The organism is Arthrobacter sp. CC3 (assembly GCF_039907775.1).
GTDB lineage: Bacteria > Actinomycetota > Actinomycetes > Actinomycetales > Micrococcaceae > Arthrobacter.
In genome coordinates, this window is record NZ_JARCCY010000031.1 from 1 (window position 1) to 57,390 (window position 57,390).

The 57,390-nt window shown below is 66.9% G+C and carries 50 protein-coding genes, 1 tRNA gene and 2 riboswitches (1 of these 53 only partly in view); of the genes, 20 read left to right on the plus strand and 31 right to left on the minus strand.

What is annotated here, in order from left to right; translation table 11 throughout:
- Positions 1 to 58 precede the first annotated feature (58 nt).
- Entirely contained in the window at positions 59 to 415 is a 357-nt protein-coding gene (locus PV761_RS17040) for a DUF3846 domain-containing protein (protein ID WP_347898528.1), read from the minus strand.
- Positions 416 to 575: 160 nt separating this feature from the next.
- Here PV761_RS17040 and PV761_RS17045 point away from each other — a divergent pair, with 160 nt between their 5' ends.
- Together PV761_RS17045 and PV761_RS17050 are read left to right on the plus strand one after the other, a co-directional pair.
- Entirely contained in the window at positions 576 to 1,124 is a 549-nt protein-coding gene (locus PV761_RS17045) for a low molecular weight protein-tyrosine-phosphatase (RefSeq protein ID WP_028270940.1), read from the plus strand.
- The gene (locus PV761_RS17050) at positions 1,121 to 3,223 is read left to right on the plus strand and encodes a chorismate-binding protein (RefSeq protein WP_347898531.1); all 2,103 of its coding nucleotides are present in this window, start codon (positions 1,121 to 1,123) and stop codon (positions 3,221 to 3,223) included. Before PV761_RS17045 ends, PV761_RS17050 begins: the two co-directional genes overlap by 4 nt.
- A gap of 49 nt (positions 3,224 to 3,272) precedes the next feature.
- On the opposite strand, the gene cls is transcribed toward PV761_RS17050, so the two are convergent.
- Positions 3,273 to 4,748: a cardiolipin synthase gene (gene cls / locus PV761_RS17055; protein WP_347898533.1), complete on the minus strand. Its 1,476-nt coding sequence runs from the start codon at positions 4,746 to 4,748 to the stop codon at positions 3,273 to 3,275.
- A gap of 103 nt (positions 4,749 to 4,851) precedes the next feature.
- Here cls and PV761_RS17060 point away from each other — a divergent pair, with 103 nt between their 5' ends.
- Entirely contained in the window at positions 4,852 to 5,796 is a 945-nt protein-coding gene (locus tag PV761_RS17060; RefSeq protein WP_347898535.1) for an aminodeoxychorismate lyase, read from the plus strand.
- 26 nt (positions 5,797 to 5,822) lie between these two features.
- Here PV761_RS17060 and PV761_RS17065 read toward each other — a convergent pair whose 3' ends face one another.
- The 5 genes from PV761_RS17065 to PV761_RS17085 all read right to left on the minus strand — a co-directional run bounded on the left by PV761_RS17065 (position 5,823) and on the right by PV761_RS17085 (position 11,791).
- On the minus strand, positions 5,823 to 6,437 hold the full coding sequence (locus PV761_RS17065; RefSeq protein ID WP_347898537.1) for a DinB family protein: 615 nt from the start codon (positions 6,435 to 6,437) through the stop codon (positions 5,823 to 5,825).
- A gap of 85 nt (positions 6,438 to 6,522) precedes the next feature.
- Complete coding sequence (locus PV761_RS17070) at positions 6,523 to 7,563, minus strand: EAL domain-containing protein (protein ID WP_347898539.1); 1,041 nt, start codon at positions 7,561 to 7,563, stop codon at positions 6,523 to 6,525.
- A gap of 253 nt (positions 7,564 to 7,816) precedes the next feature.
- The gene (locus PV761_RS17075; protein ID WP_347898541.1) at positions 7,817 to 8,851 is read right to left on the minus strand and encodes a cysteine synthase family protein; all 1,035 of its coding nucleotides are present in this window, start codon (positions 8,849 to 8,851) and stop codon (positions 7,817 to 7,819) included.
- Entirely contained in the window at positions 8,848 to 10,458 is a 1,611-nt protein-coding gene (locus PV761_RS17080; protein WP_347898543.1) for an aromatic amino acid ammonia-lyase, read from the minus strand. The genes PV761_RS17075 and PV761_RS17080 overlap by 4 nt, the downstream gene beginning before the upstream one ends.
- 4 nt (positions 10,459 to 10,462) lie before the next feature.
- Positions 10,463 to 11,791: an NtaA/DmoA family FMN-dependent monooxygenase gene (locus PV761_RS17085; RefSeq protein ID WP_347898545.1), complete on the minus strand. Its 1,329-nt coding sequence runs from the start codon at positions 11,789 to 11,791 to the stop codon at positions 10,463 to 10,465.
- A 199-nt stretch (positions 11,792 to 11,990) separates the two neighbouring features.
- Positions 11,991 to 12,105, plus strand: a riboswitch (SAM riboswitch).
- A 34-nt stretch (positions 12,106 to 12,139) separates the two neighbouring features.
- On the opposite strand from PV761_RS17085, the gene PV761_RS17090 reads away from it, so the two are divergent.
- From PV761_RS17090 to PV761_RS17105, 4 genes are all read left to right on the plus strand, one after another.
- Entirely contained in the window at positions 12,140 to 12,451 is a 312-nt protein-coding gene (locus PV761_RS17090; RefSeq protein WP_051628866.1) for a DUF1737 domain-containing protein, read from the plus strand.
- The gene (locus tag PV761_RS17095; RefSeq protein WP_028270950.1) at positions 12,448 to 12,858 is read left to right on the plus strand and encodes a rhodanese-like domain-containing protein; all 411 of its coding nucleotides are present in this window, start codon (positions 12,448 to 12,450) and stop codon (positions 12,856 to 12,858) included. The genes PV761_RS17090 and PV761_RS17095 overlap by 4 nt, the downstream gene beginning before the upstream one ends.
- Entirely contained in the window at positions 12,859 to 14,067 is a 1,209-nt protein-coding gene (locus PV761_RS17100) for an O-succinylhomoserine sulfhydrylase (RefSeq protein ID WP_347898547.1), read from the plus strand.
- 110 nt (positions 14,068 to 14,177) lie between these two features.
- Complete coding sequence (locus tag PV761_RS17105; RefSeq protein WP_347898549.1) at positions 14,178 to 14,801, plus strand: hypothetical protein; 624 nt, start codon at positions 14,178 to 14,180, stop codon at positions 14,799 to 14,801.
- Positions 14,802 to 14,807: 6 nt separating this feature from the next.
- Here PV761_RS17105 and PV761_RS17110 read toward each other — a convergent pair whose 3' ends face one another.
- The 7 genes from PV761_RS17110 to PV761_RS17140 form a co-directional block, all read right to left on the minus strand.
- A complete protein-coding gene (locus PV761_RS17110) occupies positions 14,808 to 15,200 on the minus strand; it encodes a nuclear transport factor 2 family protein (protein ID WP_347898551.1) in 393 nt (130 codons plus the stop codon).
- 81 nt (positions 15,201 to 15,281) lie between these two features.
- Positions 15,282 to 15,605: a hypothetical protein gene (locus tag PV761_RS17115; RefSeq protein WP_028270955.1), complete on the minus strand. Its 324-nt coding sequence runs from the start codon at positions 15,603 to 15,605 to the stop codon at positions 15,282 to 15,284.
- Between the two features lie 28 nt (positions 15,606 to 15,633).
- Positions 15,634 to 16,860: a glutamate--cysteine ligase gene (locus PV761_RS17120; RefSeq protein ID WP_347898554.1), complete on the minus strand. Its 1,227-nt coding sequence runs from the start codon at positions 16,858 to 16,860 to the stop codon at positions 15,634 to 15,636.
- A 72-nt stretch (positions 16,861 to 16,932) separates the two neighbouring features.
- Positions 16,933 to 18,456 carry a UDP-N-acetylglucosamine 1-carboxyvinyltransferase gene (locus PV761_RS17125; RefSeq protein ID WP_028270957.1) on the minus strand — a complete coding sequence of 508 codons (1,524 nt, stop codon included), beginning with the start codon at positions 18,454 to 18,456 and terminating at the stop codon, positions 16,933 to 16,935.
- Between the two features lie 105 nt (positions 18,457 to 18,561).
- On the minus strand, positions 18,562 to 19,365 hold the full coding sequence (locus tag PV761_RS17130) for an energy-coupling factor transporter transmembrane component T (protein ID WP_028270958.1): 804 nt from the start codon (positions 19,363 to 19,365) through the stop codon (positions 18,562 to 18,564).
- Positions 19,362 to 21,005: an ATP-binding cassette domain-containing protein gene (locus PV761_RS17135; protein ID WP_347898557.1), complete on the minus strand. Its 1,644-nt coding sequence runs from the start codon at positions 21,003 to 21,005 to the stop codon at positions 19,362 to 19,364. The genes PV761_RS17130 and PV761_RS17135 overlap by 4 nt, the downstream gene beginning before the upstream one ends.
- 16 nt (positions 21,006 to 21,021) lie before the next feature.
- Positions 21,022 to 21,654: an ECF transporter S component gene (locus PV761_RS17140; RefSeq protein WP_028270960.1), complete on the minus strand. Its 633-nt coding sequence runs from the start codon at positions 21,652 to 21,654 to the stop codon at positions 21,022 to 21,024.
- A 73-nt stretch (positions 21,655 to 21,727) separates the two neighbouring features.
- A riboswitch (TPP riboswitch) is annotated at positions 21,728 to 21,870 on the minus strand.
- A gap of 150 nt (positions 21,871 to 22,020) precedes the next feature.
- On the opposite strand from PV761_RS17140, the gene PV761_RS17145 reads away from it, so the two are divergent.
- Positions 22,021 to 22,284: a DUF4235 domain-containing protein gene (locus tag PV761_RS17145; RefSeq protein ID WP_028270961.1), complete on the plus strand. Its 264-nt coding sequence runs from the start codon at positions 22,021 to 22,023 to the stop codon at positions 22,282 to 22,284.
- Positions 22,285 to 22,308: 24 nt separating this feature from the next.
- Here PV761_RS17145 and mnhG read toward each other — a convergent pair whose 3' ends face one another.
- The 6 genes from mnhG to PV761_RS17175 are packed head-to-tail and all read right to left on the minus strand — an operon-like array spanning position 22,309 to position 28,854.
- Positions 22,309 to 22,767 (minus strand): monovalent cation/H(+) antiporter subunit G, encoded by a 459-nt coding sequence (mnhG, locus tag PV761_RS17150; protein ID WP_347898560.1) that lies wholly within the window; start codon positions 22,765 to 22,767, stop codon positions 22,309 to 22,311.
- Positions 22,757 to 23,035: a monovalent cation/H+ antiporter complex subunit F gene (locus tag PV761_RS17155; RefSeq protein WP_347898562.1), complete on the minus strand. Its 279-nt coding sequence runs from the start codon at positions 23,033 to 23,035 to the stop codon at positions 22,757 to 22,759. Before PV761_RS17155 ends, mnhG begins: the two co-directional genes overlap by 11 nt.
- Positions 23,032 to 23,577 carry a Na+/H+ antiporter subunit E gene (locus tag PV761_RS17160; RefSeq protein ID WP_347898564.1) on the minus strand — a complete coding sequence of 182 codons (546 nt, stop codon included), beginning with the start codon at positions 23,575 to 23,577 and terminating at the stop codon, positions 23,032 to 23,034. The genes PV761_RS17155 and PV761_RS17160 overlap by 4 nt, the downstream gene beginning before the upstream one ends.
- Positions 23,574 to 25,229 (minus strand): Na+/H+ antiporter subunit D, encoded by a 1,656-nt coding sequence (locus tag PV761_RS17165; RefSeq protein ID WP_347898566.1) that lies wholly within the window; start codon positions 25,227 to 25,229, stop codon positions 23,574 to 23,576. The genes PV761_RS17160 and PV761_RS17165 overlap by 4 nt, the downstream gene beginning before the upstream one ends.
- Positions 25,226 to 25,813 (minus strand): Na(+)/H(+) antiporter subunit C, encoded by a 588-nt coding sequence (locus tag PV761_RS17170; protein ID WP_347898568.1) that lies wholly within the window; start codon positions 25,811 to 25,813, stop codon positions 25,226 to 25,228. Before PV761_RS17170 ends, PV761_RS17165 begins: the two co-directional genes overlap by 4 nt.
- Positions 25,810 to 28,854, minus strand: a complete 3,045-nt coding sequence (locus PV761_RS17175; RefSeq protein ID WP_347898570.1) for a Na+/H+ antiporter subunit A — start codon at positions 28,852 to 28,854, stop codon at positions 25,810 to 25,812. Before PV761_RS17175 ends, PV761_RS17170 begins: the two co-directional genes overlap by 4 nt.
- 204 nt (positions 28,855 to 29,058) lie before the next feature.
- On the opposite strand from PV761_RS17175, the gene PV761_RS17180 reads away from it, so the two are divergent.
- The 3 genes from PV761_RS17180 to PV761_RS17190 all read left to right on the plus strand — a co-directional run bounded on the left by PV761_RS17180 (position 29,059) and on the right by PV761_RS17190 (position 32,205).
- Entirely contained in the window at positions 29,059 to 30,462 is a 1,404-nt protein-coding gene (locus PV761_RS17180) for an MFS transporter (RefSeq protein WP_028270967.1), read from the plus strand.
- A gap of 64 nt (positions 30,463 to 30,526) precedes the next feature.
- A complete protein-coding gene (locus PV761_RS17185; RefSeq protein ID WP_028270968.1) occupies positions 30,527 to 31,009 on the plus strand; it encodes a cation:proton antiporter regulatory subunit in 483 nt (160 codons plus the stop codon).
- Between the two features lie 5 nt (positions 31,010 to 31,014).
- The gene (locus PV761_RS17190; RefSeq protein WP_347898573.1) at positions 31,015 to 32,205 is read left to right on the plus strand and encodes a cation:proton antiporter; all 1,191 of its coding nucleotides are present in this window, start codon (positions 31,015 to 31,017) and stop codon (positions 32,203 to 32,205) included.
- A 39-nt stretch (positions 32,206 to 32,244) separates the two neighbouring features.
- On the opposite strand, the gene dcd is transcribed toward PV761_RS17190, so the two are convergent.
- Entirely contained in the window at positions 32,245 to 32,820 is a 576-nt protein-coding gene (dcd, locus tag PV761_RS17195; RefSeq protein ID WP_028270970.1) for a dCTP deaminase, read from the minus strand.
- Positions 32,821 to 32,974: 154 nt separating this feature from the next.
- Here dcd and PV761_RS17200 point away from each other — a divergent pair, with 154 nt between their 5' ends.
- Positions 32,975 to 34,768, plus strand: coding sequence for a CAP domain-containing protein (locus PV761_RS17200; protein ID WP_347898575.1), 1,794 nt, complete (start codon positions 32,975 to 32,977; stop codon positions 34,766 to 34,768).
- 48 nt (positions 34,769 to 34,816) lie between these two features.
- Here PV761_RS17200 and PV761_RS17205 read toward each other — a convergent pair whose 3' ends face one another.
- Positions 34,817 to 35,263, minus strand: a complete 447-nt coding sequence (locus PV761_RS17205; RefSeq protein WP_028270972.1) for an SRPBCC family protein — start codon at positions 35,261 to 35,263, stop codon at positions 34,817 to 34,819.
- Positions 35,264 to 35,530: 267 nt separating this feature from the next.
- Between PV761_RS17205 and PV761_RS17210 the strand changes: the two genes are divergently transcribed.
- The 3 genes from PV761_RS17210 (at position 35,531) to PV761_RS17220 (ending at position 37,016) form a co-directional block, all read left to right on the plus strand.
- Positions 35,531 to 35,604: transfer RNA gene (locus tag PV761_RS17210), tRNA-Gly, on the plus strand.
- Between the two features lie 105 nt (positions 35,605 to 35,709).
- Positions 35,710 to 35,859, plus strand: coding sequence for a hypothetical protein (locus tag PV761_RS17215; protein ID WP_197024936.1), 150 nt, complete (start codon positions 35,710 to 35,712; stop codon positions 35,857 to 35,859).
- Positions 35,860 to 35,867: 8 nt separating this feature from the next.
- A complete protein-coding gene (locus tag PV761_RS17220) occupies positions 35,868 to 37,016 on the plus strand; it encodes a N(5)-(carboxyethyl)ornithine synthase (protein WP_043438458.1) in 1,149 nt (382 codons plus the stop codon).
- On the opposite strand, the gene PV761_RS17225 is transcribed toward PV761_RS17220, so the two are convergent.
- A complete protein-coding gene (locus PV761_RS17225) occupies positions 36,949 to 38,430 on the minus strand; it encodes an MFS transporter (RefSeq protein ID WP_347898578.1) in 1,482 nt (493 codons plus the stop codon). The two genes, PV761_RS17220 and PV761_RS17225, sit on opposite strands and share 68 nt — an antisense overlap.
- A 135-nt stretch (positions 38,431 to 38,565) precedes the next feature.
- On the opposite strand from PV761_RS17225, the gene PV761_RS17230 reads away from it, so the two are divergent.
- Both PV761_RS17230 and PV761_RS17235 read left to right on the plus strand, forming a co-directional pair.
- Complete coding sequence (locus PV761_RS17230) at positions 38,566 to 39,420, plus strand: LysR substrate-binding domain-containing protein (RefSeq protein WP_028270975.1); 855 nt, start codon at positions 38,566 to 38,568, stop codon at positions 39,418 to 39,420.
- Positions 39,421 to 39,727: 307 nt separating this feature from the next.
- Positions 39,728 to 40,036 carry a hypothetical protein gene (locus PV761_RS17235; protein WP_231511221.1) on the plus strand — a complete coding sequence of 103 codons (309 nt, stop codon included), beginning with the start codon at positions 39,728 to 39,730 and terminating at the stop codon, positions 40,034 to 40,036.
- A gap of 153 nt (positions 40,037 to 40,189) precedes the next feature.
- Here the strand turns inward: PV761_RS17235 and PV761_RS17240 are convergent, their stop codons facing one another.
- Together PV761_RS17240 and PV761_RS17245 are read right to left on the minus strand one after the other, a co-directional pair.
- On the minus strand, positions 40,190 to 43,741 hold the full coding sequence (locus PV761_RS17240; RefSeq protein WP_347898581.1) for a bifunctional proline dehydrogenase/L-glutamate gamma-semialdehyde dehydrogenase: 3,552 nt from the start codon (positions 43,739 to 43,741) through the stop codon (positions 40,190 to 40,192).
- 345 nt (positions 43,742 to 44,086) lie between these two features.
- Positions 44,087 to 45,550, minus strand: a complete 1,464-nt coding sequence (locus tag PV761_RS17245; RefSeq protein WP_028270978.1) for an amino acid permease — start codon at positions 45,548 to 45,550, stop codon at positions 44,087 to 44,089.
- Between the two features lie 141 nt (positions 45,551 to 45,691).
- On the opposite strand from PV761_RS17245, the gene PV761_RS17250 reads away from it, so the two are divergent.
- The 3 genes from PV761_RS17250 (at position 45,692) to PV761_RS17260 (ending at position 48,257) form a co-directional block, all read left to right on the plus strand.
- Positions 45,692 to 46,627 carry a LysR substrate-binding domain-containing protein gene (locus PV761_RS17250; protein ID WP_347898583.1) on the plus strand — a complete coding sequence of 312 codons (936 nt, stop codon included), beginning with the start codon at positions 45,692 to 45,694 and terminating at the stop codon, positions 46,625 to 46,627.
- Between the two features lie 90 nt (positions 46,628 to 46,717).
- On the plus strand, positions 46,718 to 47,146 hold the full coding sequence (gene panD, locus PV761_RS17255) for an aspartate 1-decarboxylase (RefSeq protein WP_028270980.1): 429 nt from the start codon (positions 46,718 to 46,720) through the stop codon (positions 47,144 to 47,146).
- A 187-nt stretch (positions 47,147 to 47,333) separates the two neighbouring features.
- Positions 47,334 to 48,257, plus strand: coding sequence for an AEC family transporter (locus tag PV761_RS17260; protein WP_028270981.1), 924 nt, complete (start codon positions 47,334 to 47,336; stop codon positions 48,255 to 48,257).
- Here PV761_RS17260 and PV761_RS17265 read toward each other — a convergent pair.
- From PV761_RS17265 to PV761_RS17290, 6 genes are all read right to left on the minus strand, one after another.
- Complete coding sequence (locus tag PV761_RS17265; protein ID WP_347898586.1) at positions 48,254 to 50,881, minus strand: trehalase-like domain-containing protein; 2,628 nt, start codon at positions 50,879 to 50,881, stop codon at positions 48,254 to 48,256. The two genes, PV761_RS17260 and PV761_RS17265, sit on opposite strands and share 4 nt — an antisense overlap.
- A 178-nt stretch (positions 50,882 to 51,059) precedes the next feature.
- Complete coding sequence (locus tag PV761_RS17270) at positions 51,060 to 52,163, minus strand: SpoIIE family protein phosphatase (RefSeq protein ID WP_347898588.1); 1,104 nt, start codon at positions 52,161 to 52,163, stop codon at positions 51,060 to 51,062.
- Between the two features lie 120 nt (positions 52,164 to 52,283).
- The gene (locus PV761_RS17275; RefSeq protein WP_347898590.1) at positions 52,284 to 54,392 is read right to left on the minus strand and encodes a hypothetical protein; all 2,109 of its coding nucleotides are present in this window, start codon (positions 54,390 to 54,392) and stop codon (positions 52,284 to 52,286) included.
- A gap of 63 nt (positions 54,393 to 54,455) precedes the next feature.
- Entirely contained in the window at positions 54,456 to 55,547 is a 1,092-nt protein-coding gene (locus PV761_RS17280; protein ID WP_347898592.1) for a glycosidase, read from the minus strand.
- A gap of 3 nt (positions 55,548 to 55,550) precedes the next feature.
- Positions 55,551 to 56,522: a carbohydrate ABC transporter permease gene (locus PV761_RS17285; RefSeq protein WP_231511222.1), complete on the minus strand. Its 972-nt coding sequence runs from the start codon at positions 56,520 to 56,522 to the stop codon at positions 55,551 to 55,553.
- A gap of 1 nt (position 56,523) precedes the next feature.
- Positions 56,524 to 57,390, minus strand: partial view of a sugar ABC transporter permease gene (locus tag PV761_RS17290; RefSeq protein WP_347898601.1) — the 3' portion only. 60 nt of this gene lie beyond the right edge of the window; only the last 867 of its 927 coding nucleotides appear in the window; its start codon lies off the right edge, out of view; the stop codon is at positions 56,524 to 56,526.

The window sequence follows — 57,390 nt, forward strand, 5'->3', positions numbered from 1 at the left end:
TCACTCAAAACAGAAGTTCGCGACACCCCTCAAGCATTCCAGCCAGCACGCCACCGGTTTAGGAGACACGCCCTAGCGGTGACCCGAACATTTCGGCAGCGCGCCGCAGGAGGTGCTCCGGAACGTCCGCTTCGCCGCCGCGCTCCGTCCGCCCCAGGAACACGGCCGTGCCACGGGCGGCATCGGACAGGTCGAGCCCCGCCTCGCGGATGAGTTCGGCCGCCCGGATGTTCGGCGGCAGGTTCATCAGGTGGCCTTCAGCGTTGAGGTAGACGTGCCAGTCGCCGCGGCTGACGGATTCAAGGTGTCCCCCCACCAGCTGCTGAAGGGTGTCGGTCGTCGCATCAATGGTCACGGTTCTCAGTGCGTCACCCAACCGGACCGGAATGACCAGTGCAGTACATGTAGTGCTCATTTTTCTTTCCTCATACTGATAACTGAGATGCCGCTCAATCTGTTCCCACCCGCGGCTGGATCCCGACAAATATGACAGGATCCGAAACGATAATGACTTGCCCGTAATGCGGACAGCCTGTGACTAGCCAAGAGGGGCCACCATCCCCCATGCTTGCTCCATGTCCTCAATGTCGAGCCCATACCGGATCATCGCGGTCTGCACCGGAAATATCTGCAGGTCCCCGATGGCCGAGCTGATGCTGGCCGAGGCCTTCGCAGCAGCGGGGCTCGCCGGCGCCGTCGTCGTGGATTCCGCCGGAACCACAGCCTATGAGGCCGGCCGCCCCATCGATCCCCGGGCCGCCCGCAAACTGGCAGCCCATCAACTCGCCTCGGACCGCCACATTGCGCGGGAGTGGCGCCCCGAGTGGTTCCGCGACCGCCAGCTGATCCTCGCCCTTGACGTGGACCACTACGGCTGGCTGCGCGCGACGGCACCCGACGGGGAGGCGCTGGCCCGGATCCGGATGCTGCGCAGCTTCGATCCGGCAGTGGCCGGCCGCGACCTCCTGGACCAGGGCATCGAAGACCCCTGGTACGGCGGCCATGCCGACTTTGACGTCACGTGGGACCTCATCAAGGCCGCCGTCCCCGGAATCGTGGGCCATGCCCGGCAGGAACTCCAGCAACAGAACTGGTCCGGGCAGCAGGTACGCTCTATTTCATGACCCCCGCACCCGTGATCATTGCCGTCGATGGCCGGTCCGGCGCAGGAAAGACCACCCTCGCGATCGAACTTGCCGCCCGGCTGCGGGAGCACCACAAAGTCTCGCTGTTCCATCTGGAGGACGTCTATCCCGGCTGGAACGGGCTGGCGGCGGGCATCGAGCGCTATGTCACCACTGTCCTGGCGCCCCTGAGCCGCGGCGATGCTGCCGACTGGGTCAGCTGGGACTGGGACAAGCACTACGACGGCCCGGCGCGAACCACACTGCCGGCAGAGATCGTAATCGTGGAGGGCGTAGGTGCCGCCGCGGCCTCCGCCCGTCCGATGCTGGACGCCGTGATCTGGTCGGAGTCTTCCGACGACGACCGCCGTACCCGGGCGCTGGCGCGCGACGGCAGCACTTACGAACCCTTCTGGGACTTGTGGGCAGCGCAGGAGGATGAGTGGCTGGCAACGGATCCGGTGCCGGACCACGCCCAGATCCGGGTGCTGAACCGGGCCGACGGCACCGCCCCGGACGACGTCCTCCAGGCGCTGCTGCACCTGCCGGCCCTCGCTGCCATGTTGTTGCCGGAGCTCTCGGCACGCCTCGGCCTTCAACTGCATGCCGAGCGGCTGGACTGCCTGCCTGATGCCGCGCGGCTCTTCCACACCCTCTACGGCCGCTCGCCGCACGCCGTGTGGCTGGACTCCTCGCTTCGGACGGAGGGACTGCCCGCCGAACGCAGCCGCTTCAGCATTCTGGCCGACGACGGCGGGAGGTTCGGCCAGGACGTCCGGCACCGTTCCGGCGTGACCCGGCTGACCATCGGCACCGCCACGGTGGCCACCGCCGGGCCGTTCTTCCGCTGGCTCGACGGCGTCTGGGGCCGCCGCGCGCTCCGCCCGCCGGAGGGCTACGCCTGCGAATTCACCCTCGGCTGGCTGGGCTATCTGGGCTACGAACTCAAGCGCGAAACCGGCGGCAGCGACGTTTCGTCGGAAACCCCCGACGCCGCCATGATCTTCGCCGGCCGCGCCGTGGTCCTGGACCACCGCGAAGGCAGCGTGTGGCTCCTCGCCTTGGAGGCCCCCGACGCCGCGGAGTGGCTGGCACTCGCCCGCTCGGCGGTGGCGGCGGCAGCGGCTGCCGGGCCCACCGGAGACACCGGAGACACCGCCGGCACTGCAGGCACAGGCCCCGCCGTCGGGGGCGGCGCCATGGTCACCGGAAGCAAGCCCGCTCCCGCGTTCACGGGCCGCGACACCGAAACCGCCTACAAGGTAAAGATCGCCGACGCGCAGCATGAAATTGCCGAGGGGAACACCTACGAGGTCTGCCTCACCACCGCCGTCAGCGCCGTCGTTCCGGCCGACCCCGCCGGACCGGACGCGCTGGACGCCTGGGCGACGTACCTGGCCCTACGCCGGAAAAACCCGGCGCCGTTCGCCAGCTACCTGCGCTTCGGCGAGCTGACGGTGGCCAGCACCTCACCGGAGCGTTTCCTGCGGATAGCGGCCGACGGCGGCATGCGCGCCGAGCCGATCAAGGGCACCCGTCCCAGGGGCTCGGAACCGGCCCGGGACGAGGAGCTGCGGCGCCAGCTGGAGTCCTCGCCCAAGGACCGGGCCGAGAACATCATGATCGTGGACCTCCTCCGCAACGACCTCAGCCACTTCGCCGTAGCCGGATCAGTCACCGTGAGCAGGCTCTGCGCCATCGAAAGCTACGCCACGGTCCACCAGATGGTCAGCACCATCGATGCGAAGCTGAAGCCGGGGCTGCCGCGTGCCGAAGCGGTGGCCGCATGCTTCCCCGCAGGGTCCATGACGGGGGCGCCGAAGATCAGCACCATGGCCATCCTGGACCGTCTGGAAGAGGCGCCGCGCGGGGTTTATTCGGGCGCCATCGGCTATTTTTCGCTGAGCGGGGCGATGGATACGGCAGTGGCCATCCGGACCCTGGTGATTAGCGCCGACGGCGCGGGCGGCGCAGAGCTGAGTCTCGGCGTCGGCGGTGCCATCACCGCGGATTCCTCCCCGCAGGAGGAGTACGACGAAATCCGCACCAAGGCGTACGGAGTCCTCTCTGCGCTGGGCTCGGAGTTTCCGCCAGACTGACCTGCCCCAGGCTGGCCCTACTGCAGGCTGGCCCTACGGCAGGGTGGCCCTATTGCAGCGTGGCCGTGAGCCGGGCGACGTTGTCCACGTATTTGACGGCCATGGGCCGCTGCATCCAGTCCTCGAGCGTCAGCTCACGGGAGATGCCCCGGTACGTGTCCTCCACGGCGCGCATCTTGGCCACGATGTCGGCGCCCAAAAGCATCACCGAAACCTCAAGGTTCAGCGAGAAGGACCTCATGTCCATGTTGCTGGACCCCAGGACCGCCACTTCGTCGTCGATGGTGAAGTGCTTGGCATGCAGCACAAACGGCGCCTTGTACAGGTAGATCCGCACGCCGGCTTCCAGCAGCGCCTCGTAGTACGACTGCTGGGCGTGGTGGACCAGGAACTGGTCCCCCTTTTCCGAGACGAAAAGTTCGACGTCGACGCCCCGCTGCGCCGCCGTCGTCACCGCATAAAGCAGCGAATCATCCGGGACGAAGTACGGGCTGCAGATGGAGATCTTGTGCTGGGCGGAGTAGATGAGGGTGTTGAAAAGCCGCAGGTTGTTCTCGGTGATGAAGCCGGGGCCGCTGGGCACGGCCTGCGCGGTCACGGCACCCGGCGCCAGCTCCGGCTGGTGGGCCAACTGGTCCTCCAGGGACTCGTCCGTTTCGCTGAGCCAGTCGGTCGCGAACACCACGTTGAGCGTGGTGACAATCGGTCCGCGCAGGCAGGCCATGAGCTCCACCCACTCGCGCCCCACTTTGCGGTGCCGGGGGTTGTTGTAGGAGGGCTCGATCAGGTTCTGCGAGCCAGTGAAGGCGATTTCGCCGTCGATCACCATGATCTTGCGGTGGTTGCGCAGGTCCGGACGGCGCCACTGGCCGTGCACCGGACGCAGCGGCAGCATGGGCCGCCACTGGATCTTGCTTGCCTCGAGGCGCCTGATGAGCTTCCGGTAGCCCTTGATCCGCAGGGTCCCGAGGTGGTCGAACAGCACCCGGACCTGGACGCCGCGCTCCGCAGCCTCTTCCAAGGCGGTGAAGAGGTCGTCCGTAATGTGGTCCGTGCTCATGATGTAGAACTCGGCGTTGACGAACTCCTTGGCCCCGCGGACGGCGGCGGCCATGGCCTTGATGGAGTCGGGGTACCCGGGCAGCAGCTCCACGCTGTTGCCGTCCACCATGGGCAGTGAACCGAGGGTCTTGTTCAGTTCGGCTGCCGAGGCCACCCATTCCGGGCCGTCGTAATCGCTTTCGACGGCGGCCAGCTGGGACGTCCCGGCGCGGACCCGCTTGTTCACGGCATCCTGCTGGGCCCGGCGCTTGCGGGAGAGTTTGAAGTTTCCGAACAGCAGGAACAGGATCAGGCCGAGAGCGGGCACAAAGAAGATTCCCAGCAGCCAGGCCATGGCCGTGGTGGGGCGGCGGTTGCCGGGGATGATGCCCAGCGCCAGCACCCGGATGATCAGGTCAACAATGCTCAACGCCAGCACGAGCCAGTAAGGCGCGGTGCCCACCAGCGGAAACGGCCACGACACAGACAGACTCCCACGGTTACTTCCCCCGCCGGACCGGTTCCGGAAGGCATCCAGCACAGCCTATCCCGCGGCTGGCGTCCGGGGCCGAGGATAAGCTGGAGACATGACTCCTGCTGCCCCGGCCACCGTGCTCGTATTCCTTGATCCCAGCTTCGACGACGGCCGGATTGCCGATGCTTCGCAGCCGCAGCTGATGGCCACGGACCAGGGCGCCACCCGGGGCGACGGCGTCTTTGAGTCCATGCTGGCCGTGGGCGGAAACCCGCGGAAGCTGGACGCCCACCTGCGGCGGCTGCAGGGTTCGGCCACCGCCCTGGAGATTGACATCCCGGCTGAGGACGCCTGGCGCCGGGCCATTGCGACGGCGGTCGGCGAGTACCGCTCCCAGCACCCCGCCGCCACTCCGTCAGAGGACGAGACGGTGGTGAAGCTGATCTGCACCCGCGGCGCCGAGGGCGGAGCAGCCCCCACGTGCTGGGTCCAGGCTTCGCCGGTCCCTGCGGCGGGCCGGAGGCAGCGCGAAACCGGGATCGACGTCATCCTGCTGGACCGCGGCTACGACAGCGAAGTGGGCGAGCGCGCGCCATGGCTGCTGCTCGGCGCCAAGACGCTCTCCTACGCGGTGAACATGGCGGCCCTGCGGTACGCCCACCACCAGGGGGCGGACGACGTCATCTTTACGTCGGCCGACGGCCGTGTCCTCGAAGGCCCCACGTCCACGGTCCTGATCGCTCACCTTGACACGTCCGACGACGGCGCCGGCGGCACCCGCACGGTGCGCCGCCTCATCACGCCGCAACTGGACAGCGGCATCCTGCCGGGCACGTCACAGGGCGCGCTTTTTGCCGCCGCCAAGGCCGCGGGCTGGGAGCTCGGCTACGGCCCGCTGGAACCTCGGGACCTCTTCGACGCCGACGCCGTCTGGCTGATTTCCAGCATCCGGCTGCTGGCCCCCGTGAACCACATCGACGGCAAGGAAATCGGCACGCCCGCCCTGCGGAAACAGCTGACCGACGAACTCAACGAGCTGTTCGCCACCATCGAGTAGGGCGCCACCCCCGTCCCAACGCTCTCTCACTTCTCGGCGCCCTCCCCCGAACGCTCGCTCACGTGGTCTGCGGCTGCGCGGGCCGCCGCGTCGATGCGGGCGCAGTGCGCTGCCCATTCCTCCGGAGTACGCGTCGTCAGGCTGGGGTCCCCGGGCCGCTGGCCTGCTGAACCATCGATGAGCTCACGGAGGATGTCCGCGTGGCCCAGGTGGTGCGCCGTTTCCACGCACATGTGCACCAGGATCTGGTGGAGGGACACGCGCCTCCGCTCCTCCGGCCACCACGGCACTTCCCCTGGCGCGTCCAGCGGCAGCGCGTCGATGGTGGCGTCACTGTGCGCTGCGGAGAACTGGTGGAGCTCAATGATTTGTTCCCGGGTCTCATCCGCGGCTGCCCACAGGTCGGCGTCGGGCTCGGCATCCTCGTCCAGCCACGGGAGGTCCATAGGGGCGGGCCGCCCGAAGACCTCGCCGAGATAGCCGAGTTCCACGCTGGCCACGTGCTTGACCAGGCCGAGCAGGTTGGTACCTGTGGGCGTCAGCGGCCTCCGCGCGTCGTACTCGTCCAGGCCGTCGAGTTTGGCCAGGAGGTTCGCCCGCCGGGTGCGCAGGTAGCTGTGCAGAATTGCCTTGTCATCCATAGCGGGCACTATACCGACGCTCGCTCATTTCCCGCGGTCATCACGCACGCTCGAGCGTCCCGGCCAGCAGGAAGTGCGAGAGGGTTTAGTTTGCCGGGCCGCCGGATCCCGAGGTGAAGGCTTCCTCGTCGGCGGAGGTCCGCCAGGCTGCCCAGTCCAGGGGCTGCACCGAGGGCCGTCCCAGGAGGTACCCCTGCCCGAAGGCCATCCCAAGGTCCATGACCGCGGTCAGCTCGGCCTGGGTTTCGATCCCTTCCGCAACAAGGTCCGCGCCGATCTGCCGGGAAAACTCCACCATGGCCGCACCCAGGGTTCTTTGGCCGGCGGCATGGTCGATTCCCGCGATGAGGTTGCGGTCGAGCTTGATGATGTCGGGGCTGAGGTGCTTGACCTGGCTCATCGAGCCGAAACCCGCCCCTGCGCCGTCAACAGCCACCCGGAGTCCGCGCAGCCGGAGCGGCGCAAGTGCTTTCACCACAGGCTCGTATTCGTCCTCGGCAAGCCGCTCTGTCAGCTCGACAACGATCCGGTCCACTGCCAGCTGCGAGTGCTCCACGAACGCCCGGAGCCGTGGGTCAAGGCAGGTGGCCGGGGACAGGTTGAGCGCCACGTAGACATTTCCCGGCAGTTGCTCTGCGGCCACCAGGGCCGCCTGCAGCGCTGCAAATTCTAAGTCGGGGCCGAGGCCCACGGCCGCGGCCTCGTTGAACCAGTGGTCGGCGCTGGCGCCGTCGTCGCTAACAAATCGGGTCAGCGCTTCAACACCGATGACGTCACGCGTGGACAGTTCGTGGATGGGCTGGAACGCGGTGAGGAGCATCCTGTCACCGAGAATGGCCTCTATGCGGCGCCTGCTCCGGCGGGTGAACAGCGTTGTAGCGCCGTAGTCCTCATCGGGCACGGGCAGGTCAGGGCCGGGCAGGTTCTCCTCGGAGTCGTCCGACTCCTGGTCCGTGATGCTGCGCGTAGCCATCAGGTGTTCCAGGAGGGCGCGTTCGGGATTACCCGGGTGCGATTCCATCCGGCTGCGCAGCTGCTCGCGCGCCCACTCGCTCTGCGGAGTGGCGTCATCCAGTACAGACTCGATGATGTTCCACGCCTGGCCACGGATCGTCGGATCACTCACGTCCGAAGGCGGGATCGACTGGGGTCCCCGGTACGCAGTCGATTCACCATCGGTCAATGCTGGAAAAGAAGTCTCATCCATTGACATGGTCTATTCCTTTATAAGTGCCGGTCCCGGCTGAGCCCGGGACCCATCCGTGAATACACCGCATGCTGATTCGAGGATGCGGGAACCGCGAACGTTTCAAAAGCGTACAACGAGACCGGTCTGTCTGTCTGTAGTTGTAGCCGAGTCGTAATGCTAAGCACGCGGCCTATTCCTCCACGAATTCCGAGGCCAGATGGATGTGGTTATCGGCCAGCCACACGGGGTTGAAAGCCTTGCTCAGGTAGTTGCTGCCGGCGTCGGGCGCAATGGCCACCACCACCGAGCCATGCGGTGCGGCACGCGCCACCCTCAGGGCCGCCGCCACGGCCAGCCCGGAGGAGGGCCCGAGGGACAAGCCCTCCTCGTTCAACAGCCGGTGCTCCGTGGTGTACACCTCGTTGTTCGGAACGCGGAGGAAGCGGTCCACGACGCCGCGATCGAAGATTTTGGGCCATTCTGCTTCCGGCCAGGAGTTCCCCACGCCGTCCACCAGGATTTCCCCGGGATGGCCTCCGCTGTACACCGAACCAACCGGATCCGCGGCGATCACCTCCACATGGCCGCCGGATTTCTCCTTCAGGTACCGGCCGTTGCCGCTGATGGTTCCGCCGGTGCCGATTCCGGCCACGAAATGCGTCACTTTCCCGGCCGTCTGCTGCCAGATCTCCGGCGCCGTTCCTTCGTAGTGGGCCAGCGGGTTGGCCGGGTTGTCGAACTGCTGCGGCCGCCAGGCGCCCGGGTTCTCGGCCGTGATCCGCGCTGCAACGGCCCGCGCGTTCTCCGGCGACTCCGACGGCGCGGTCCAGTCCGTCACCACCACCCTGGCGCCGTAACGGTGCAGCGCGGCGATTTTCTCGGATGAGATGGTGTCCCCGGTAACCACCACTACAGGGTGCCCGGTCAGGGCACCGATCAGGGCAAGCCCGATCCCGGTGTTCCCCGAGGTGCTCTCCACGATGGTTGCACCCGGCTGGAGCTCACCGCTGCGCTCAGCCGCCCGGACCATGCTCAGCGCTGTCCGGTCCTTGATGGAGCCACCCGGATTATCCGATTCGAGCTTGACGTACACCGTGCTGCCGAGCCCTTTGGAGAGGACATCCAGCGGCACCAGCGGCGTGTTGCCCACCTGCGCCAGGACAGCCGCGGCGTCCGCCGCAACATCTGCAGCCTGAACCGCGTGCCTGCCTGTCATGGTGCTCATCGTTGCCTTTCCGTGCTGCCGGCGGGGCCGCCGTCGAATGCGGGGCCGTCGAATGCGGGGCCGAAGAAGCCGGCACCCAGGAAACCGTCCAGTTCAGCGGAAGCCTGTTCCACCAGCGCCGCCGCCGGCAGGTGCCGGGCCAGGAGGCCGGACAGACGGTGGACGACGGCGGCAGTCCCCTTTCCGAGCGGCCGCACCGCACGCGCTTCCGCCCCGCCCAGCAGGTACGCGGCGGTCAGCGCTTCGATGGCGAGCAATTTCCCGGCAGCGTCCACGGATCGCTCCAGCAACTGGAGGGCCAGCGGCGCCAGGGTGGAGTGGTCCTCGATGTCGGCGGACAGCGTGGGAGCCCCCAGCGTGGCCGGCGCTGCGAGGACTTTGAGTTCGGACAGCAGGCCGGCGGCCGAGTACCAGAGGAGCCCGGGCAGCTCTTCCGGCTCCAGCGGGGCTCCGTTCCTGGCAGCCTCGAGGTGCCGCTGGCGGATCCGGCGCTGCGGCGGGTAGAGCTTGGCGATCCGGCGTTCGCTGCTGATCCCCAGATGGGCAAGCCCCAGGCGCAGCGCCTCGAATGCCAGGGCCAGCTGCATCGGCTGGAAGTTCCCGCCGGACACCATCCGCCCGGAGCCGACGTCGGTGAGCGGGTTGTCGCCCCGGCCGTTGAGCTCCACCTCCAGGGCATCTTCCAAAGCGGTGACCTGCCACCGGACAGCGCCGTGGGTCTGGGGCGCCGCCCGGAAGGACAGCGCGTCCTGCACGGAAACCTCCCGGGTGTGGTCCTCCAGCCAGCCGCCTTCAAGGAGCCGCAGCACATGGGCCGCGGTGACGGCTTGCCCGTGCACGGCTTTGGCGGCCTGGACCGCCGGCGAAAACGGGCTGAGGTTGCCGCCGCCGTCGTGCCTTGCCGTCGCCTCAAGCGACAGTGCGAGCGCCGTGTCCGCAAGGTCGGCGAGCCGCAGGATGCGGTGCAGCGCCAGCGCGCCGACACCGATGGAATAGGAGTTTGAGCTGACCAGGGCCAGGGCTTCGCCTGGCGCCAGTTCCAGCGGGGCCAGCCCGGCGTCGGCCAGGGCCTGCCCGCCGGGCACCAGCTGCCCGTCCGCCCCCACGGCCTGTCCCTCCCCGATGGCGACGGCGGCCACCGCCGCCAGGTGCGTGAGGTCGGCGGAACCTACGGATCCTTCGCGCGGGATGGCGGGGACCACGCCCCGGTTGAGCATGTCAGCGTAGAAACGGGCTGTTTCCGGCCGGACTCCCGAGCCGCCCCGGCTGAAGCCCACCAGCCGCGCCAGGATGACGGCCCGGACCTCGTCAGCGCCCAGCAGGTCCCCCACTCCGCTGTTGTGGTACCGCACCACCTGCACCTGGTAGGCGAGGATCGACTTCTCCTCCACGGCGGTGTCACGCCCGGAACCCAGCAGCGTATTGAGGCCGTAGACGCGGTGGCCGGAGTCGATGGCCTGCTGCACCACCTCCCGCGAGCGCCCGACCAGCTCCAGCGCGTCCGTGCTCAGGACGAACTTCACGGCCGGGTCAGCCGCGGCCTCGGCGATGTCCCTGGCACGCAGGTGCGCCGTGCCGATGAGGAAGTTTCCGCTGCCGTTGCCCATGGGACTAGAAGTCCAGCAGGTTCCGGCGGAAGCCGCCGTCGCCATAACTTGTCCGGAGCAGCCCGCGGCGCCGCAGCACGGGCGCCAGGCGGTCCAGCACCCCGTGGACGGTGGCCGGGTCCACGAAGCCGGAGAACAGGAACCCGTCCCCGCCCACCTGGGCCCCGGTCTCCTCGAGGTAGTCAGCAATGTCCTCGGCTGTGCCGATGATGCTGTCCCCGGCGCCGCCGCTGCGGGCCTGCAGGAGCTGGCGCAGCGTGGAGCCCGGCGGACCGGCTTTGGCGAAGTGGTCCAGGGTGCCCTGGTTGCTGTTGGTGGTCAGTTCAGGGAGCGGGGCGTCAAGGTCGAACTTTTTGAAGTCGATGACGGAGAGGTACGAGATGGAGTTCAGCTGGCTGTCGATGTCGCGCTGCGTGAGTTGGCGCCGCTGCTCCCGGAGCTCGTCCGCTTCTGCCCGGGAGCCGACCACGGTGGGCTTGAGGACGAACAGCACCTTGACGTCGTCGGGGTTCCGCCCTGCCGCGGCTGCCTCGGCCCGGATCGAGTCCCGGTAGGCCTTCATGCCGTCCGCACCCCTGGCCAGGGCGATGGCGACGTCCGTGTTGGCACCCGCGAACGCCTTGCCCCGCGGGGATGCCCCGGCCTGCACCAGGACCGGCTCCTCGGGCAGCGGCGCCGTGTTCAGCGGCCCCCGGACTTTGAAGAACTCGCCGTCGTGGTTGATCGGGTGGACCTTCGTGTGGTCCGCGAAGATGCCGGCCTCCGCGTCCTCCACGATCGCGTCCGGCTCCCAGCTGCGCCAGAGCTTGCGCACCACGTCCACGAATTCCTCCGCCTTCTCGTAGCGGAGATCGTGCTCAATCTGCTGGTCCAGGCCGTAGTTCTGCGCGGCAAGGTCGCTGCCGGAGGTCACCACATTCCAGCCCACCTGGCCGTTGGAGAAGTGCTGAAGGGTAGCCAGCAGCCGTGCCGCGGTGAACGGCGGGTAGAAGGACGCACTCACTGTGGGAACAATGCCCAGGTGCTCGGTGGCGGAGAGCAGGTACGGAACCAGGGCCAGCGGATCGTGTTTGGGAGCGAAGGACGCCTGGGCCAAGGACACTTCGGCGCTGCCGCCGTAGGTGTCCGGCACGGTGAGGGAGTCCTCGATGATGAACAGGTCCAGCCCGGCCCGCTCAAATTCGCGCACGGCGTGCTGGTACAGGGCGGGTTTTTTCCAGTCGTACCCGATGCCGTAGCCGGGCGTGCCCCAGCCCTGGACGCCGAAGCCGTGACCCACAAACCAACCGAAGTGCAGCATGGGACTGACTGTATTCCCGTTCGATCCATTCACGGCTGCCTGATTTCATCCGGCGTTACAGCGGTTCATCTCCCGTCATTATCCTCCCGGCAGGTTCTTTTGTAACGGCAATATGGGGTCACGTACGGGTCACCGGAAACGCGGGGGCAGTGCCGCGTTCTGCCATGTCCCGTTACGGAAGATGACGACGACGGCGGTGCGGGCCGCCGTCGTAAGTGTTACGTTTTTGGGGAGTAATGAGAACCGGTGCCAAGCCCTGACTGGCCGGTCGGCAACCCTCCTTCCACGGCGGGGTGCCTCAGGTGAATACTCGGCATATCGACCCATTCGAGCTGCAAGCGTGAGAGAAGGAGATCCGTCGTGTCTGACGCACCCGCCCCACTGGCTACCGAACCGGCCGCCGCCGGCCAGGACCAACCGGCCCAGGACCTGCCCCAGGAAAAGCTGGCCTACAGGCTGATTACCGGCCCCGACGACCGCTCGTTCTGCGAGCGCATCTCCGCGGCCCTGGCCGATGGCTATGTTTTGCACGGGAGCCCGGCAGCCACGTTCAACGGCACCAGCGTGATCGTGGCGCAGGCCGTGGTGCTGCCCGCAGCCATCGCCAGCTCGGACGCCGCGGTGGCAACGGCGGTGGACGAACTTGAGTTCGACCTCGACTTCCCCGGCGAAGGTTTCGAGGGCCACGCATGAGCTACGCCGGAGACCTGACCCCGCAGGACGCCTGGGCCAAACTGGAACAGGGCGCGGTACTGGTGGATGTCCGCACCGAAGGCGAATGGGCCCACATCGGCATCCCGGACACAAAAGCCACCGAAAACGATCCCCTCTTCATCCAGTGGACGTTCCCCGGCGGCATCCCCAACCCGGAATTCATTCAGCAGCTGAAGCAGCAGGCACCGGAGGACACCGGCGTCGAACTGGTGTTCCTCTGCCGATCAGGCGTCCGCTCGATCGCCGCGGCAATCGCCGCCACGCAGGCCGGCTTCACCGCCTACAACGTCCTCGAAGGCTTTGAAGGCGAACCGGACCGTTACGGCGAGCGCACCGTCAACGGCTGGAAAAACCGCGGACTGCCCACCAACCTCGGAAAGAACTAAGTGACTTTCAATCCCGACGCCGCCGGCTGGAGCCCCGACACCCAGGCTGTCCGCGGCGGCCTTGACCGCACCAACTTCCAGGAGACGGCCGAGCCGATCTTCCTCAACTCCGGCTTCGTGTATGAGTCCGCAGCAGCCGCAGAACGCGCCTTCACCGGCGAAGACGAACGGTTCGTGTACTCCCGCTACGGCAACCCGTCCGTGGCCACGTTCCAGGAGCGGCTCCGGCTGCTCGAGGGCACCGAGGCGTGCTTTGCGACGGCGTCCGGCATGTCCGCCGTCTTCACGGCCCTCGGTGCGCTGCTGGCCGCGGGCGACCGCGTGGTGGCTGCCCGGTCGCTGTTCGGCTCCTGCTTTGTGATCCTGAACGAAATCCTGCCGCGCTGGGGCGTGGAAACGGTGTTCGTGGACGGTCCGGACCTGGAGCAGTGGCGGGCCGCCTTGGCCGAACCGACGACGGCGGTCTTCTTCGAGTCGCCGTCGAACCCGATGCAGGAGATCGTGGACATCGCCGCGGTCAGCGAACTGGCCCACGCGGCCGGGGCAACGGTCGTCGTCGACAACGTCTTTGCCACTCCCCTGCTGCAGCGCTGCGGCGAGCTCGGCGCAGACGTGATTGTGTACTCCGGAACCAAACACATTGACGGCCAGGGACGGGTGCTCGGCGGCGCCATCCTGGGCACCAAGGAGTTCATCGACGGACCGGTCAAACAGCTCATGCGCCACACCGGGCCTGCGCTGTCCGCCTTCAACGCCTGGGTACTGACCAAGGGCCTGGAGACCATGGCGCTGCGCGTCAACCATTCCTCCGCCTCGGCGCTCCGCCTGGCCGAATGGCTCGAGGAGCAGCCGGCTGTCAGCTGGGTCAAGTACCCGCTGCTGAAGTCGCACCCGCAGTACGAGCTCGCCGCCAAGCAGATGAAGGCCGGCGGCACCATACTCACGCTGGAGCTCTCGCCGTCGGCGGGCCGCACGGCGAAAGAGGCAGCCTTTGCGCTGCTGGACGCGCTGCGGATCATCGACATCTCCAACAACCTTGGCGATGCCAAATCGCTCATCACCCACCCGGCCACCACGACACACCGCGCCATGGGTCCGGAAGGGCGCGCAGCCATCGGGCTGAGCGACGGCGTGGTCCGGCTGTCGGTTGGGCTCGAGGATGTCGACGACCTCATCCGCGACCTGGAGCAGGCGCTCAAGCAGATCTGACCGGCGCAGGGCGGAACCGCCTTGTGAGTCATGCTTCGTGGTGGCCTTTCTGCTGGACCTCGGTGGCGGTCTTCTGCCCGGCCACTTGACGCCGGTGCAAGGATGAAGTCATGTCCTTCTTTGACGATGTGCCGGAGCCGCCCCAGCGGCCGCGCCCGCCCAAGCACGTACCTCCGGTTTGGGCCGGCCCGCCTTCTGACGAGCTTCCGGCGGTTGTCCCGCTGGGCCAGTTCCTTCACCGGTCGGCGCGAATGATCATGGCGGCGAAAAGCGTGGACGTCTTCTCCATCGGGTGCCTGATCGAGGTGGTGTGGTGCGTCCGCCGGTCCGATGAGACGGACAGTCAATGGAGCGTTGTAACAGATCAGTGTTTCAACCGCGGCGGCTACCGGTTGGATTCGGAAACCGGCCGTGGGGGCGCATTGCGTTTTGGTGTCGCCCTTCCGGACGGACGGAAGACCACCACTTCCCATCTGCACCTGGGCATGTTTGACGGATCGGAGCAGGTGGCGGGGCCGGTGCTGATGATGGCGGGCGGCGGAGGCGGTTCAGCGAACGACGAGGAAATTTTCTCCTCCACGCGGTTCTGGCTCTGGCCGCTGCCGTTGGGCGGGGACACCCTACTGGTGGCGCAGTGGGATGACCTTGGCATGGCCGAGGTGTCGGTGCACATCAGCGGCGAACTGCTCGCGGCCGCGACACCGAAAGTGCAGAAGTACTGGATTTCGCAGTAGGTTCGGCTAAGCCCAGAATGCGTCGCCTTTCGCGGTGTCCTGGAAGAACTCCCGCGCCTCGGTAATCTTGCCGCCGGCGACCCGGAAGGCGATGACGCCGTCCTGGTCCAGGGCCCTGCCGCCGCTCTCTGCCCGGTTGTGCTGGACCGCAACGGTGTTGGTTTCCCCGCCGATGATCTCCTCGACGGTCACTGTCAGGTTGCCACCGGACCGCGTCCCGAGTTCCCCGAAATAGGCCAGGATAGCGTCGCGTCCCTCCTTCTTTCCGGACAGCACGCCATCTCCGGCGACGTGCCAGACTGCGTCCTCCGCGAACAGTCCGCCAAGGGTTGCCATGTCGCCTGCGCTGAAGGCCTCGTATCCGCGCCGGACCAGCTCAACATTCTCCTGGGTTCCCATTTCTGGCACCTTCCCGTCTTCGTCGTCGGGTAATTCTCGGACGTTTCAAGGCTATTCCCGCGGAATTTGATTGTCGATGAGTCAGGTGTCGAGCTCCCAGTGCAGGCGGATCGCTTCGGCGATGGGACCGGCCGCCACGTCCACGGTGAAGGCCACCGGCGCGGTTCCGGTCTCTTCAATGACGGTGTCGTGGTAGACCCGGCCGCAGGCAGGGCACAGCGTGTAAAGGTCCTCGTCCCCGGGCCACGCCGCGAGTCCCTCCGGCACGGGAGTGCCCTCGCCAAGGTGGACGGGCATGCCTTCGGAGTTGGCCTGGATCAGCCCCTCGTCGCTGACGGTGTTTCCGCAGACACAGGTGATGGTGGTGACATCATGGCCGGCGACTGTGGCGAATTCGGTTTCCATGGCGCGCTCCGGGGTAGTAGGAACCTGATCAGGACTGGCGGACGCGCAACAGCACCGGCGCCTGCTCGCGCACGGTGATGGCTTCAGCCTGGCGCATGCTGACGTCAACGGCATGGGCCACCACCGCGGCCAGACCGGCGGCGACGTCCGAGCTGGCCGCCAGGCCCTCCTGCATGGCACGGCGCTGCTGTTCCGAGCCGGTGCCCCGGTCGATGATCCTGCGGGCACCTTCCCGGGCCAATTCCAGCTCGCCCTGTTCGGCCAGGACCGGCGCCACGTAGTCCACCAGCGCCTCCACCACTTCCTCGGCGGGAGCGGGACGGAAGGTGCCAAAATCGAGCAGGTCTCCCCGGAGCCCGCAATTGCTGGCCTGCCACGCCGCCATCTTCAGGAGCACTGTGGGCACGGGGGCAGGGTCCACACCGGCCCGCCATTCCCTGCTGGCCGATTCCACCAGGCCGCGCACCAGGACGGCGATCAGGGCCGCGTCTTCGGCATGCAGGCAGACGTCCGCCACCCGGACTTCCACGGTGGGGTGGTTCCGGGAGAGCCTCGCGTCGAAATAGATCATGCCTTCATCCAGCAGCACGCCGCTGTCCAGCAGCCGGGTGACCACGCGGCGGTACATGGAGTGGGTCCCGAAGATCTGGGACGGGCCCGACGTCGGCCAGCGGTTCCAGGCCTGGGTGCGGTAGCTTTCGAAACCGGTCTCCACACCGTTCCAATACGGCGAATTCGCGCTGAGTGCCGTGAGAACCGCCAGCTTGTCCCGGATCCGGTCGATGACGGCGACGCCTTCCTCCGGCGATTCGACGAACGTGTGGACGTGGAAACCGCAGGTCAGCTGCTCATGGACGGTGAGTCCGAAGCGCTCCTGCATGGTGGCGTAGCGGGGATTCGGCGTGGTGTGCGTCGTGGAGGCAATCGGCGATGTTGCCAGAGCGGCCACGCGCGCATGGTGTTTCTTCGCGGCGCTGTCCGCCAGGGCACGCCCCTGGCGGATCTGCAGCAGCAGCTCCTCATAGTCCAGGCACGGGCGCGTCTGTGTCTCGATCTGCTCAAGTTTCAGCTCGGCAGTCAGCCCGGTGTCGCCGTCGTTACGGGCTGGGTCGTGCGGATCCGGAATCCGCGGTTTGTCCGGAGCGTCGTCGGCAGCGAGCTTCCGCCCTGTCAGGAGGGCGTCCGCCAGCGCCAGCGGCTCCCCGGTCACGGGGTCCACAATCAGCAGCTCTTCCTCAACCCCGAAAGTTCGCATGCATACATTGTGCCCCCGTGACGCGCGGTTAGACAGGCGCCGTCAGAGAGCCCTTATTGGGCATGGAACCGCTCAGTCCTGGAAGTACTCGATCTTGGCGCCGATGGTGTTGAGCCGCTCGGCCAGGTCCTCGTACCCGCGCTCAATCACGTAGATGTTTCGCAGCTCCGAAACCCCGCGGGCGGCCAGCATGGCCAGCAGGATGCACGCGGCCGGGCGGAGGGCCGGCGGGCAGCCCACTTCGGCTGCGCGCCACCGTGTGGGTCCGTTGACGTAGATCCGGTGCGGATCCAGCAGCTGGACGCGGGCTCCGAGCTTGTTCAGCTCGGTCAGGTAGATGGCGCGGTTCTCGTAGACCCAGTCGTGGATCATGGTCTGGCCTTCCGCGTTGCCGGCAATGACGGCGAAGAAGGGAAGGTTGTCGATGTTCAGGCCGGGGAACGGCATGGGGTGGATCTTGTCCGTGGGGGCATGCAGCGCGGAAGGTTTCGTGGTGACGTCCACCAGGCGGGTGCGGCCGTTGCGGGCAAAGTATTCCCCGGAGATCTCCAGTTCCTGGCCCATCTGCTCCAGGGTGGCGAGTTCGATCTCCATGAATTCAATGGGAACCCGGCGGATGGTGACCTCGGAGTTGGTCACGATGCCGGCGGTAATCAGGCTCATCGCCTCGATGGGGTCCTCGGAGGGGAAGTATTCGATGTCGACGTCGATGGACGGCTGCCCCGTGATCTTGAGGGTGGTGGTCCCAACGCCGTCGATCTCCACTCCCAGGCCCTGCAGGTAGAAGCAGAGGTCCTGGACCATGTAGTTGGGGCTGGCATTGCGGATCACCGTGGTGCCGCGGCGGTGGGCGGCCGCCATGATGGCGTTTTCGGTAACCGTGTCACCGCGTTCGCTCAGCACAAAGGTGCGGTTGTCGCCGTCGGCCGGGGGTGCCTGCACGGAATAGAAGCCGGACGTGGCTTCCACCGACAGGCCGAACTGGCGCAGGGCCTGCATGTGGGGCTCCACGGTGCGGGTGCCCAGGTCGCAGCCGCCCGCATACGGGAGCCGGTACTCGGCGGATTCGTCCAGGAGCGGCCCCAACAGCATGATCACGCTGCGGGTGCGGCGGGCCGCCTCCACGTCCATGGAGTCGAGGTCCAAAACGGCGGGTCGGCGGATCTGCAGATCGTTGGCATTGAGCCAGGTGCATTCGACGCCGATGCTGGTGAGGACCTCCACGATCCGGTTCACTTCCTCGATCCGGGCCAGCCGGCGCAGCGTGGTGGTGCCGCGGTTGATGAGGCTCGCGCAGAGGAGGGCCACGCCGGCGTTCTTGCTGCTGTTGACGTCCACCGAACCGGACAACGTGCGGCCGCCTTCCACCCGGAGGTGCGTCATCTGCGGCCGGCCCACCTTGACGATGCTGCGTCCCACAATCGCCTCGAGCCGCTGGATCATCTTGAGGCTGAGGTTCTGCTTGCCCTGCTCCATCCGGGCGATGGCGCTCTGGCTGGTGCCCAGCTCGCCGGCAAGCTGCCCCTGGGTCCAGCCCTTCTCGGTGCGGGCATCGCGGAGCAGCAGGCCTACGTGTTCAGCAGTCTCTTGAGTCATAGGACGAAAATATCACCCATGAGCTATTAGTCGACGCGAAACGCCGGAAACTGCAGTTGAAGTCACAGATTATCCACTTCGTGCGATATATCGGTGACGTGCGGCCTATTTCTGCTCGAGGAACACCATGTTCCACGTCCCGGCGCTGACCGCCGCCCATACAGCCGCGACCGCAATCAACAGCCCGCCGAGGACCACCCAGACGTCCAGGATGCTGTACGTGGACTCCCGCGCCCACGTCCGCTGCGCACCGCCAAAGCCCCGCGCCTCCATGGTGACCGCCAGCCGTGAAGCCCTGCGGATGGCCTGCACCAGGAGCCCGAAGCTCTGTCCGAGCGTTGCCCGGAGTCGCTGTGCAGGCGTTCCGTGCGAACCGACGCCGCGGGCACGCCGGGCCATGCCGATGGTCTGCCATTCCTCCGCCATCAGCCCCACGAGCCGCATGGCGGCCAGCGTGCCGAGGACAAAGCGGTGCGGCAGCTTCGCCTTCTGGGCCAGTGCGTCCGCCAGGTCCGTGGGATCCGTGCAGCTCATCAGCAGCACCGCAGGGAGGGCGATCGCCAGTCCCCGCAGCAGGAATCCCAGCCCCAGCTCCAGCGACCCTTCGCTGATGGACCAGATGCCGACGTCGAGCAGGACCGTTCCGGTGTCCGGCGCCAGGATCGAGGTGCTCCAGCCGCCCAGTGCCGCCGCCAGGATCAGCGGCCAGCCACGCTGCCAGAGCAACGCGACGGTCAGTCCGGCCAGCGGAAAGAGCAGCAGTTCGAAGGCCAGGGCCACCGAGGCGGACACCCAGTCGATGGACAGCGCCAGCACCACGGTCATCAGCATCACGACCGCAAACTTGGCCAGCGGATTGGCCCGGGTGAGCAGGGCGTGGTTCGCGTTCAGGGTCAAGGCTTCCCTCATGGTGCTGCCACCTCCGGGTTGCGCAGGCCGGGTTCCTGCCCGGCGAGTTTGAGTTCGGGCGCACCAAGTTTCAGCTCGGTGCCGCCCAGGACGTCGCTGAATTCCTGGTCGTGGGTCACGGACACCACGGCGGTGCCGGCGTCGAGCAGTTCCGACAGGAAGGAGGCCAACTCCGCCCAGGTGTTTGCGTCCTGGCCGAAGGTGGGCTCGTCCAGGATCAGCACCCGGGGGTGGGCGGCCAGCACGGTGGCGACGGACAGCCGGCGCTTCTCCCCGCCCGAGAGAGTGTAGGGGTTGGCGTCCACGAGTTTAGTCAGCCGGAGGCGCTCCAGGAGCTCGTCCACGCGTTCCTCACCATGGCCAAGATGCCGCGGACCGAACATCAGCTCATCCAGCACCCGGCCGGTGACGAACTGGTGCTCCGGCTCCTGGAACACGGTGCCGATCCTCGCGATCAGCTGGTCCGCTTTCCACTTGTACGGATCAATGCCGGCGCCTTCGCTGAGGTCCACCGTGGCGGAAACCGTGCCGGCCACCGGGCGCAGCAGCCCGGCGAGGGTCAGGGCAAACGTGGACTTGCCGGAACCGTTGGGGCCTGTGATGGTCAGCGCCTGCCCGGCCCGGACCTGCGCAGTAATGTCCGACTGCACCGGGACAGGCGGGATGGATTTGAAGCGGCGCCGGCGGGGACGGTCGCGGGAAACGGCGAGGTGCTCCGCAGCCAGCAGGAGGTTCCCGTTACCGGGCCCGCCCGCACCGGGCAGCCCCGCACCGGGCAGCCCCGCGGCATCCGGCCCCGCGGCACCGGAACGTGCGCGGGTGGCGGGCACATACCCGGGCACCCAGACGCCGGCGGCCACGAGCATGTCCCGGGCCTGGTCCAGGACCTGGTCCGGCGGCCCGTCCAGGAGCACGGCGGAATCCGTGGCCGATCCAGGCTGCAGCACCACGATCCGGTCCACCAGGTCTTTCCACACGCCCACGCGGTGTTCCACCACCACCAGCGTTGCCCCGGTTTTGTCCAGGCATCGGCCCACGGCGTCCCTGACCTCCAGGACCCCCAGGGGGTCAAGGTTGGCCGTGGGCTCGTCGAGGAGCAGCAGTCCCGGGCGCATGGCAAGGATGCCGGCAAGCGCAAGGCGCTGCTTCTGCCCGCCGGAGAGGGCCGACGTCGGGTGGTCCAGCGGCAGGTGGGCCAGCCCGACGTCGTCGAGAGCTTCTCCCACGCGCGTCCAGATGTCCGCACGGAGCACGGCCAGATTCTCGGCGCCGAAGGCGACGTCGTCCCCCACGCGGGACAGGACCACCTGCGTCTCGGGGTCCTGCTGCATCAGGCCGGCGCGGCCGCGCTGTGCACGCGGCGGGGCGCCGTCGATCAGGAGGGTGCCCGTCTCGTCCGAGTCGTCGGCGTCCGGCGTGCCTTCATGGTGGGCGCCGGCGTCGCTGTCGCCGAGTACCCCGGCCAGGGCGTGCAGCAGTGTTGATTTGCCCGCGCCGGAGGGGCCCAGCAGCAGCACGCGTTCGCCAGGCTGGATGTCCAGGTCCAGGCCGTGGACGGCGGGCTGGGACCGGCCGGCGTGCCGCCAGCCCCAGCCGCGTGCCGTGACCGCAGCCGGGCGGACGTTGTCCGAAGATGTCATGAGCGGGGTGCGTTCGTCAGGAAAAGACGGGCTCCGTTGCTGCCTTGCGGGAGGCAAAGGAGCTGAGCACACCGGTCCGGGCCAGGCCGCGGGTGGCGATCCAGGACAGCGCACCGGCAATAATGGCGCCGGAAATGGCGGTGAAAATGATGTAGGCCAGCTTGTCACCGGCCGCGTAGGCGACGTTCCAGCCCCACGGAGCGAACGAGTCGTTCAGGCCGCAGAAGAGGCCTGCACCGGCACCGGCCAGCAGCGAAACGGGCAGGTTGAACTTCTTGTACACGAACACCGCGAAGATGATTTCGGCGCCGAGCCCCTGCACGAAGCCGGAGAACAGCACGGAGGCACCGTACTGCGAGCCCATGATCAGCTCACCTGTGGCAGCCACTGTTTCGCAGAACAGTGCGGCTCCGGGCTTGCGGATGATTAGCATGCCCAGGACGGCGGGAATCATCCAGCCGCCGGCGATGAGGCCGGTCAGGGGCGGGTAAACGGCGTTCATGGCCGGGGTAACGGCGGCGGCGCCCTGGGACCAGGCCCAGAAAATGACGCCGCCGGCCACTGCGATCAACGCGGCAACCACAATGTCCACCACGCGCCAGCTGTACTTGCTGTGCGGCAACGCCTGCTTTGCAGAAATATCAGTCATGTCTTCCTCCTGAGGTACAGGAGGGGAGAGTGTTTCCCGGCAAGGGCCGCGGCTTCCGCCGCCTGCTGCCGGACACTCTGAGAACTCGACTCCCTTGCGCCGGTACTAACCGGATCAGGTTCGAGGGTCTGCGGCTGTCCGCACTCTCAGCGCCCGCCTCCGGTTCCCTGGACTGTTCCAGTGATGCCCGACGGCGACGCTCCCCTGTCGTATCAATTCGCCCTTGTGGGCGTGGACCAGTTTACACCCGCAGGCCCGCGAAATCCCGGGGCGGCTGTCACAATGCGCGGTGATGGGGGCGGCCTGATGCGGCTAGGCTAGGGGAAGCCCTGTTTCCGCCGTCTCCCACCTGTTAGGGGTACTGGAATGAGTTTTTTCATCAAGCTGCTTGGAACCGGAGTGAGCCTGCTGGCCGGATTTGCCGGCACGAAGGCCGTTGACGTCGTCTGGGAAAAGGTCACCGGACGCAAGCCCCCCAAGGGCGACAAGAACGACGTCCCCACCACCCTGCGCAGCGCCCTGACCTTTGCGCTGGTCTCGGCCGCTGTCAGCGCCATCATCCAGGTCCTGGCCAACCGCGGCACGCAGCGTGCCATCACCCGCTTCGCCAAGACCCAGGACATCGTCTAGGCCCAACCGTCCTGCGGGCCCCCGCTAGGCTGACGCGCCGTCGTCGGCGGGACCGTCGTGCGCTGCGCGCTCGTCTGCTTCCTGGCCGCCGGCGGCCCGCCCGTCGGCGGTCTTCTTGTCCGCCGCCTTCTGCACCACGGCCTCCAGTTCGTCCGTCGTCAGCAGCTCCCTGTGCAGGTGCTTGGTGCGGTAGCCGGCCCGGCCCACCATGTGCGCGGATACGGGAACGGTGAGGACCTGGAAGATCCACGCCACGAACAGTGCGGGCCACACCCACCAGGTCCGCAGCTGCAGGCCCACCGAGGCCAGCAGCAGGAAGAGGCCCAGCACCTGCGGCTTGGTGGCAGCGTGCATCCTGCTCATCAGGTCGGGGAAGCGCAACAGGCCGATGGCCGCGCCGAGGGACATCACGGCGCCCACCACCATAAAAACGGCAGACACGGCGTCGATGACGGTGTCCACGGCGGATGGTTCAGGATTCATTGGGTTGCTCCCGCCGGTCGGCCACGAAGCGCGCCACAGTCACGGACCCGATGAACCCGATGATGGACAGCGCCACCAGCAGCATCAGGTTGTTCAGGTGCCGGTTCACGGCCATATCGATGCAGAGCGTGGCACCGATGATGGCCAGGAGCACGTCCGAGGCCAGCACCCGGTCCAGCAGCGACGGGCCGATGGCGATCCGGACAATGGCCCCCGCTGCCGCCAGCGACAGGATCACGGCCGTTACGGTCAGGACGACTTCCATCATGCGCCCACCTCCTGTTTCAGTGCGGCCAGTTCTTCACGCGTGCCCATGATCCGGATCAGTGCCGCCTCGGCATCCCGGACTTCCTTGCGCAGGTTCACGATGTCCTCCCCGCTCCGCACGTTCAGCCCGTGGATGTAGAGCGTGGACGTGGAGCGGTCCACCTCCACCACTAGTGAGCCTGGAATCAGCGAGATGACGTGGCCGGTGGCAGTGACCATCAGGTCCGAATGGCTGCGGAGCTGGACGGCGACGACGGCGTTGGTCACCTTGGGCCCGCGGGCCACCGCCAGGTACAGCACCTGGAAACTGGCGGCCACCACTTTGCCCAGGAAAACGATGGCGAACGGGACTGCCCGCACGATGCTGAACCGGCCGCCCAGTTCCACCGGCGGCAGGTAGAACAAGCGCGCCACCACCACGGCGATGAGGGCTCCGAACAGGAGGTTCCCGGGGCTGAAGTCCTGCCAGAGCGCACCCCAGACAAACACCAGCCAGACGAGGAGGGGCAGTTCCTGCCGGATTGAGATCCGTCGGCGGTTCACTTCTGGACCTCCGGCTGCTGGCCCTCAGGCTGCGGGCTTTCCGGCTGCGGTTCCGCAGGTTCAGGCTGCGCGACCGGGGGCACCGGAGCGTTTTCGCCCAGCACCGCCTGGATGTAGGAACTCCTGTCCAGCATCTCCACGGCCGACTGGTCCGCCACCCGGAAGAGCGGCCCGGCGAAGACGGTGAGCGCCACGCCGAAGGCGACAAGCCCCAGGGTGGATCCCACCATGGTCCGCGGCAGCAGCGTGACGTTGCGCTTGCCCGCGCGGTCGCCGGTGTCGGAGTCCTCGGGGGCGGCCAGCAGCACGGGGTCGGGGTTCTCGGCGTCCTCGGGCTTGCGCCAGAACGCGCGGTTCCACACCCGGGCGATGGCCAGGAGCGTCAGCAGGCTGGTCAGGACGCCGCCGATCACCAGCGCGTAGGCCAACGGGGTGCCGAGCTGCACACCGGCCTGCAGCAGCCCGAGCTTGCCCAGGAAGCCGGAGAACGGCGGGATTCCGGCCAGGTTCATGGCGGGAATGAAGAACAGCAGGGCCAGGATCGGGGACAGCTTGGCCAGGCCGGCCACACGGTCGATCGAGGAGCTTCCGCCGCGGCGTTCGATCAGGCCGGTGACCAGGAACAGGCTGGTCTGGATAGTGATGTGGTGGGCCACGTAGAACACCGCCGCGCCAAGCCCTGCCACGGAGGACATGGCCAGCCCGAACACCATGTAGCCGATGTGGCTCACCAGGGTGAATGAGAGCAGACGTTTGATGTCGCTCTGGGCCAGGGCACCCAGGATTCCCACCACCATGGTCAGCAAGGCGGCCACCATCAGCGGGGTGTTCAGCGAGTCCCCGGGGAAGAGGAGCGTCTCTGTGCGCACCATCGCGTAGACGCCCACCTTGGTCAGCAGGCCGGCGAACACGGCGGTGACGGGGGCCGGCGCGGTGGGATACGAGTCAGGCAGCCAGAAGGACAGCGGGAAGACAGCCGCCTTGATGCCGAAGGCCACCAGCAGCATCACGTGCAGCAGCGTCCGCGTCCCGGAGTCCAGGTCTGCGAGCTTGATCGCGAGGTCCGCCATGTTGATGGTTCCGGTGGCCCCGTAGATCATGGCTATGGCGATCAGGAACAGGACGGACGACACCACGGAGACCACCACATAGGTCACGCCGGCGCGGATGCGCGGGCCCGTTCCGCCGAGCGTCATCAGCACGTAGCTTGCCGTCAGCAGGATCTCGAAACCCACATAGAGGTTGAAGAGGTCCCCTGACAGGAAGGCGTTGGACACCCCGGCCACCAGGATCAGGTAGGTGGGGTGGAAGATCGACAGCGGGGCGTCCTGGTCGCCGTCGGCCATGCCCTGGCCGGTGGCGTACACCAGCACGGCGAGGCTGACGGTGGACGAGACCACCAGCATCAGCGACGAGAACTGGTCCACCACCATCACGATGCCCCACGGCGGCAGCCAGCCGCCGATGTTGACGGCAGCCGTTCCGCCGTCCCAGACGGAGGCCAGCAGCACACACTCCAGCAGCAGGGTCAGCGAAAGCAGCGTGATGCTGACGGCCCGCTGCGCCCGCGAGTGCCGGATCAGCACGAAGGTCAGGGCGGCGCCGAGGATGGGAAGTACGACGGCGAGCGGGGCAAAGCTTGCGATGTTCACTTCACGCCTCCTTCCGGGCCGGGGGTCACGTTTTGGGAGCCGGGCTGTTCTTCCGCGGCGGCGTCCTTGGCCCGGATCCGGTGGTCGCCCGCCTTCACGGTCGCGCCACCGTCCTCGGTGCCGGAAACGCCAGAGTCGGAAATCCCCCGGCCGTCGGAGCCGATCATGGTCAGCGGAAACTCGGAGGTCTCGACCGGAATCTCGGAGTCGTCCTCGGCATCGAAGCTGGGGGTTTCGGCGACGCGGATGTCTTCGACGTCGTCCTGGATCTCATCGCGGCGGGCCAGCACCCAGGTCCGGTAGATGATGCCCAGCATGAACGCGGTCACGGCAAAGGAGATCACGATCGAGGTCAGGATCAGTGCCTGCGGGAGGGGGTCGTTGTAGTCGCGGGGGTCCGTGTCCTTGCTGAACATGGGCGCCAGGCCGGCATAGCCGCCGGTGGCGAGGATCAGCAGGTTGGTGGCGTTGGCCAAAAGCATCAGGCCCAGCAGCACCCTGGTGAGGCTGCGTTCCATGATCAGGTAGATGCCGCAGGCATAGAGCGCGCCCATGACCGTCAGCAGTGTCAGGTTGACGCTCATGCCTTACCCCTCCCGGTGGTTTCGGCGGGAACGCCTTCGGGTTCCTGCCCTTCGGTCTCGCCGGCCGGGTTTTCTTCAAAATGTTCATCGATTTCGGCACCCAGGCTGCGCAGCACGTCCAGCACCAGTCCCACCACCACGATGTAGACGCCGATGTCGAAAATAGTGGAGGTGACGAACTTGATGTCGCCGAACACCGGCAGCCACAGTTCGATGATGGCGCTCTGGAACACCTGCCCGCCCAGCAGCAGCGGCACCACCCCGGAGGCCGCGGCCGTGGCCAGACCGATGCCCAGGAGCGTTCCCGCGCCCACCGGGGTGGCCTCGCGCAGTTCGAAGCGGCCGCCGGCAAGGTACCGGATGGTCAGGGCTAGTCCGGCCGTCAGCCCGCCGGCGAAGCCGCCGCCGGGCAGGTTGTGGCCGGCCAGCAGCAGGTAGATGGAGAAGACGATCATCGAGTGGAACACCAGGCGCGTCACCACTTCGAAGATGATGGAGCGGCGCTCGGGAGCCATGGTGCGCCCGGCCACCAGCCAGGCATCCCGGGTGGATGCGGCGAATTTGCGGCTCAGCGCCAGTGCCGCACTGTCCCGGGAACTTTGCCCTGCGTGGGACCGGCGGCCCACTGTCCCCTCGGCCACCGAGGACGAGGCGCGGAGTCCGTCGCCGCGTCCCTTCACGAAGATGAGGCTGGCCACGCCGGTGGCGGCCAGCGCCAGCACGGAGATCTCCCCGAAGGTGTCCCACGCCCGGATGTCCACCAGGGTGACGTTGACGATGTTCAGTCCGCCGCCGCCCTCATAGGCCAGCCGCGGGAACTCCAGCGCGACGGGCGTCGCAACCCGGGCACCCATCGCGTAGATGGCCACGAAGATCATGGTGATTCCGAACGCCACCCCGATGATCACGCGGATCACCCGGTACTTGCCGCCGGTGCGGTCGCGGAGCTCGGCCGGCAGGCTGCGCATGGCCAGGACGAACGCCACCAGGATGATGGTTTCCACCAGCATCTGCGTCAGGGCGAGGTCCGGCGCCCCCTGCAGTGCGAACATCAGGGCGATGCCGTAGCCGGTCACGGAGACCATCAGCACCGCGAGGAACCGCTTGTTGGCCCGGACAGCCGCCAGCGCCCCGATCACGATGCCGGCGCCGGCCACCAGCTGCAGCGGCGAATTGGGATCGATAAAGTACAGGCCCTCCGGCAGCGGCTTGCCGGCAATGAGCAGCGCGGTCAGCGGAAGTGCGAAGGCCACGGTGAGGATGACGGAGAGGTAGAAGAACAGCGAACCACGCTGCGTGCGTCCCGTGACCCAGACGGCAACGTCGTCCAGGGCGCCGATCGTCATCTGGTAGGCCCGGTCGCCGTCCACCCACGCCGGCACCCGGCCCTGGGCGCGGGCAACGATGCCGCGGCCGTAGAACATGGCGATGCCGAACGCGAACGTCAGCGCCGTCAGGCCCAGCGCTGGAGTAAGTCCGTGCCACAGTGCAAGGTGATCGGCGGCGCTTGCCGGGTCGCCGCCGTCGTGCACGAACTCCGCAGCGTACGGCTGGATCCACCCGTCCACCGGTGCCGGCCACAGGCCGTAAACGATGGTGAGCAGGCTCAGCAGGGCCGGGGCGGCGAGGAAGGACGGCTTGATGGCCTTGAACGGTGTGGGCTCGATGCCCGGCTTCGAGGCGAAGGCACCCCACATGAACCGCGCACTGTAGGCGAAGGTGAGGATGGAGCCCAGGACCAGCCCTGCCAGGACCACCGGCCCCCAGACGCCGGGCCCGGCGGGATCCGTTGAGGTGCCGTAGTGCACGAAGGCCTCGAACACAGATTCCTTCGCCACGAACCCTGCCAGCGGCGGGATGCCTGCCATTGAGGCGGCACCGATGGCTGCGACAACCGCCAGTGCACGGGAGGACTTGTAGACGCCGGACAGCTTGCGGAGGTCACGGGTGCCGGACTGGTGGTCGATGATGCCCACCACCAGGAACAGGGTGGCTTTGAAAAGTCCGTGGGCCAGGAGCAGGGCCAGCCCGGCCAGCGCGGCGTCCGGCTTGCCGAGGCCCACCACCATGGTGAGGAAGCCCAGCTGGCTGACCGTGCCGTAGGCAAGGATGAGCTTGATGTCGGTCTGCCGGAGCGCGCGGTATCCGCCCACCAGCATGGTGGCCAGGCCCAGCCCCAGCACCATGGGCAGCCAGTAGGCCGTTTCCGCAAACCCCGGCGCCAGGCGCGCCACGAGGTAGACGCCGGCCTTCACCATGGCCGCGGCGTGGAGGTAGGCACTCACCGGAGTGGGCGCCGCCATGGCTCCGGGGAGCCAGAAATGGAACGGGATCAGTGCGGATTTCGTCACGGCACCGATGAGGATAAGCACGACGGCGGCGGCCACGGCTCCCGCTGCCGGCCCGGTGGCCAGCCCGGGAGCCTGTTCCAGGATGGCCGAGATCCGGTAGGTTCCGGCGCTGAAGCCCAGGATGATGAGGCCAACCAGCATGGCCAGGCCGCCCGCCGTGGTGACCATCAGGGCCTGCAGGGCCGAGCGCCTGGCGGAGAGCCTGGTGCGGGCGTAGCCGATCAGCAGGTAGGACAGGACGGTGGTGAGTTCCCAGAAGATGAACATCAGGAGCAGGTCATCGGCCGTGACCAGGCCGAACATCGCCCCGGCAAACGCCAGGAGCTGGGCGCCGAAGCCGCCGAGGTCGCTGTCCTTGTTCTTGAAGTAGCGGGCGCAGTACACCAGCACCAGGGCACCCACGCCGAGCACCAGCAGGGACATGATCCAGGCCAGCGGGTCCATCCGGAACGCGAGCTCGATCTTGAGCTCAGGAATCCAGGGAAGGAGCTCGGTGACGGCGCTGCCCGTGGAGGAGGCTGCCTCCTGGCCGGCCGCGCCCTGGTATACGGCGCCGTGCTGGAAGAGGAGCCAGACGAACGAGCCCGCGGGAACCGCAGCCAGCGCATAGAACGAGTTCCTGCGGAATTTCCTGAAGAGAAACGGCGCCACAGCGGCCACCGCGAAATGCACGGCAAGGACTGTGATCACAGGTATCTCCGCAACGTCAGGATTTCGATTGTCAAAAGTTGGAGCAGGCGGTCATACGTCAGGTTCGGTGCAGACAGTTTATCAAGCGGATGCAAACACTTTTGCCAGCGACCCGACCGCCGGGCAGCGGATTCCCCGTGACGCCGGGGAATTTCCACCGCCCCTTCACTCGCCGTTTAGCTAGGGGCGGATAGCATTCAGCCTATGAACCCCGTCACCGCCTCAGCGGCTACGCACCCCCCGTCCGAGCTGGAGTCCGGAACACTGGCCACCAGCAAGGGCAAGGTCCTCGCCTGGGCCGCCTGGGACTGGGGTTCTGCCGCCTTCAACGCCGTGATGACCACCTTCGTGTTCACGGTGTACCTGACGTCCAAAGCGTTCGGCGGCGAGGACCAGGCCTCGGCCGTGCTGGGCGGTGCCCTGGCGATCGCGGGCGCAGCCATCGCCGTCCTGGCGCCCGTAACCGGCCAGCGTTCGGACACCGGCGGCCGCCGGAAGATGTGGCTGGGACTCAACACGGCCGCCGTCACGGTCCTGACCGGATTGTGCTTCTTTGTCTTTCCGCGGCCGGAATTCCTCCTGCTGGGCGTCACGCTCATCGCCCTCGGAAACGTCTTCTTCGAATTTGCCGGGGTGAACTACAACGCCATGCTGGCGCAGATTTCCACCCCCAGGAACATCGGCAAGGTCAGCGGCTTCGGCTGGGGCATGGGCTACCTGGGCGGCATCGTCGCGCTGCTGATCGTGCTGCAGCTGTTCGTCCAGCCCAGCTTCGCGTGGTTCGGGGCCTCCACCGAGGACAGCCTCAACATCCGCCTCGTTGCCGTGTTCTCAGCCCTCTGGTTCTTCATCTTTGCGCTGCCCGTGCTGTTCGCGGTGCCGGAGCTGCCCCGGCAGCAGCAGGCCGCGAAGCTGGGGTTCCTGGCTTCCTACGGGCTGCTGGTTCGCCGCATCAAGGCGATCTACCGCACCAGTCCCCACACCATCTTCTTCCTCCTCGCCAGCGCCATCTTCCGGGACGGGCTGGCCGCTGTCTTCACGTTCGGCGGGATCATCGCGGCGGGAACTTTCGGCTTCGAACTGAAGGAAGTCATTTTCTTCGCGATCTTCGGCAACATCGTGGCCGCGGTGGGAGCCATGATCGGCGGCTTCCTGGACGACCGCATCGGGCCGAAAGCCGTCATCATCGGTTCGCTCGTCGGACTGCTGATTGCAGGCACCGTCATCCTGGTCCTGGGCAACGGCAGCTATGTCTTCTTCGGGCAGGCCTGGGCAGGCACCACCACCTTCTGGGTGTTCGGGCTCTTCCTCTGCCTCTTCGTGGGTCCGGCCCAGTCCTCCTCGCGCGCCTACCTTGCCCGGCTGGCGCCGCATGGCGAATCCGGGGAGCTCTTCGGCCTCTACGCCACCACCGGCCGGGCAGTCAGCTTCCTGGCGCCGACGCTCTTCACCCTGTGCATCGCCGTGGCCTCGCCGCTCGTGGCGCCGGGGGAAGCCCAGCGCTGGGGCATCCTCGGTATCATGGTGGTGCTGCTGGCGGGGCTGCTGGTGCTGCTGCCGGTCAAGCCGCCGGGGAAGGTGGAAATCGCGGTGGTTCCCGCGGCCTGAGCAGGCAGCGGGGAATTCGCCGTTTCGGCCCTCCAACGCCCTCTGCGCGGACTAGGCTGGTGCCATGAACGTGGATGAGACAGACCTCCCTGGCCTTGGCAGGCGCAAGGATTTCATGACCGCTTCGGGACGCCGGATCGGCGTGGTGGAGTACCGCGAAGGGCAAACCGAACTGATCGTTTCCACCTGGGACGATCCGGACACATGCCAGGCGTCCATTCCCCTGACTGCCGACGAAGCCGCGGCCCTCGGCAACCTGCTGGGCGGGCAGCGGCTGGCGATGCAGCTCTCCGAAGAGCACCGCGAAATCCCCGGGATCGTCACACGCCAGTTCTCCATTGCCGGAGACTCGCCGTTCCATAACCAGCCAATGGGCAAGGCCTGCATCCGCACCCGCAGCGGCGTCTCCATAGTCGCCATCATGCGGGAAGGCGAGGTGGTCCCCTCCCCCGGACCCGACGTCGTCCTTCACCCCGGTGACCTGCTCGTGGCGGTGGGAACGCAAGAAGGCCTAGATACGGCGGCCGATATCCTGCGCAACGGCTGAGCGGCATGGACCCGCTCGCGCTAACCCTCATCGAACTGGGGGCCGTCGTGTTCTGCCTTGGCCTGCTGGCCAGGCTGGCCGGGCGGATCGGGATGTCCCCCATTCCCCTGTACCTGGTGGGCGGGCTGTTTTTCGGGGCCGGCGGCCTGGTCAAACTCGAAGGAATGCAAGAATTCGCACATCTTTCGAGCGAGATCGGCGTCATCCTCCTGCTGCTTATGCTCGGATTGGAATATACGGCGGCGGAGCTGGTCACGGGGCTGCGACGGTCGTGGCAGGCCGGCGTCCTGGACCTCGTGCTGAACTTCATTCCCGGGGCAGCCCTGGCCGTCCTGCTCGGGTGGGGTTTGGTGGGAGCCATGGTGATGGGCGGCGTCACGTACATCTCCTCCTCCGGCATCGCAGCGAAGGTGATCACGGACCTCGGCCGGATCGGTAACCGCGAAACCCCGGTGGTGCTCTCCATCCTGGTCTTCGAGGACCTGGCGATGGCCGTGTACCTGCCCATCCTCACGGCCACCCTCGCCGGAGTCAGCTTCCTGGTGGGACTCCAGACCGTGGGGATTTCACTGGCCGTGGTCACGGTGGTGCTGGTGGTGGCCCTCCGGCACGGACACCATGTGTCCAAGGCAGTGCACAGCGAGAATTCCGAGGTGTTCCTGCTGAACCTCCTCGGCGCCGCGCTCCTGGTTGCCGGCCTCGCCGCTGCCATGCAGGTCTCGGCCGCAGTGGGGGCGTTCATGCTGGGCATCGCCATCTCCGGGGCCACAGCGCACAGCGCAACCCGGATCCTCGAGCCGCTGCGGGACTTGTTCGCCGCCATCTTCTTCGTGGTCTTTGGCCTCAACACCGACCCCACGTCCATCCCGCCGGTTCTGGGCTGGGCTCTGATTCTGGCGGTCCTCACGGCCGGCACCAAGCTGATCACGGGGGTCTGGGCCGCCAAGCGGGCTGGAATTGCCCTGCCGGGCCGTTTCCGCGCAGGGGCCGCACTGATTGCCCGCGGCGAGTTCTCCATCGTCATCGCCGGACTGGCGGTAGCGTCCGGCGTGGTGCCGGACGACCTCGCTGCGCTGGCCACTGCCTACGTACTCATCATGGCCATCATGGGGCCGCTGGCGGCACGCTACGTGGAGCCGGTGGTCAAGATGCTGCGCCGCCCGGCAAAACCCCGCCCGGCCGCCCGCCCCATCTGACGCTCTCTCAGATCCTGCCGCCTTCCCGGCGACGCTCTCTCAGATCTCGGTGCGGTGGAAGTTCAGGTAGCTGCGGCTGGCGGTGGGGCCGCGCTGACCCTGGTAGCGGTTGCCATACTCACCGGAGCCGTAGGGGAATTCCGCGGCCGAGCTCAGCCTGAAGAAGCACAGCTGGCCGATTTTCATGCCTGGCCACAGCTTGATGGGCAGCGTTGCCATGTTGGAAAGCTCCAGCGTGACATGCCCGGAGAACCCGGGATCGATGAACCCTGCCGTGGAGTGCGTCAGCAGCCCCAGCCGGCCCAGCGAAGACTTTCCTTCAAGGCGTGCCGCAATATCGTCCGGCAGCGTGACGGTCTCATAGGTGGAGCCGAGCACGAACTCACCCGGATGGAGGATGAACGGCTCTCCCGCGTCCACTTCCACCAGCCGCGTCAGCTCAGGCTGGTCCTCGGCGGGGTCGATGTGCGCGTACTTGTGGTTGTCGAACAACCGGAAGAACCGGTCAATCCGGACGTCCACGGAGGACGGCTGGACCATCACCGGGTCATACGGGTCCAGGACAATCCGTTGGGAATCAATTTCGGCACGAATATCGCGGTCAGAGATCAGCACACTCAAAAATACCGCATCCATTGCCGCCCCCGTTTTGCAGCGTTACTGTTGCTGCTGTTACGAAATGTCATCGTCGATACAGAATGAGGTTGATGTTGCGGCTGTGACGGTGCACGTCCCCTGAACGGGCGGCACCAAAGGATCTGGGGTTGGCTTGAGGAAAATTTCGGCACGGACACTGGCGGCCATGATCTGCGCTCTGGCTCTCATCCCGCCTGCCGCCGGCCAGCTGGGGGGATCTTCCTCAGGCCCGGAACCCCTCTCCTCCTCCGTGGCCGGCCGTCAAACGCCGGGTCAACAGACACCGAGCGTCGCCCTCGGCCCGCCGTCGTTCGCATACGACGGCGGCACGGGCGCCGCAGGTAGCGCACCGGGCCAGCGGCTCGCCCCCGCCGTGGACCCCAACATCACTCAAGGGAACCAAAAAGCAGGGGACCAAAACGGAGCCGCTGCCGCGTTGGCCGGCACCGGAGGAACTGCGGACGCCGCCGGGACCCTGTCCACCGAAGCCCAGCCGGCCTACCCGGCAGCCGAGGATTCCCCGCCCGAGCCGGCGTCCATCCCGCCGCTGTCCGCCACGGAGTCGGACCTGGCTGCCCTCGCCCAGGCTCCACCGGCCCCCACATCCGCACCCGCGGCAGGCACCGGGGTCCTCCGCACCGAATCCCTCACCACCGAGGCACTCGTCAGGGACGACGCCTCGGCGCAGATTAACGCTGTGTTCAACGCCATCAACAGCTATCGGGCATCGTTCGGCCTGCCCGCCGTGAAGTACCACGCCACCGTGGCCGCGATGGCGCAGGAGTGGTCCGACAGCATCGCCTCACGCGAAGTGATCGAGCACCGTTCAAGCTTCTGGACCGATCCGCGGGCGCTTAGCCCCACCAACGGCGCCGGGGAGGTCATCGCGGTCCGCTGGGACCGCGATGCCGCGCAACTGGTGGAATGGTGGAAGGGCTCACCCGCACACAACGCGATCCTGAAGGACCCGCGGTTCACCGTGATGGGCATCGGCATCACGTTCACGGACGGCAACTGGCAGACCACGCCGAACCGTTACACCATGTGGGGAGTGGTGGACTTTTTCGGATACGGCACACTCCCCGCGGGAACCACCAGCAGCCCGGGCGGCAGCAGTGAAATGCCCGCACAGCCCGCCAGCGTGTGCGATCCGCTGGTGCGGCACATGCCGCCGACGGCGGACCTGACCGCAGCCGCCATCAAGGGTCCCGGTGATTTGGTGTCCGTGAACTCGTCCGGCGACCTCCTGAACCGCCCGTCACTCGGGAACCGGCAATTCGGCGCACAGCAGGTCATCGGCACCGGATATGGCGGCGCCAAGGAGCTCTTTGTCACGGACTGGGAGCGGGACGGCGTCTTCGACCTCCTGGTGCAATGGACCGACGGACGGGTCACCCTGCAGTCCGGGGCCGCTTCGGGCGGATTCCTCCCCGCCGTGACCCTGGGCCAGTCGGGATGGGCCGGAATGACCCTGGCCGTGGGAGGCTGGTGCGCCAACAACCGGCTCCCGCAACTGGTGGCATTGGACGGCTCCGGGAACCTCTGGCTGTACCCCAACCGCGGGAAGGCGGATCTGGTGGAGCGGACGCTGATGGCGTCCGGTGTGTCAGCCACCCCGCTCGCCATGGCGGATTACGACGCCGACGGTTTCCAGGACCTGCTGGCCCGCCAGACGGACGGAAACGTCCGCCTCTACCGCGGCTCCGGCGCGCCGGCACCGCGCGCCGAAACCCGGGCAATCGTGGCTAGCGGATGGTCGGACGTCACAGCCATCCGATCGCTGCGGGATGTCACTGGGCTGAACTCGACGGGATTGGCCCTTCGACGGGCCGGCGACGCGGTGCAGTACTGGGACCTCAGCACCGGAACCCTGGCATCGCCGTCGTCCATCCCGGGCGCCTGGGCGGGTCAGCGCCTCGCGCAGTAGGCCTCGCGCAGTAGGCACCCCGCAATAGCCCCTCGGCGTGCATTTCAGTTAGGGCTCCGCCGGCCGGGCTTCCAGGACTTCCTTGAGCCGCTCCAGCTGGGCGACCTCTGCCTTCATGGTCCGTTGAATCATGAAGTCCATCAGTCCGGCCAGGCCCTTGGGCCGGACTTCCAGTGCAAACCGGACCCGGGTGCGTGTTCCCTCGGTGCTCAAGTAATAGCCGCCGTGCGGGCGGGCCGGACCGGCAACCACCTGGAACTGGATCTCGGCGCCCGGACGGAGCTGGGTGATCTGGAAATCGGCGGCAATGGGGCGGCCCGCAGGTCCTGTCAGGGTCTGCTGGTACACGGCGCCCTTGGCCCCCACAGCCCCAGACCGCAGTTCAACCTTCCGGACCCCTTCGCGCCAGGAGGGAAGGTTGAGCCCGTCCTGCAGGAACCGGTACACGGTCATGGCATCGCGTTCCACGACGACCTCGTACTCTGCAAATGCCACGGGGATCCCTTGATTGTCGGACAGCTTTCTTGCGTAGCCCGTTCCCCTGATACTGCAGCTAACACCAACAGGATATTCAGCCTGGAGTGCGCCCGGAGCAGCTGCGGCCGTGCCTTAACCGAAGAGTTATCGAAAGGACCGAAGCGTTATCGAAAGGGTGCCGCCCGCGCCGGACGTGTCCCTGTTCGGGGACGGCCCACGGCTGGGGTAAAGTAAATCCGGTTGACGCAACCGGGACCTGGCCGAGACATCTGGCTGGTCCCCCATGCGGCTGTAGCTCAATGGTAGAGCGCTAGCTTCCCAAGCTTGATACGCGGGTTCGATTCCCGTCAGCCGCTCCACTCCTTCCACAGCCCACTCCGCCGGCCCTCCTCCGCCGGGGCATTAGGCGGCTACCTGTATGGTCAGAAGTCAGGAACCCCTTCGGTTCCGCTACAGGAGCAATCATGGCTGACAAGTCCCCGCGTCAAGCAGCATCCGCTAAATCCGGCAAATCCATCAAGGAAAAGCGAGCTGACAAGAGGGCCGCGTCAGCGCCGCCCAGCTCCCTCGACAAGCCAGCCAACGCCAAGGCAGCGAGCCCCAAAAAGAAGTGACCGGTTCCATGAACCACCTCACCCTCGGAGTCCTGGCCAGCACACGGAAGCCCGACGAACGCCGGCTCCCGCTCCACCCCCTTCACCTGGACCGCATCGCACCGGAACTGCGGCAGCAGATCATCCTCGAACAGGGCTACGGAGAACGGTTCGGCGTCTCGGACCTCCACCTCGCCTCGCTCGTGGGGCGGATTGCCACCCGCGGCGAGATCATTGCCGACGCTGACGTGGTCCTGCTGCCTAAGCCGCAGCCTGAGGACCTCGCCGAACTCCGCGACGGCCAGATCCTCTGGGGCTGGCCGCACTGTGTCCAGGACCGCGCCGTCACCCAGCTGGCCATCGACAAGAAGCTCACCCTGATCGCCTTCGAGGCCATGAACCACTGGGCCAGTGATGGCGGCTTCGGCCTTCACGTCTTCCACAAGAACAACGAACTGGCCGGCTACTGCTCGGTCATTCATGCCCTTGCCCTCACCGGCTCAACGGGCGACTACGGCCGGCGGCTCACCGCCGTCGTCATCGGTTTCGGTGCCACGGCCCGCGGCGCCGTCACGGCGCTGAACGCCCACGGCATCCATGACGTCCAGGTGCTGACCAACCGTGGTGTGGCCGCCGTCGGCTCTCCCATCCATTCGGTGCGGATTGCGCAGTTCGACCATGACGACAAGGCGCCGTTCCTCAGCCAGGTCATCACCGAACGCGGCAGGGTGCCGCTGGCGCCGTTCCTGGCCGAGAGCGACATTGTGGTCAACTGCACCCTGCAGGATCCCAATGCTCCGCTGACGTACCTGCGCGAAGAGGACCTCGGTGCGTTCCGTCCCGGCAGCCTGATCGTGGACGTGTCCTGCGACGAGGGAATGGGCTTCAGCTGGGCGAAGACCACCACCTTCGCCGAGCCCATGCTCACCGTGGGCGACCACATTGACTACTACGCGGTGGACCACAGCCCGTCGTATCTGTGGAACTCCTCCAGCTGGGAGATCAGCGAAGCGCTGCTCCCCTTCCTGGAGACCGTCATTTCCGGCCCCGAGGCCTGGGCCGGAAATGAGACGATCGCCCGTGCGATTGAAATCCGCGGCGGAGAGGTCCTCAACAAGGACGTGCTGCAGTTCCAGCAGCGCCAGGCGGAGTACCCGCACGCCCCTCTGGGCGGCTGACGCCTTTCCGGCCGGCGGGCGTACGGCTGACCACCCGGAGCAGGCGCCGCCGGTCCTTGAGGTCAACTTTGAGGGTCAGCTCGCCGCGCCGGGCAAGCACGACGGCGACAGTCACCGCCGCCAGGGCCGGCACCCCGCCGGAGACCAGGATGGCGGTGTGCGGATCCACGTGCTCGGCAATCCAGCCGATCATGGGACCGCCGATGGCCTGGCCGCCGATCAACACCATGATGTACAGGCTCATGACGCGTCCACGGATCCCCATGTTCGAGCTGATCTGCACCAGCTGGTTCGAGGCGGTCAGGAACATCAGGCACCAGAAGCCGGACAGCACCATGGCGGCGCCGAACCACACCATGGACGGCGCCAGGGCAGCCAGGCAGAGCATCAGCCCGTACATCCCGGCGCCCAGCACCACCGACCGCAGCCGCAGCTGCCGGCGGCGGGTGGAGGCGATTGCCCCGGCGAGGGCACCGAGCGCCACCAGCGCGTTCAGCAGGCCGTAGCCTCCGGCGCCGACGTCGTACACGTGGTCCGCGAAAGCGGCCAGCAGCACCGGCAGGCTCATGGCGAAAACAGCGATGAACCCGGCCATCAGCCAGGGCCAGTAGATGGTGGGCTTGCTCAGCGCATACCGCAGCCCCTCCCGGAGCATTCCCTTGCGCTTGGGAGCGGGTGCATTGATGAAGAGCTGGTCCTTGCGCAAAAGCAGCAGCATGGCCACCGTGGAACAGCAGGCCACGGCGTTGGCGGCGAAGGCCCACCCTGCGCCTACCGCCGTCAGGAGGAGGCCTGCCAGCGCCGGCCCGATCAGGCCGCCCAGCTGGAACGTTGTGGAGTTCACGCTGATGGCGTTGCGCAGGTACGTGGGACCCACGAGCTCGTTAACAAACACCTGCCGGGCTGGCTGGTCCAGGACCGTAACCAGGCCCAGCAGCAGCGCGATGGCGTAGACATGCCACACTTCGATGCGCTGGCTCAGGGCCAGGGCGGCCAGGGCAGCAGCAAGCACCGCGGCGACGGACTGGCAGAGGATGAGGATCTTCCGTTTCGCGAACCTGTCCGCCATCATCCCGCCCCACGGGCCCAGGACCAGCGACGGCATGAACTGCAGCGCCACGGTGATGCCGACGGCGGTGACGGACCCGGACAGCTGCAGGACCAGCCAGTCCTGCGCGATCCGCTGCATCCACAGGGCGATCACCGCAACGAAGTGTCCGATCGCGAAGATGCGGAAGTTGGGGACGCGGAGGGAAATGAAAGTGTGGCGCCAGGGCAGCCGTTCACTCACGACGGCGATCGGCTGGGTGGCGGTGTGCGGCTGCGGTGGCTGCACGGGCGGGGAATCGGCGGAGGCGGCGGAATCGATGACGGGCTGGCTGACGGTTGCCGTGGACGGCGGAGGGGGTGCCACAGGGAATCCTCAAAAGGTGCGGGTGAGCGGGATATGTCCACGCTATGGTGGCAGCAAGTGATTATGGAAGCGTATTGTTCCTATAACTAACATTGCGAACCGCAATAATGTCGACGCCAGCCAACCGGGAGTGCCGTGTTCGAACCCGCCCAGCTCCGTTCCTTTTTGGCGGTGGCCGAAACCCTCAGCTTCACCAAGGCGGCGGAACGCCTGGGGTTGGCGCAGCCCACGGTCAGCCAGCATGTGCGGAAACTGGAAGCTGCGGCGAAGCGGGTCCTGATTGCCCGGGACACCCGGGACGTGCGGCTGACGGACAACGGCGATGCCATGGCCGGCTTCGCGCGGACCATCCTTTCGGCCCACGATGCAGCTTCACGCTACTTTTCCGGGTCCGCCATGCGCGGCCGGCTGCGCTTCGGGACCGCGGACGATCTGGCGATCACCGGACTGCCGCGCATCCTCCGGGAGTTCCGCCAGATCTACCCCCAGATCAACCTTGAACTGACAGTGGGCCAGAGCGACCAGCTGTACAAGAAGCTGAATGCCGGTCAACTGGACCTGGTGTTCGTGAAGTGGGTTGCCGGAGCCAAGGACGGCACGGTGGTCCAGCACGATGCGTTCGCGTGGGTGGGCCTGGAGCAGACCGCCCTGGAACCCGGCGATCCGGTTCCTTTGATCGCCTACCCTTCGCCCAGCCTCAGCAGGAAGCTTGCCATTGACGCCCTCGAATCCCGGGGGCGCACGTGGCGCATCACCTGCACCACCCGGCAGATCAGCGGAGTCCTGGCCGCCGTCCGGGCGGGGATCGGCGTCGCCGTGATGCCGTCCTCGCTGGTTCCGGAAGACCTCAAGATCATCACCCGCCGCTTCGACCTGCCGCCCGTGGGGGATGTGGATTTCACCCTTATCCGCAACCCGCTGGCCAACTCCGAAGTGATCGAGGCCCTCACCCAGGCGATTGTGGGGCGCACCATTAAGCGATCCGCCTAATGGTCCCCGCCCCGGGTTTAACCAGTAAGTGCCCGGAAATTGGTTAAACGAGTAGGTATTCGTCCCCGCACGGGTAGTTATTACACGTAAGTGATTGAAGATATTACGTGCGTAAATTATGCTTGAATTCTGTTAAAGGTTAAGCAGAAGCCGATGACAACGATTCGATGACGAACCGTGTCCGCCGCCGCTGCCTTGGGGGCGCCTGACGGACAACGTTCGGGATAGGCACGCGATGACGCCAACCACGAACCACCCGCATCTTAAAGTCTCAAATCCAGTCCACTCCCTCAACACGCTACGCCCGATGACCGTCGGTACGCACCGCAACACGCCGGTGCATCATGAAGCAAGCGCACACGCTGAGCTGGTCACTCCGCGCGAACCGCACCCCGCTGCCACCCTGGTGGACACTGAGTTTGTAGGCAGTCCCTACTGCGAGCGGTGCGGAACGGATGAGTTCATCTACCTGGAGACGTTTGTCCCGGCAAAGTTCCGGCATGACGGCACCCTCCGGAAGCCGGGAGAGGTCACCTACTTCTGCACCGGATGCGAAGATTTTTCGGCACACTCGGTCCCGGCCTCGTGGGTGCCGCCCGGCTGGTATTTGGGCTAGCCGGATTCCCGGGCGTCAAGCCGGGCACGCCAGAAAGTCGCGCCAAATAGGAATCGCCGCCGTCAGGCACCGGAGGGTGCCTGACGGCGGCGATTTCTTTGCCTGAACCTCGTCCGGATGGCCCCCGCCGAGGCGGGGGCCATCCGGAGCCCGTTAGATCAGGTTGTCCGAGAGGTGGTTGGGTGTCCCGAAGCGGTGCGCGGTGATGCTGACGGCCTGCTCGTGCAGGAACGGCAGCAGCTCCACGCGGCCCGCCTCGGTGACCGGGTGGGAGTAGACGGCCAGGTCCGGGCGTCCGCCGGTGGCTTCGGCCAGAGCAGCGGCGTCGCCGCCGAGGAGCCGGATCCGTCCGCCGGAAAGCTTCCCGGCGTCGGCGAGCCTCGCAGCGGAGGCCAGCCAGGCGGCGTCGTCCTCCACCGTGGCCGTGATGCGCAGCGCGGCGAGCGCGGCCTGCAGCGGGGCGGGAAGTTCGACGGCGGTGGACACCGTCAGAGCCGAACCGGCCAGGACGCCGGCGGCTACTGCCCTGACCAGGTCTGCGACCGGTTCGCCCTCGGAAAGGCGCACCGTCACCGGCAGGGAACGGTAACGGAAGATGTTCCGTTCCGCGCTCAGCCCGGAAACATCCTTGGCCGTGCCGAACTCGTCGGCCCAGGCGAGGGCATCGGAGGCCAGTGCCCGCTCCAGGGATTCAAAGGCGGGAGCGTCCAGTGCGCCCTTTGCGGCACCAACCAGGCGGCGAACGCCGGGGTTGGTCACGGCCGCCTTGGGGTTCCTATCGGCGCCGCCGGCCGTGCTGGCCTTGCTGACCCAGTCTCCGAGTCCGGCGAGGTAGTTCGGTCCGCCTGCTTTGGTGCCGGCGCCGACGGCGGACTTCTTCCAGCCGCCGAACGGCTGGCGCTGCACGATCGCGCCGGTGATGCCGCGGTTCACGTAGAGGTTGCCCGCCTGGATGGTGTCCAGCCAGAGCCCCACTTCCTCGGTGTTCAGCGAGTGCAGCCCGGCGGTCAGGCCGTACTCCACCTGGTTCTGGATGGCGATGGCGTCTTCCAGGGTGTCGGCAGTCATGACGCCGAGCACCGGGCCGAAGAACTCGGTGAGGTGGAAGTAGGATCCGCGGCGCACGCCGTAACGGACGCCCGGGCTCCAGAGCCGGCCGGTCTCGTCGAGCTTGCGCGGTTCGACGGCCCAGTTTTCGCCTTCACCCAGGGTGGTGAGCGCGTTCAGGAGCTTGCCGTTGGCGGGCTCGATAATCGGGCCCATCTGGCTGGTGGGGTCCTCGGGGTAGCCCACCTTGAGGGAGGTGACGGCGTCGATCAGCTGGTTGTGGAAACGCCCTGATTTGGCAACGGAGCCCACCAGGATCACCAGCGAGGCGGCGGAGCACTTCTGCCCGGCGTGGCCGAAAGCGGAGTACGCAACATCCTTGGCGGCGAGGTCAAGGTCCGCGCTGGGCGTGACGATGATGGCGTTCTTGCCGCTGGTTTCGGCCAGGAGCGGCAGGTCCTTGCGGAATGAACGGAACAGTTCGGCGGTTTCGTAGCCGCCGGTCAGGATCACCCGGTCCACGGCCGGGTGCGAGATCAGCTGCTGGCCGAGCTCACGCTCGCCCAGCTGCACCATGGTGAGGACGTCGCGGGGAACGCCGGCCTCCCAGAGCGCTTCGATCATCACGGCACCGCTGCGGCGGGCCTGCTTGGCAGGCTTGATCACGACGGCGGAGCCGGCGGCGAGTGCCGCGAGGGTGGAGCCGGCCGGGATAGCCACCGGGAAGTTCCACGGCGGGGTCACCACGGTGAGCTTCGCGGGCACGAACGCGGCGCCGTCGACGTCGTCGAGCTTGCGGGCGGACTCGGCGTAGTAGTGGGCGAAGTCAACGGCTTCGCTGACCTCGGGATCACCCTGGTCAATGGTCTTGCCCGTTTCGCTGGCCATGACCTCGAGCAGGTCAGCGCGGCGGGCCTCCAGGATGCCGCCGGCACGATGCAGTACTTCGGCGCGCTCGGCGCCGCTGAGGGCGCCCCAGGCCTTGCCCTTTTCGACGGCGGTGGCGATCACGGTGTTGAGCGTTTCAGCATCCGTGATGGTCGCGGCTTCCACGGAGGCGTTGCCCAGGGTGGAGTAGGGCACGCGTTCCAGGATGGCGCGGCCCCAGTCGCGGTTGGCGGGCAGCGAGGGGTCCGTGTCCGGGGTGTTCTCGAAGGAGTCGCGCGGCATCGGATCGACCGGGAGGCTGCGGTTCTGCCGGCGGTTGGGGCCGGGGACTTCGTCGTCGAGCTCTGCCAGCGAGGCGAGGAAGCGCTGCTTCTCACGCTCAAAGAGGGCTTCGTTTTCGCTGAGTTCGAAGACGGCGGACATGAAGTTGTCCTGGCTGGCACCTTCTTCGAGGCGGCGGATCAGGTACGCGATGGCGACGTCGAACTCGGCCGGGTGCACCACGGGGGTGTAGAGCAGGAGGGAACCGACGTCCTTCTTGACGGCTTCCGCCTGGCCCTGCGCCATGCCCAGCAGCATCTCGAACTCGATGCCCTGCTCTGCGGTATCCGCGATGCCGCGCTGCTTGGCCAGCAGCCAGGCGAAGGCAATGTCGAAGAGGTTGTGGCCGGCGACGCCGATCCGGATGTTCCTGATCCGGTCCGGGTGCAGCGAGTAGTTGATGACGCGCTTGTAGTTGGTGTCCGAATCCTGCTTGGTGTTCCAGGTGGCGAGCGGCCAGTCGTGCAGCGAGGATTCGACCTGTTCCATGGGCAGGTTGGCGCCCTTGACCACGCGGACCTTGATGGCGGCGCCGCCGTTGGCACGGCGTTCAGCAGCCCAGTCCTGCAGGCGGATCATGGCGGCGAGGGCGTCCGGCAGGTAGGCCTGGAGCACGATGCCGGCCTCGAGGTTCTTGAACTCGGGCTTGTCCAGGATCCTGGTGAAGACCGCGATGGTCATGTCCAGGTCCTTGTATTCCTCCATGTCCAGGTTGATGAACTTGGCCTTCTGCCCTCCGGCGGCGAACGAGGCGGCGCGGGTGAACAGCGGCGTGAGCTTTTCGACGACGTGCTCGACCGCTTCGTCGAAGGCCCAGGCTGAGTGCGGGGCAACGGTGGAGGAGACCTTGATCGAGACGTAGTCGACGTCCGGGCGTGCCAGCAGGGTGTGGGTTCCCTCGAGCCGGCGTGAGGCCTCGTGCTCACCGAGGACTGCTTCGCCGAGGAGGTTGACGTTGAGCTTGACGCCGTCCTTGCGGATCTTGGCGATGGCCGGGCCCAGCTTGGCGTCCGTGGCGTCCACGATCAGGTGGCCCACCATTTCGCGGAGCACGCGGCGGGCGATCGGGATGACCACCTGCGGCAGGACCGGGGCCATGGTGCCGCCGAGCTGGACGGCGCGGCGCATGTACCAGGGCAGGAAGGAGGGGACCTTCGGGGCCAGGGCTGCCAGGTTGCGGGCGGCCACGTGGAGGTCTTCGGGGCGGACCACGCCGTCCACGAAGCCCACGGTGAAGTCGAGCCCGTTGGGGTCCTTCAGGACGCCGGCGAGCTGTTCAGCGGAGGCGTCCACGGGGACCTTGGCGGCCTCCGTCAACCAGTGGCGTACCAGCGCGATCGCTTCCCCGGCCAGGGCCTGCGCTTCGGGGACGTGGGAACCGCCTGCAACGGCTGGTTCGCCAGCCGTCTTTCCGGTGAGGACACCGGGCTCCGTTGAAATATTGGTCATGGCTAACACTCGTTCTTTCCGTGGGTGAGGACCGTCTTTCCACCAGTATGAGCCTCGGTTCACTTAAGATAAAGCGACGTTTTCTGAGCAATACAGGTTAGAAAAGCCAACGGTTTTAAAACCCGCCCGAACGTTCGGAAACCAGCCCAAACCCTCACCCACTTCCCGGGCCCTTCCGGCCTACCCTCTCTCACTTCCCGGGCCCTTTCCGGCCAACCCTCCCTCACTTCCGCCCGGACACGACGAACCCCCTCCCACCGGGGTGAGAGAGGGTTCGTCGATATGGCCCCGGATCTGAGAGAGCGTCCGGATATTTGCGGCAGGAAGTGAGAGAGCGTCGGGTGGCTACGCCAGGGGGCGGTGCATCTCGACGGCCTCTTCGTGCCTGGGGCTGTCCGGATTCATGAGCGAATGCTTGCGGCCGTAGCCGAAGTAGATCGCGAGTCCGATGACGAGCCAGATGCCGAAGCGGGCCCAGGTTTCCCAGTGAAGCTGGAACATCAGGAAGGCCGAGGCCAGCACGCCGAACGCGGGAACCAGCGGCATCAAGGGCAGCCGGAAGGCGCGCGGAGCGTCCGGCTTCTTGTAGCGGAAAACAATGACCGAGAAACAGACCACCACGAACGCGGCGAGGATGCCGATGTTCGTCAGGTCGGCGACGGCCTTGATCGGGAAGACGCCGGCCAGCAGGGCGGAAGCGACGCCGGCAATCCAGGTGACGCGCTGCGGGGTGCCGTGATGGTCCGTCTTGGCGAACCAGCCCGGGAGCAGGCCGTCGCGGCTCATGGAGAACCAGACGCGGGTGACGCCCAGCAGGAACGTCAGCATCACGGTGAGGATGGACAGCACCGCGAAGACGGAAATGATGGTGGCAATGACGGGCAGTCCGACGCCGGTGAATGCCGAGGCGAACCCGGCCTTCGGGTCGATGTCCTTGAAGTTCTGCATCCCCGTAAGAACCAGGGTGGCGGCCACGTAGAGCAGCATGGCGATGATGAGCGAGAGAATGATCGCCTTCGGCATGTGCTTCTTGCCGTCAGTCGCTTCTTCCGCCGCGGTACTCATGGCGTCATAGCCGAACACGGCGAAGAACACGGTGGCCGAACCTGCCAGGACCGGGCCGAAGCCGCTGGGCATGAACGGGTTGTAGTTGTTGGTGTCGATGTAGAAGATACCCAGGCCGATGATGAACAGGATCAGCACAACCTTGATGGCCACCGCCACCAGTTCGAACCGGCCGAACGCCCGGGTACCGCGGGACAGGATCCAGGTCACGATGAGGCAGACGACGATGGCCGGGATATTGACGATGCCGCCCTTGCCCTCATCCGGGGTGGATGTCATCCAGATGGGCATATGAATGCCGATACCGGAGAGGAAAGCGTCAAAGTAACCCGAAATACCAATGGCCACAACGGCCACAATCGCAATGTATTCAAGGAGCAGGTCCCAGCCGATGAACCAGCCGATCACTTCACCGAGGGCCACGTAGCCGTAAGTGTAGGCCGAGCCGGCGCGCGGAATCATGCCGGCAAATTCCGCGTAGGACAGTGCGGCGGCCGCAGACGCGAGGCCAGCAATCAGGAAGGAGAACAGCACCGCCGGGCCCACGCCGGGTTCGGTTTCGCTGCCGTGGGCCACGAGGCCCGCCAGGGAAAAGATGCCGACGCCGATAATGCCGCCTACGCCGATGGCCGTCAGTTGCCACAGGCCCAGGCTTTTCATCAACCCGCTGTGTTTGTTTTCTTCCTCAATGTCGTCAATCGGCTTGCGCCGCATGATCGACTGGGCTAAATCCTTTGTGCTCATCAGGGACTCCTGCATAGATATGGACCCATCAATCCGCCCTGTGATGGGAATAACTCAGTCTGATTAGTATGCAAGCCTCATTGCATTAGATAAAGTGAATTCTCCTAATTAATATTCATTAGATTTAGCGAAGGAACAGTCATGCTCGACGTCCGGCGGTTGAGGCTGCTCCGTGAACTCAAAATCCGGGGAACGCTCGCCGAAGTGGCGGAGGCACTCCAGTACAGTCCGTCGTCGGTCTCCCAGCAACTGGCGCTGCTGGAGAAGGAGGCAGGCGTGCAGCTGCTGCGCAAAACCGGCCGCCGGGTCCAGCTGACCCCGCAAGCCGAAGTCCTGGTGGAGCACACGGCCCACCTGCTCGAAACGCTGGAGCAGGCCGAGGCCGATCTGGCGGCAAGCCTCACCACCGTTTCGGGCACGGTGCGGATCGCCGTTTTCCAGTCCGCCGCCCTCGCGCTGATGCCGGGCACCCTCACCCGGATGGCAGCCAGCTATCCCGAAGTGAGGATTGAGATGGTCCAGCGGGAGCCGGAAACCGCCCTGCACGAAACCTGGGCCCGAGACTTCGACCTGGTCATCGCCGAGCAATACCCCGGCCACGCCGCCCCCCGCTATGCGGAGCTGGACCGTGTCCGCCTGACCGGCGACGCCATCCGGCTGGCCGTCCCCGGACCGGAGAAAGACCTGCCGCCGATCCGCTCACTCGAAGACACGGCCGATCTGGCCTGGGTGATGGAGCCGCGGGGCGCGGCCTCCCGGCACTGGGCCGAGCAGGCCTGCCGCAGCGCCGGCTTCGAGCCCGACGTCCGGTATGAAACGGCCGACCTGCAGGCGCAGATCCGGCTGATCGAATCCGGCAACGCCGTCGGACTGATGCCCGACCTTGTCTGGACCGGACGGGAGACGTCGGCCCAGTTGCTGCTGCTGCCGGGGAACCCGCACCGGACCGTCTTCACGTCCGTGCGGCGGTCCAGCGCCAAGCGGCCCGCCATTCTGGCCGCCCGCGAGGTACTTGCCGTCACGGCCGACTCGATTGCGCCCGCCGGCCCGGTCCCGCCGGAGGCCACATCCGCGTGATCCCCGGAAAGCCCGTCGCCGCGCAGCGCCCGGCGGGAAGTTCCCTACGTCACAGCGCGGAAGTGCGCCGGGCGTTAGACTGGGCACGTTATGAATCGCACAATGTTTAAGTCCAAAATCCACCGGGCCACTGTCACGCATGCCGACCTTCACTACGTGGGGTCGGTCACCGTTGACCTGGACCTGCTGGAGGCCGCGGACATCCTCCCGGGCGAGCTCGTGGCGATCGTTGACGTCACCAACGGTGCCCGGCTGGAGACCTACACCATCGCCGGCGAGCGCGGTTCCGGCGTTATCGGCATCAACGGCGCGGCTGCGCACCTGATGCACGAAAATGACATCGTCATCCTTATCACCTACGCCGAGATGACCACCGAGGAAGCCAAGGCGTACACGCCGAAGGTGGTCCACGTGGACAAGGACAACAAGATTGTCCAGATCGGCAACGACCCCGCCGAAGGGCACACGCGCGGCCTGATGCGGCCGCCGTACGCACTGAACAACTCCGCCTTGAACTAAACAACTCGGCCCTGGACTGAATTTCGGCCCGGACCACCCCCGTCCGGATACCGAGATCCTGCCCACACCGCGGCTCCAGCCTGAATAAATCTGATTAGGCTGGGGAGGTGAACTCCAATCCCCGCCCGTCCGTCCTGCCACGGTCACGGGCACGGCCACGGACACGGCGACCGTTTGGGGCCTCCGGGTGCTAGGGGTTCTCGCGGGGTTCTTCGTGGTCTGGGCCATCATCCTGGTGGGCATGTTCGTGGGCCGCCGGAAGATACTCGGGGAGAACGCCCGTTCCGTCCTCAGCGCCCTGACGTTTTTTGTGGCCAGCCCGGCGCTCCTGTTCGAGACCCTCAGCAAGGCCAAGCTCCACGATGTCTTTGCCGCTCCCCTGCTGGTCACGGCCGTCGGCGCGATGGTTACAGCGGCAATCTTCTTCGTGATCGTCCGGTTCCTGCTGAAACGGACGGTCCCGGAATCGCTGATGTCGTCCATGAGCGCCTCACTGGCGAACTCGGCCAACTTGGGTATTCCCATCGCGGTATACGTCCTCGGTGACGCCAGCTATGTGGCGCCGCTGCTGATCTTCCAGCTGGCCTTCTTCACGCCGCTCTTCCTGATGGCCCTGGATGCCACCACGAGCTCGCACCGGACCACGCCCGCCGGCTTCGCACTCATGATCCTCAAGAACCCGATGATCGTGGGTTCCGCGCTGGGCCTGGTGGTGGCGGGAACGGGCTGGCAGGTGCCGGAGCTGGTGATGCAGCCCATCCACCTGATCGGCGGGGCAGCCATCCCGGCCATGCTGATCGCCTTCGGCATGAGCCTGAACGGATCCCGGCCCCTGCAGGCAGCAGCCGGCCGCCGCGCCGACACACTCCTCGCCAGCGTATTCAAACTCGTGGTCCACCCGGCCATCGCCTATGCCTTCGCCCGCATGCTCGGGATGGAAGGGCAGGCCCTGTTCGCCGTGGTGGTGACGTCGGCACTCCCCACCGCCCAGAACGTGTTCGTCGCGGCCAGCCGGTACCGGACGGGCATCACCGTGGCCAAGGACACCGTGCTGATCACCACGGTGGTCGCCGTCCCGGCGATGATCGGCGTGGCCCTGCTCCTGACCTAGCTCTTCTGGTGCTGGTCCAGGATCCGGGCGCAGCGGATGAAGCCCAGGTGCGAGTACGCCTGCGGATGGTTGCCCAGGTGCGTCTCCGTGCCGGGATCGTACTCTTCGGGCAGCAGGCCGGTGGGACCGAACAGGTTCACCAGCTGGTCGAACAGGTCCCAGGCCTCCTCGATCCGGCCCACCGCCACGTACGCCTCGATCAGCCACGTGGTGCAGATGTGGAACCCGCCCTCCAAACCCGGCAGGCCGTCGTCGTACCTGTACCGGAAAACGGTGGGCCCCACGCGAAGCTCGCGTTCAACTGCGGTGACGGTGTCCAGGAACCGCTGGTCATTCACATCCAGCAGGCCGGAGAGGCCGATGTGCAGCACGGCCGCATCCAGGTCCGGGCTGTCGTAGGCCACGGTGTAGGACGCAGCCCCCTCATCCCAGCCTTCACGGAGGACTTCCTCGCGGATGGCGGCGGCGGTTGGCGCCCACCCGGGTTCCGGCGTCCTGCCGTGCCGGGCAGCGGTGCGGAGTGCCCGGTCCAGGGTCACCCAGCACATCACCTTGGTGTACACGTGGTGCCGGGGTGCACGGCGTGCCTCCCAGATCCCGTGGTCTGCTTCATGCCAGCGTGCCATGACGGCGGAGGCCATCTGGACCATGAGCTCCCAGTGCGAATCCTCCAGGGCCCCCTCGCGGTCGCTCACCGCGCTGATGAGTTCCGCGATGGGCCCGAAGACGTCCAGCTGCACCTGATGGTCCGCTGCGTTGCCGATCCTGACAGGGCGTGATCCGGCATAGCCTGGCAGGCTTTCGATGATGGCCTCTGTGGACAGCGGCGCACCCGTGACGGAGTACAGCGGGTGCAGCCATTCCGGCCCGGGCGCGTTCTCCAGGATCCGGCCCAGCCAGCGCAGGAAGCCGTACGCTTCGGTGGTGGAGCCGAGGTCCACCAGCGCGTTCACGGTCATGGAGCCGTCCCGCAGCCAGCAGTAGCGGTAATCCCAGTTCCGGGTGCCGCCGATGCCTTCCGGCAGCGAGGTGGTGGGGGCGGCCAGCACGGCGCCGGTGGGTTCATGCACCAGTGCCCGGAGCACCAGCGCCGAACGGCGCACCAGCGACGGCTTGACGCCCGGCAGCTCCAAGTCCTGGACCCACCGCCGGGAGTGATGGGCGACGGCGGCACGGCGTTCCGTTTCGCCGCCCACCCCCGCGTGGCTGGGCTCGGTGTCACCGCAGCGCAGGTTGAGCACCACGGGCCCGTTCCGCAGGTTCACATCAGCGGTGGCCGTTGCATGGCGGCCGTCCGAAGTGATGGAAAAGCTGACGCCGGGAGCCAGCAGGATGATGGGATCGGACGTGCCCACGACGTGCAGCTGATCGCCCCGGGCCTCCATGCTGAACGGCGCGTTGGCGTAGTCCGGCCTGGGCGCGAAGACGATCCGTGCGGCGCCGCTCCCGGAGAGCACCCGGACCAGGCTGGTGATCCCGTCCGGGGCCGGTTCAAGGTAGTCGGTGACGGTGACGTCTGCCCAGCGGGTTTCCACGATCATGGTGCTGTCAACGTAGCGCTGGCCGAGCACCTGGGACGTCTTGACCGGTTCCACGGAAAAATGGCCGGCGGCGTCTCCGCCCAGGATGTGCGCGAACAGGGACCCGGAGTCCGGCAGCGGGTGGCTCATCCAGCAGACCTTGGCTTCCGGCGTGATCAGGGCCGTGGAGGAGCCGTTGCCGATCATGGAGTGGCGTTCCAGGCCGACAGCGTCCTCGCCGAAGAGCCACGCGCGCCGCAGTTCGAAGAGGATGGCCAGGACCCGGGCGAAGGATTCGGGATCCCGGAGACGGTGGGCGGCTGCAGTGGGGCCCTCCCCCACCTTGATGCCCATGTCGGGGCCGCGGAGGGTGGCCATGGCCAGTTCGTCGCTGGAGGCGTCGCCGGCGTAGAGCGCGGCGCTCACGCCCAGGCGGGCGCGGAGGTGTTCCAGCGCGTCGGCCTTGGACGGTTCCACCACGGAGAGGTCCAGCACGGAGCCGTCCACGATGTAGAACAGGCCGTGGGCGCGGGCAACTGCCTCGGCCTTCTCCAGCACCTTCGCCACGATCGCGGCCGAGGCCGGCCGGGTGTGCACGGACACCGCCACGGGCTTCCGTTCGATGCTGATCCCCTTGTAGGCGCCGATCGTTTCCACCAGGGCCTGGCTTGCCTGCTGCAGGACGGATTCGGTGGCCAGCGACAGGCCGTGCGCGAAGCCCATGTCGAATTCCGCGCCGTGGGAGCCCACCAGGTGCACCTCCGCCGGGAGCCTGGAAACGGCTGCCAGGTCCCGCAGCGACCGGCCGGAAATGACGGCCGCGTGGGTGTTGGGCAAGGCCGCGAGCGCACGCAGCGCAATCGCAGCACTGCCCAGCGGCAGGGTTTCGGTGGAGATCCCCTCCGCGTCGCAGAGCGTTCCGCCGTAGTTGCAGGCCACCAGCAGCCCGGGAGTGCGGGCCAGGATTTTCAGTTCGGCGAGCAGGTGCGGCGTGAGGCCGTCGTCTGCGGCGTCCGACTGCACAAAAGCCCGGAGCAGGCCCAGCGGCAGGGAACGGGTCAGGAGGGCAGAATCGGCCACGGACTGGTTGAGCGGAGTAGGCACAGGCGACGTCCTTCGGATAATCCCCAATAATGCGTGAGAAAAGTCCGGCGAGGGACATACCCCCAGTTTCCGATGCCGTCGTTACACCAGAATATCCCTGTCATTGCGGGAATGTAACGTGTGCGCGGGCCCCGGTTTGCGGCGGCCGGGCGCTCGGATCCGCGGGAAGCGGCGGAGCCTACGCCCGCGCCCGCTTCAGCACAACCACTGTGGCGTCGTCGGACACCTCGCGGCCCGAGGCCAGGTCAAGGACGGCGTCGCAGGCGGCCTGGGCACTGGCACTGCCGGAGACGGTGCCGGACACCACGGCAGTCAGCACCTCGACGTCGGGATAGACATCCAGCAGGCCGTCGCTGACTACGGCCAGGCAATCGCCGGGCTCCAGCGAAACCTGGTGCGCGTCCCATTCCTGGTCCGGCCAGGCTCCCACGGGAGGTCCGCCGGTGAGCAACCGGGAGCTGCTGCCGTCCGCCTTGATGTGCAGGGCCAGGCCGTGGCCGGCGTCCAGGTATTGAAGGATTCCGGTGGCAGCGTCGAGCCGGGCGTGGAAGAGGGTGACGAAGGAGGCGGACTGTTCGAGGTCTGCTTCCAGGATCCGGCCGGCCGAGCTGAAGGCTTCACTCAGCGGCCTCCGGTGGGCCACCGAACGCATGACGGCGCGGACGGTGGCGGCGATCAGCGCCGCACCCATGCCCTTGCCCATGGCGTCGGCGAGGGTCAGCTGCAGCCCGCCGTCGTTCGGGTACCAGTCGAAGAAGTCGCCGCCGACGTTGCGGGAAGGCCGGAACGAACCGGCGATGTCGAATCCGTCGAGGGACAGGCCCTCTGCCGGGAGCAGGCTGCGCTGGACTTCGACGGCGCGGCGCAGTTCGTCCTGCACGGCCGCTTCGTGGACGGCACTGGCGCGCGGCCTACGGAACAGGGCGGTGATCCGGGAGCCGAGTTCGCGGGGGCTGAAGGGTTTGGTGAGGTAGTCGTCCGCGCCGGTGTCGAGCCCGGTGAGGCGGTCCAGTTCCTCGCCGCGGGCGGTGATCATCAGGATGTAGGCGTCGGAGAACCGGCGCAGCTGGCGGCAGACCTCAACGCCGTCGATATCCGGCAGGTTCAGGTCCAGCGTCACCAGTTCGGCGCCGTCGCGCTGCATCAGCTCGACGCCGGCACGTCCGGATGAAACGGCGGACACCAGGAAACCCTGCTTGGTCAGGATGTGGACCAGCAGGCCGCGGATATCGTCATCGTCCTCAATGACCAGGGCACGGCGTACGTCCGGCTCATCAGTCATGCACCAATTAGACGACGTGCGGGCCGCTGTTGTCACATCGGTACCAGCCGGGCCTTTCTGTAACACCGGTGGGTGCAGGGTCCGGCGCCCGCAGGTGCCGGACCCTGCAGCTTCTGGCACTCAGCGGGCGCGGAACGTCACCATGGTGAAGCCGCCGGGCGCCACGGTCACGCGGCCGGACGAGGTGCCGGCGCCGCCCTTTGCCCCTGCGACCGGCTGCCCGGCGGAATCGTACTGGCGCTGGACCATGGAGAAGCCCTCGGGCACCTCAACGTCCTTCACCGTGGTGGACCGTGCTGCGCTGACGTAGAGCGTCGAGTTGCCGCCGGTTCCGGACACTGACACCGTGGAGATTTCCGGCTGGACCAGCAGTGCGTCCAGCGCAACGTCTCCGTCCGTGGTGCCGACGACGGCGGTCAGCCCTGCGGTCAGTGCACGCTTGAGGGAGTAGGGGAAGAGGATGCCGGGGGCATCGGTGATGCCCTGCGCCCCCGCCCCGCCGTTTTCCGTGGTTCCCAGCGGCCCCTTGGCGGACGTCCACGCGGTGGTGCCGGACGGGGCCGTCCCGCGGTTCACGATGGGGTAGATGTTGTGGGCCTGGTCCGCGGCCGGGAGCGGGATGTCCAGGGAGGCGCCGGCTTTCAGGTCCACGTATGCTCCGCCGGAGAGGTTCGCTTCGCCGGTCCAGGCCGAGGCGGGCCGGACCACCGCTCCGCTGCCGGAGATGGTTCCGGATTCGGCTTCCACCACGCTGAGCCCGTGCGTGGACACCGTCCGGTTGATGCCGAGTGCCGCGGTTTTCAGGGCAGGATCGGCGTCGAGGGCCAGCATGGTGAGCAGTGCGTGGATGGTGGATTCCGCGCCGGAGTTCGGGTTGACCCGGCCGTCGGGTTCGATGCCGTCGATCGCTGTTCCCGTAGCGGGGTTGTACGCCGGGGATCCGCTGGGATTGGCTCCGAAGAACCATCCGGCGGTGACCGCAGCAAGGTCCAGTAGGCCCGGCGCATCGGCCGCCTTGGCGGTGGCCACGAGGCTTTGGACCCGGGAGTCCACACCATACGCGATCTGCGCTTCGCCGGGGGTAGGGCTCCAGGCATTGTCCGGTCCGCCTGCGGCGAGGAGCTGCGGCGTGAACTGGGCGGTGTCCTTGACTGCCGCTTCGAGCAGTCCGGGACGGTCCAGCACCTCGGAGGCGGTGGCGACGGCGGCCGGGGCCATGCCGCCCCAGGCGTGCCAAAGTGTCCGGGATTTGTTCCACGGCATAATGGCGCCGAAGGGCCACTGCCCGGCGGACCCCGCGGACATGGCGGCAACGCCCTCGCTGAGCCGGTCCAGTGCCGTCGCAGCCAGCTCATCGCGGGGGACGGAGGTCACGTAGGAAGAGAGTCCCAGCACGGCTTCTGCCGAGGCATCGGCGCCGCCGGCGATCAGCCAGGCCGGCACCTTCACGCCGTCGGCGGCGTCATAGGTGCCGTACTTGGCAAGGGACTGCCGGTTGAGCGAGCCCAGGGCCAGGTGCAGGCGGTCCCGGAGGAATCCCGCGAATTCAGGGTCCTCGTCCTGGAACGCCGAATATCCTTCGCCGAGCGCCCAGACAGTGCGCGCAAGCCAGTACGACTCTGCCGAGTCGGACGGGTCCGGCAGTTCCACCGGTTTGGCGCTAGGCGTGAGGCTTCCGTCTTCCTGCTGCCACAGCACCACGTTGCCGGCATTCGGGCCGTCCGTGGTCTGCAGGAACGTCAGCGAGCGCAGCGTCTGGAAGGCCCGTTCCTTGCTGGCGGCATCGCCGGTCTGCTGCCAGTGCCGCAGGTAGACCACGGCCGTGCGTGCGATGTCATCGGCGTTGTAGGCGCCCTGGGTCCAGTGCCCGGTGGCGGGGTCGAGGTCTCCCCCGCCGACGCGGCCGTAGCTCCCGTCCGCTTTCTTGTCTGCGTAGGTCCACGGTGCCTGGGCCGAGGGCATCTCGTCGAGTTTGTAGGTGGTGTGCCCTGCCACCGGCGCGAGCGGGACGGTCTCCATCAGGAAGTCCAGGTGCGCCGTGTTGGTCAGCGGTCCTGATTCAACGGGGGCGGCGGGGACGGACGCGGTCAGCGACGGCGCCGCTCCGGCGCCAGTGCGGCCTGCCGGTGCCGCCGAAGCGGCACCGGCCCCCACCAGGAGCATCGACGCGGCCACAGCGATGGCCAGCGGTTTGGTTCGTGCTTTCGAGCGGACATCGTTGTTCGTCATCGGTACTCCTGGTGGGGGTGGTCAGGCGGGCACTGCGGGGACTGGGCGCGGGCTGGCCTGGTCCTAGGTGGCCGGAACGCGGTCCAGCCTGGCCACGCCGATCTTCGAGTCAGCCATGCCGTAGAACACGAACAGCTGGCCGTCCACTTCCTCGATGGCGGTGGGGAACACCACGTTGGGCACGATGCCGGAAATCTCGTCTTCGGTTTCCGGTGCCAGCAGCGGCTTGTCGCTCCGGGCAATGACCTTGGAGGGGTCATTGGCGTCCAGGATCATGGCGGCCGCGGTGTAGTTGACCTTCTGCTGGTGGTCGAAGGCGGACTTCTCCAGCGCGCCCGCCACACCGTGGTGGATCAGCAGCCATCCTTCGTCGACGCGGATCGGCGCCGGTCCGCCGCCGATCTTGAGTTCCTCGAACGGGAACTCGCTGAGGGCCACGAGGGTGTGCTTGCCCATGTGGACCAGGTTGCGGATGTCCTTTTCCACATCCTCCACGGCAACGTAGGAGATCCAGATGCCGGGGCGGTTGTCCGTGACGCCGGCGGGCAGGTGCTCGCCTTCGCCTTCGCGGATCCAGCCAAGGTCCCACATGGGGCGGTGCAGCATGGCGTAGGAGGGAACGCCGTCGGGGTCGTTCACCGGTTCCGGGAAGAACACGGCGTCCTTGTTCGGGAAGAGGTTCAGGTCCATGGAGAGCTCGGCCTTGTATTCGAAGAAGCACGGGCCCAGACGTTCCCAGCTGCGAAGGTCTTCCGAGTGCGCGAACGCCAGGCGCGGACCCAGCGGTCCGTAGGCGACGTAGGTCATCACGTGCTTGCCGAGGCTCGGGACCCAGGTGGTGCGGGGGTCCTCGGTGCCGGCGTTGTTCATGCCGCGTTCCCAGCCCTCGTCGGGGGCGAGTACCACGCCCTGGCGTTCCACTCCGGTGGGAACGCCGTCTTCGATGACAACCTTGGCCAGGCCCACGCGGGACACATTGCCCTTGGCCACCAGGCGCGGAAGCAGGTAGAGCTCGCCGTCCGGACCGCGGCCGCTGGCGGGGTTGAGGACGCCTTCCGCCTCGAAGTCGTTGCCCTCTTCGGGGGACATGATGACCCCGGCGCGGGTGAGGGTGAAGGGAACGGTGGGGAGTGCAGAAGTGTGGGGGGAAGTCATTGATTAGCCCTTTACGCTTGATCCGATATTGGTGGAGATGAATTGGCGCTGGAAGAAAATGAACAGCGCGATGGCTGGTGCCGCGAGGACGCAGGCGCCGGCGAGGATTGCCCCGAACGGGTTGGAGGCCGTGGCGGCAACGTTGGAAATGTAGTTGGCGAGGGACACCGCGAGCGGCTGGATGGCCGCGTCCTTGGTGACCAGGAACGGCCACAGGAACTCGTTCCACGGCCCGATGAACGTCAGCAGGACCGCTGTGACAATCGCCGGCCGGACCAGCGGGATGGCAATCTGCCACAGGATCCGCAGTTCGGAGGCGCCGTCGATCCTGGCGGCCTCAAACAGCGTGGACGGAAGCTGCATGAAGTACTGGCGGAATACGAACACCGCGGTGGAGTTGATGGCGAACGGCAGGATCATGCCGATGTAGCTGTCCGCCAGGCCGTAGTCCCGGACGATCATCACGTACAGCGGGATGAGCAGCAGCTGGAACGGAATCATCTGCACCAGCAGCATCATGCCGAACACGAAGCCCTTGCCGCGGAAGTGCATCTGCGCCAGGGCGTAGCCCACCAGGAGGCCGAAGACCACGGTGAACAGGATGACGCCCCCGGTGAAGATCCCGGAGTTGACCAGGCCCTTCAGCAGATTGATGGAACCGTTGATGTTCGCATAGTTCTCACCGGTGAGGTTGGCCGGATTGGGGAACGCACCCGCCACCGAAGTGTCCGGGGACGTCTGCAGCGAGCCGATGAACATGTAGTAGAAGGGGAAGAGGAACACGAAGGCGCCCACGGCGAGCAGTATGAAACTGCCGACGCCAAGGTTCCTGCGCTTTTCCACAGTGGAACCTCCACGCGTGGAGCCTCCGCGGGTGGAACCTCCGCGGCCGGAAGGAAAGGCACCCGGCTGCCCGGCGTCGTCGTTCTTTTCGTTGTCGTTGTTGGCGGCGGTTGCCGCGTCGATGACCGACATGTCAGTCCTCCTTTCCGCCTACGAGGCGTTTCTGGATCAGGGCGATCAGCAGGACGCCGATCACCAGGACGACGCCCAGCGCGGCAGCCACATCGGGGTTTCCCTGCAGGATGCCCTTCTGGTACATCAGGAACACCGGCGAGGTCGATGCGCCGTCGGGTCCGCCGCCGCCGGTGAGCAGGTAGGGCTCGGTGAAGAGGTTGGCGCCGGTGATGGTGGCGAGCAGCGTGACCAGAACGCTGGCCGACCGCACGCCGGGAACCGTGATGTTCCAGAACTGGACCCACTTGTTCCCGCCGTCCACCGAGGCGGATTCGTAGAGCTCGTCCGGGATGTTCTGCAGTGCGGCCAGGTACAGCAGGATGAAGAACCCCAGCTGTTTCCAGGTCACGTACAGCGCCACCGTGGGCATGGCCAGCCAGGAGTTGGTCAGCCATGACGGGTTCGGGGCCAGCGGCCCCAGCAGCGCATTCACCAGTCCGTTCTGCTGGAACAGGAACAGCCAGACGCCGACGACGGCGACGCTCGCCGTGACGTACGGGACGTAGTAGCTCACCCGGAAGAAAGTCCGCAGCCTGGTCACGCGGTTGAGGGCGTTGGCCAGGACCAGGGACAGGCCCACGGTCAGCGGGACGTTGATGACCAGGAAAACGCCGATGTTGGCGAAGGAACGCTGGACGGCAGGATCGGACAGAACGGTGATGTAGTTGTCCAGGCCGACGAACGGCCGGTCCACCTTGACCCGCGGGGCCGTGAAGAAGAAGTCGTGGAAGGAAATGTAGACGGCGTAGCCCAGCGGGTAGGCGAGGACGGCCAGGACGTAGATGACGTACGGGGCGCTGAACAGCAGCCCCAGCGGCTGGCGCCC

Coding starts and splice junctions, on each gene's coding strand:
- PV761_RS17170 (WP_347898568.1), bottom strand. CDS start 25,813: ATGAGCGTCAACCTGACACTGCTGACGGTCATGGGCGCGCTCTATGCC.
- PV761_RS17140 (WP_028270960.1), bottom strand. CDS start 21,654: ATGACTGATATTTCTGCAAAGCAGGCGTTGCCGCACAGCAAGTACAGC.
- PV761_RS17235 (WP_231511221.1), top strand. CDS start 39,728: ATGACCGTCGGTACGCACCGCAACACGCCGGTGCATCATGAAGCAAGC.
- PV761_RS17155 (WP_347898562.1), bottom strand. CDS start 23,035: ATGATGGAAGTCGTCCTGACCGTAACGGCCGTGATCCTGTCGCTGGCG.
- PV761_RS17120 (WP_347898554.1), bottom strand. CDS start 16,860: ATGCGAACTTTCGGGGTTGAGGAAGAGCTGCTGATTGTGGACCCCGTG.
- PV761_RS17180 (WP_028270967.1), top strand. CDS start 29,059: ATGAACCCCGTCACCGCCTCAGCGGCTACGCACCCCCCGTCCGAGCTG.
- PV761_RS17145 (WP_028270961.1), top strand. CDS start 22,021: ATGAGTTTTTTCATCAAGCTGCTTGGAACCGGAGTGAGCCTGCTGGCC.
- PV761_RS17250 (WP_347898583.1), top strand. CDS start 45,692: ATGCTCGACGTCCGGCGGTTGAGGCTGCTCCGTGAACTCAAAATCCGG.
- PV761_RS17095 (WP_028270950.1), top strand. CDS start 12,448: ATGAGCTACGCCGGAGACCTGACCCCGCAGGACGCCTGGGCCAAACTG.
- PV761_RS17080 (WP_347898543.1), bottom strand. CDS start 10,458: ATGGGCAACGGCAGCGGAAACTTCCTCATCGGCACGGCGCACCTGCGT.
- PV761_RS17105 (WP_347898549.1), top strand. CDS start 14,178: ATGTCCTTCTTTGACGATGTGCCGGAGCCGCCCCAGCGGCCGCGCCCG.
- PV761_RS17185 (WP_028270968.1), top strand. CDS start 30,527: ATGAACGTGGATGAGACAGACCTCCCTGGCCTTGGCAGGCGCAAGGAT.
- PV761_RS17190 (WP_347898573.1), top strand. CDS start 31,015: ATGGACCCGCTCGCGCTAACCCTCATCGAACTGGGGGCCGTCGTGTTC.
- PV761_RS17245 (WP_028270978.1), bottom strand. CDS start 45,550: ATGAGCACAAAGGATTTAGCCCAGTCGATCATGCGGCGCAAGCCGATT.
- PV761_RS17075 (WP_347898541.1), bottom strand. CDS start 8,851: ATGAGCACCATGACAGGCAGGCACGCGGTTCAGGCTGCAGATGTTGCG.
- PV761_RS17220 (WP_043438458.1), top strand. CDS start 35,868: ATGAACCACCTCACCCTCGGAGTCCTGGCCAGCACACGGAAGCCCGAC.
- PV761_RS17060 (WP_347898535.1), top strand. CDS start 4,852: ATGACTCCTGCTGCCCCGGCCACCGTGCTCGTATTCCTTGATCCCAGC.
- PV761_RS17045 (WP_028270940.1), top strand. CDS start 576: ATGTCCTCAATGTCGAGCCCATACCGGATCATCGCGGTCTGCACCGGA.
- PV761_RS17215 (WP_197024936.1), top strand. CDS start 35,710: ATGGCTGACAAGTCCCCGCGTCAAGCAGCATCCGCTAAATCCGGCAAA.
- PV761_RS17275 (WP_347898590.1), bottom strand. CDS start 54,392: ATGACGAACAACGATGTCCGCTCGAAAGCACGAACCAAACCGCTGGCC.
- PV761_RS17050 (WP_347898531.1), top strand. CDS start 1,121: ATGACCCCCGCACCCGTGATCATTGCCGTCGATGGCCGGTCCGGCGCA.
- PV761_RS17125 (WP_028270957.1), bottom strand. CDS start 18,456: ATGACTCAAGAGACTGCTGAACACGTAGGCCTGCTGCTCCGCGATGCC.
- PV761_RS17280 (WP_347898592.1), bottom strand. CDS start 55,547: ATGACTTCCCCCCACACTTCTGCACTCCCCACCGTTCCCTTCACCCTC.
- PV761_RS17110 (WP_347898551.1), bottom strand. CDS start 15,200: ATGGGAACCCAGGAGAATGTTGAGCTGGTCCGGCGCGGATACGAGGCC.
- PV761_RS17115 (WP_028270955.1), bottom strand. CDS start 15,605: ATGGAAACCGAATTCGCCACAGTCGCCGGCCATGATGTCACCACCATC.
- PV761_RS17040 (WP_347898528.1), bottom strand. CDS start 415: ATGAGCACTACATGTACTGCACTGGTCATTCCGGTCCGGTTGGGTGAC.
- PV761_RS17270 (WP_347898588.1), bottom strand. CDS start 52,163: ATGACTGATGAGCCGGACGTACGCCGTGCCCTGGTCATTGAGGACGAT.
- PV761_RS17285 (WP_231511222.1), bottom strand. CDS start 56,522: ATGTCGGTCATCGACGCGGCAACCGCCGCCAACAACGACAACGAAAAG.
- PV761_RS17240 (WP_347898581.1), bottom strand. CDS start 43,741: ATGACCAATATTTCAACGGAGCCCGGTGTCCTCACCGGAAAGACGGCT.
- PV761_RS17130 (WP_028270958.1), bottom strand. CDS start 19,365: ATGAGGGAAGCCTTGACCCTGAACGCGAACCACGCCCTGCTCACCCGG.
- PV761_RS17135 (WP_347898557.1), bottom strand. CDS start 21,005: ATGACATCTTCGGACAACGTCCGCCCGGCTGCGGTCACGGCACGCGGC.
- panD (WP_028270980.1), top strand. CDS start 46,718: ATGAATCGCACAATGTTTAAGTCCAAAATCCACCGGGCCACTGTCACG.
- PV761_RS17065 (WP_347898537.1), bottom strand. CDS start 6,437: ATGGATGACAAGGCAATTCTGCACAGCTACCTGCGCACCCGGCGGGCG.
- mnhG (WP_347898560.1), bottom strand. CDS start 22,767: ATGAATCCTGAACCATCCGCCGTGGACACCGTCATCGACGCCGTGTCT.